Genomic DNA, 54,722 nt, shown 5'->3' on the forward strand with positions numbered 1-54,722 from the left:
GTCTTTTTCAAAGGAACCTCATCCACCGAAATGGACGGGGTATCAACTTCTGGCGTTGATTTTTGGCACGCTGTTGAGTTCTCAAGGAACGGACGCTTCCTTTGTACTCACCCTCTCGGGCTTTCCTTCGGGCTTCGTTCTTCGTTTCCGACTCTATCAGACTCTTTCGTGTCCGATTCCCGGTCGAAGCGGGATTCGCTTTCCAGGTTTCCGCTTTCGCGTTTCCCTTTCCGGCGAGTCCGACTCTATCAGAATCTTTTCCTGCCGCTTCCGGCTGGATTGGAATTCCGACGGCCTTCGGTGGGCCTTTCCCTTTCGGGCGGGTCAGACGTTATCAGGTTTCCCCGGGTCTTCATTCCCGCCCGCCCGCACGACAGGTCCGGGCACACGTGTGTGCCGGGGTCCGTGCGAGGTGGAGACGTAAACGTACTGGAGCGGGGCCCCCGGATGCAAATCCGGGGGCCCCGCACCGTGTGGTGGTCGCTGCCGACGAGGTCAGACCTCGACCACGACCGGAAGGATCATCGGGCGGCGGCGGTAGCCGTCCGAGACCCACTTGCCCATGGTGCGGCGGATGAGCTGCTGCAGCTGGTGCGGCTCCGCCACGCCGTCGGCGCCGGCCCGGGCGATGGCTTCCTCGATCTTCGGCAGGACGGCCGTGAAGGCGGAGTCCTCGATGCCGGAGCCGCGGGCCTGGATGCTCGGGCCGCTGACGACCTTGCCCGTGGTGCTGTCCACCACGACGTAGACCGAGATGATGCCCTCTTCGCCGAGGATGCGGCGGTCCTTGAGGTGGGCCTCGGTGACGTCGCCGACCGAGAGGCCGTCCACGTACACGTAGCCGGCCTGGACCTTGCCGGAGATGCGGGCCTTGCCGTCGATCAGGTCGACGACCACGCCGTCCTCGGCGATGACGATGCGGTCCTTCGGGACGCCCGTCTGTGCGCCGAGCTCCGCATTGGCCCGCAGGTGGCGCCATTCGCCGTGGACCGGCATCAGGTTCCGGGGCTTGCAGATGTTGTAGAAGTACAGCAGCTCGCCCGCGGAGGCGTGGCCGGAGACGTGCACCTTGGCGTTGCCCTTGTGCACGACGTTGGCGCCCCAGCGGGTCAGGCCGTTGATCACGCGGTAGACCGCGTTCTCGTTGCCCGGGATCAGGGACGACGCGAGGATCACGGTGTCGCCGGGGACGATCCGGATCTGGTGGTCGCGGTTGGCCATGCGGGACAGGGCGGCCATCGGCTCGCCCTGGGAACCCGTGCAGACCAGGACGACCTCGTGGGCCGGGAGGTCGTCGAGGGTCTTCACGTCCACGACGAGGCCGGCCGGGACCTTCAGGTAGCCCAGATCGCGGGCGATGCCCATGTTGCGGACCATGGAGCGGCCGACGAAGGCGACCCTGCGGCCGTACTCGTGGGCCGCGTCCAGGATCTGCTGGATGCGGTGCACGTGGCTGGCGAAGCTGGCCACGATGATCCGGCTGTGGGCGTTCGCGAAGACCGTCCGCAGCACGTTGGAGATCTCGCGCTCCGGCGGGACGAAGCCCGGGACCTCGGCGTTCGTCGAGTCCGAGAGGAGGAGGTCGATGCCCTCCTCGCTCAGCCGGGCGAAGGCGTGCAGGTCGGTGAGCCGCTTGTCCAGCGGGAGCTGGTCCATCTTGAAGTCGCCGGTGGCGACGACCAGGCCCGCCGGCGTGCGGATGGCCACGGCCAGCGCGTCCGGGATGGAGTGGTTGACCGCGATGAACTCGCAGTCGAACGGCCCGAGGCTCTCCCGCTCGCCCTCCTTCACCTCAAGGGTGTAGGGGCGGATGCGGTGCTCTTGGAGCTTCGCCTCGATGAGGGCCAGCGTCAGCTTGGACCCGATCAGCGGGATGTCCTGCTTCAGGCGCAGCAGGTACGGGACCGCGCCGATGTGGTCCTCGTGGCCGTGCGTGAGCACGATGCCGTCGATGTCGTCGAGGCGGTCCCGGATGGACGTGAAGTCCGGAAGGATCAGGTCGATGCCGGGCTGCTCCTCCTCGGGGAAGAGGACGCCGCAGTCGACGATCAGCAGGCGGCCGTCGAACTCGAAGACGGTCATGTTTCGCCCGATCTCACCGAGACCACCCAGGGGGGTGACCCGGAGGCCGCCCTTGGGGAGCTTCGGCGGGGGACCGAGTTCAGGATGCGGATGGCTCAAAAGTCTCTCCTCACCACACACGCCACGTACCTCGGAAGGCACGTGGCGCGCATGTCATTCGTGCACTTGCTGTTGTCTGTTTCGGTTGTGCTTGTTCAGTTGTGAAGTCTGTTGTCAGAGCTGTACCCCGCCGGCGGCAAGATCCAGCTTGAGCCGCGCCGTCTCTTCGGGGTCCAGTGCGACCAGCGGGAGCCTCAGCGGGCCTGCGGGCAGGCCCTGCAGGTTCAGCGCGCCCTTGGTGGTCATCACACCCTGGGTACGGAACATGCCGGTGTAGACGGGGAGCAGCTTCTGGTGGATCTCGGCAGCCTTCTGGACGTCGCCGCCCAGGTGGGCCTCGAGCAGGGCGCGCAGCTCGGGGGTGACCACGTGGCCGACCACGGAGACGAAGCCGACCGCGCCGATCGACAGGAGCGGCAGGTTCAGCATGTCGTCACCCGAATACCAGGCCAGGCCGCTCTTCGCGAGGGCCCAGCTGGCTTGGCCGAGGTCGCCCTTGGCGTCCTTGTTGGCCACGATACGGGGGTGCTCGCCCAGTCGTACCAGGGTTTCGGTGTCGATCGCGACACCACTGCGCCCGGGAATGTCGTAGAGCATGACCGGGAGCCCGGTGGCGTCGGCGATCGCCGTGAAGTGCTGGAAGAGGCCCTCCTGCGACGGCTTGCTGTAGTACGGGGTCACGGCCAGCAGGCCGTGGGCCCCGGTCCGCTCGGCCTCGCGGGCGAGTTCGAGCGTGTGCCGGGTGTCGTTGGTGCCGATGCCCGCGAGCACGTGCGCTCGGTCTCCGACGGCTTCGAGGACGGCTCGTACGAGATCGTTTTTCTCCGCGTCGGTGGTGGTCGGCGACTCACCGGTGGTGCCGTTGACGACCAGGCCGTCGTTGCCTGCGTCCACCAAGTGGACGGCGAGCCGCTGCGCGCCGTCGAGGTCGAGTGCGCCGTCCGCCGTGAACGGCGTGATCATAGCGGTGAGGACCCGCCCGAAGGGGGTCTGCGGAGTCGAGATCGGAGCCATGGGTAACACGCTACTCGCTGCCACGCTCGCAGTGTCCCCTCGGGGGACGTCAACAGAGTGTTGGACACCGGCACTGCCTGCTCGGGGGTTCAAGCAGTGCCGGGTCCGTTTGATCAGCCTAGATGAACTTTCCGAAACGTCGCAATACGGACACTTGGGACTTCCCTCAGCACATCAGTACGCCGTAGGTGCAACGGCCCTTATGGGGCAACGCGTCCGTTGCCGTTGAAGGCCGCGTAGGTCAGCGGCATGAGCTGCGCCCAGTGCCGCTCCATCTGCTCGCCCACCATCTCGATCTCCCGCTGCGGGAAGGACGGCACCGCTGCGAGCTCGTGCTGCGTCCGCAGGCCGAGGAAGTGCATGAGGGAGCGGGCGTTGCAGGTGGCGTACATCGAGGAGAAAAGACCCACCGGCAGGACCGAACGGGCCACCTCGCGGGCCACGCCCGCCGCGAGCATCTCCCGGTAGGCCTCGTAGGCCTGGCGGTAGGAGTCCTCCATGACGCGTCCGGTCAGCTCCTGCTGGACCTGCGTGCCCTCGACGAAGACGTACTTGCCGGGGCGGCCCTCCTGGACGAGCTTGCGCTCGGCGTCCGGGACGTAGAAGACCGGCTGGAGCTCCCTGTAGCGGCCCGATTCCTCGTTGTAGGACCAGCCCACGCGGTGCCGCATGAACTCGCGGAAGACGAAGATCGGCGCGCTGATGAAGAAGGTCATCGAGTTGTGCTCGAAGGGGCTGCCGTGCCGGTCCCGCATCAGGTAGTTGATGAGCCCCTTGGAGCGCTCCGGGTCCTTCTGCAACTCCTCCAGCGACTGCTCGCCGGCGGTGGACACGCGCGCCGCCCACAGCACGTCGGAGTCGGAGGCGGAGTGCTTCACCAGCTCCACCGTCACGTCGCTGCGGAAGCTGGGTTTCAGGTCTGAAGCGGCGGTCTCGCTCACCGGGGGTCCTTCCGAACGTGCTGTACGTGGGGCGCGCCCACTCTACGTCGCTCCCCGCTGCCCGGATCGCACCCGCCGGGTGCCCGCCGCCCCGGCGCGGGCGGTACGCAGCTGACGCTGCGCCATGAATTTTGGTGAATGTCCCGAATTCTGGCACCGATTGAGTGACTCGTACGTCCTACTGGGCAGACGCGGACCACCAGCATCCCGCCTCCACCGGCCCGCAGGGGCCCCGAACCCGAGGAGAGCCGCTTCCATGTTCAGCCGGCGCGAACCCGTTCCGTTTGCCTTCGTCGCCGAGGCCGACCGCTTCCGCAGCAACGTCACTCCCCCGCCGCGCGAGCGCCTGAGCCCGTCCCAGATGGCCGCCCGTAGTCTGGTCGGACTGACCGTGGTGGCGGGGCTCGTCGGATCGCTGCTCCTCGGCATGCCCGCACTGCAGCCGAGCAAGGCACCGGAGACGTCGCAGCAGTCGGAGGCGGCTCAGGGGCGGTAGCCTCACGGGCACAGCCCAACCGAACGTGCATGTGAGTGAGGTCCAGCCGTGCCCCTGCCCTTCCTGACGGCCGACGGCGTCTTCGACACGGAAGACACCGGCGACGAGGTACTGGCCCATGACGACCGCGACCGGTGGCGTCGGCCCTACCGGCCCGGTCCCTGGCGGGTGGCCATCGCCGCGCTGTTGCTCCTGCTGTCCGCCTTCATGCTGCTCGCGACGATGATCATCGCCTTCGCGGGCACCTGGCCGGGCGCCCTCGGCTGTATGGCCGCCGCGCTGGCCGTCATCGGCGCCGCCGTGCAGATGCTGCGCGCGGGCGTCTGGGTGAACCGTACGGGGCTGCGCCGGGTCGGCTTCTTCGGGACCCGGTCGATCGCGTGGAGCGAGGTCGGCGAGGTGCGCACGGTGCAGCAGCCGGTGCGCTGGCTCGGCTTGCCGCGGACCGTGCAGGGGCAGGCGCTGACCGTGGCGGGGCGGGGCGGCGCGGAGCTGCCGGTGCTGCTGACCGACCACAACGCCGACTTCCTGTCGCGCACCGAGGCATTCGACCGGGCCGCCGACGCGGTCGAGGCCTGGGCGCAGGAGTACCGGCCCCTGCCCGCCTGAGCGGCGGCAGGAGGCCGGCAGGAGCCCGTACGGGGATCAGACCCGTGCGGGCTTCGCGTCGTGCAGGGCGATGGCCCGGAGCATGGCCTTGCGGGCCCGCGGGGTGTCCCGGGCGTCGTGGTAGGCGATGGCGAGCCGGAACCAGCTGCGCCAGTCCCCCGGCGCGTCCTCGGTCTCGGCCTTGCGGCGCGCGAAGACCTCGTCCGCGGAGTCCCGCAGGATGCGGCCGTACCGGTCCCGCTCCAGTTCGTCGACGGGCAGCGCGCCCTCCGCCTCCAGCTCGCCGGCGAGCTGGTTGGCCTTGGCGACGAAGCGGGTGTTCTTCCAGAGGAACCAGATGCCGATGACCGGCAGGATCAGTACCGCCACGCCGAAGGTGACGGTCAGCCAGGTGCCCTGCCGGAGCAGCAGCACCCCCCGGCTGCCGGCCAGGACGAAGTAGACGACCAGGACTGCGGCCGTGAGGAAGTAGGTGATCTTCGCGCGCATGGCTCAGCCCAGGTCGAGGAAGTGTTCGAGGCCGAAGGTGAGGCCCGGGGTGCGCACCACGCGGCGGGTGCCGAGCAGGATCCCCGGCATGAAGCTGCTGTGGTGCAAGGAGTCGTGACGGATCGTCAGGGTCTCGCCTTCGCTGCCCAGGAGGACCTCCTGGTGGGCCAGCAGACCGCGCAGGCGCACCGCGTGCACCGGTACCCCGTCGACGTCCGCCCCGCGGGCGCCGTCGAGGGCGGTGGCGGTGGCGTCGGGCTGCGGGGCGCAGCCGGCTTCGGCGCGGGCGGCGGCGATGAGCTGCGCCGTGCGGGTGGCCGTACCGGACGGGGCGTCGACCTTGTTCGGGTGGTGGAGTTCCACGACCTCGACGGACTCGAAGTAGCGGGCGGCCTGCGCGGCGAACTTCATGGTGAGGACGGCGCCGATGGAGAAGTTCGGGGCGATGAGCACGCCGGTCTCCGGGGAGCCCTCCAGCCAGGTGTCCAGCTGCGCGAGGCGGTCCTCGGTCCAGCCGGTGGTGCCGACCACCGCGTGGATGCCGTGGCGGATGAGGAAGTCGAGGTTCCCCATCACCGAGGTGGGGGTGGTCAGCTCGACGGCGACCTGGGCCCCGGCATCGGCCAGGGTCTCCAGTTTGTCGCCGCGGCCGAGGGCGGCCACCAGCTCCATGTCCTCGGCCGCCTCGACGGCCTTCACGGCCTCGGCGCCGATGCGGCCCTGAGCACCGAGGACCGCCACGCGCAGCTTGCTCATGTTTGCTTCCTTACCTACGTACGGGACTGGGCGACCGCTTCGTCGAGACGGGCGGCCTGCTTCTCCTTGAGCGGGCCGATCACCGCGAGCGAGGGCCGCTGGGCGAGTACATCCTGCGCCACCGCACGGACCTCGTCCGGGGTCACGGCGGCGATCCGGGCCAGCATGTCGTCGACCGACATCTGGTCGCCCCAGCACAGCTCGCTCTTGCCGATGCGGTTCATGATCGCGCCGGTGTCCTCGAGGCCGAGGACCGTGGAGCCCGAGAGCTGGCCGATGGCCCGCCTGATCTCCTCGTCGCTGATCCCGTCGGAGGCGACCTTGTCGAGTTCGTCGCGGCAGATCCGCAGGACGTCGTGGACCTGGCTGGGCCGGCACCCCGCGTACACGCCGAAGAGCCCGGTGTCGGCGAAGCCCGAGGTGTACGAGTACACGCTGTAGGCCAGGCCGCGCTTCTCGCGGACCTCCTGGAAGAGCCGGGAGGACATGCCGCCGCCGAGGGCGGTGTTCAGCACGCCGAGCGCCCAGCGGCGCTCGTCGGTGCGGGCGAGGCCGGGCATGCCGAGGACCACGTGGGCCTGCTCGGTCTTGCGGCTCACCAGGTCGACGCGGCCCGAGGTGCGGATGCGCTTGGCACCGGTGCGCGGGCCGACCGGCTCGGCGTCGGTGCGGCCGAGGGCGCCGGCCTTCTCGAAGGCGGCCCGGACCTGCCGTACGACCTTGTCGTGGTCGACGTTGCCGGCCGCGGCGACGACCAGGTGCGTCGGGTCGTAGTGCTTCTTGTAGAAGCGGCGGATCCGCTCGGCTCCCAGCGCGTTGATCGTGTCGACGGTGCCGAGGACGGGGCGGCCCAGGGGGGTGTCCCCGTACATGGTCTGCGCGAACAGGTCGTGGACCACGTCGCCCGGATCGTCCTCGGTCATCGCGATCTCTTCGAGGATGACCCCGCGCTCGGCGTCGACGTCCTCCTCGCGGATCAGCGACCCGGTCAGCATGTCGCAGACCACGTCGATGGCCAGCGGCAGGTCGGTGTCGAGCACGCGTGCGTAGTAGCACGTGTACTCCTTCGCCGTGAAGGCGTTCATCTCTCCGCCGACCGCGTCGATCGCCGAGGAGATGTCGAGGGCGCTCCGGGAGCCGGTGCCCTTGAAGAGGAGGTGCTCCAGGTAGTGCGTGGCGCCGTTGAGCGCGGGCGTCTCGTCACGGGAGCCGACGTGGGCCCAGATGCCGAAGGTGGCGGAGCGGACGGAGGGCAGCGTCTCGGTGACGATGCGCAGTCCGCCGGGGAGGACCGTGCGCCGGACGGTGCCGATGCCGTTGGTCCCCTTGAGGAGGGTTTGGGTACGGGCGACGGCCCGCCCCTCCGAAGAGGGGCGGGCCGTCACACGGGAACTACGCGACATCACTTGTCGGAGTCGTCCTTGTCAGCGTCGTCGCCGGCGGCCTCGCCGTCGATCACGGGGATCAGGGAGAGCTTGCCGCGCTGGTCGATCTCGGCGATCTCCACCTGGACCTTGGTGCCGACCGCGAGCACGTCCTCGACGTTCTCCACGCGCTTGCCACCGGCGAGCTTGCGGATCTGCGAGATGTGCAGCAGGCCGTCCTTGCCGGGCATGAGGGAGACGAAGGCACCGAAGGTGGTGGTCTTGACGACCGTGCCCAGGTAGCGCTCGCCGACCTCCGGCATGGTCGGGTTGGCGATCGAGTTGATCGTGGCGCGGGCGGCCTCGGCGGCCGGACCGTCGGCGGCACCGATGTAGATGGTGCCGTCGTCCTCGATCGTGATCTCGGCGCCGGTGTCCTCCTGGATCTGGTTGATCATCTTGCCCTTGGGCCCGATGACCTCGCCGATCTTGTCCACCGGGATCTTGACCGTGATGATCCGGGGGGCGAAGGGGGACATGGCGTCCGGCGTGTCGATCGCTTCCATCATCACGTCGAGGATGTGGAGGCGGGCGTCGCGGGCCTGCTTGAGGGCGGCGGCCAGGACCGAGGCCGGGATGCCGTCGAGCTTGGTGTCCAGCTGGAGCGCGGTGACGAACTCCTTGGTGCCGGCGACCTTGAAGTCCATGTCGCCGAAGGCGTCCTCCGCACCGAGGATGTCGGTGAGGGCGACGTAGTGGGTCTTGCCGTCGATCTCCTGGGAGATCAGGCCCATGGCGATGCCGGCGACGGGCGCCTTGAGGGGCACACCGGCGTTCAGCAGCGACATGGTGGAGGCGCAGACCGAGCCCATGGACGTCGAACCGTTGGAGCCGAGGGCCTCGGACACCTGGCGGATCGCGTACGGGAACTCCTCGCGGGTCGGGAGGACCGGCACGATCGCGCGCTCGGCGAGCGCGCCGTGGCCGATCTCGCGGCGCTTCGGCGAACCGACGCGGCCGGTCTCACCGACGGAGTACGGCGGGAAGTTGTAGTTGTGCATGTAGCGCTTGCGGGTCACCGGGGAGAGGGTGTCCAGCTGCTGCTCCATGCGGAGCATGTTCAGGGTGGTGACGCCCAGGATCTGGGTCTCGCCACGCTCGAACAGCGCCGAGCCGTGCACGCGCGGGATGGCCTCGACCTCGGCGGCGAGGGTACGGATGTCCGTGATCCCGCGGCCGTCGATGCGGACCTTGTCCTTGATGACGCGCTCGCGCACCAGGGCCTTGGTCAGGCTGCGGTAGGCGGCGGAGATCTCCTTCTCGCGGCCCTCGAAGGCCGGGAGGAGCTTCTCGGCGGCGATCTCCTTGACGCGGTCCAGCTCGGCCTCGCGGTCCTGCTTGCCCGGGATGGTCAGCGCCTGGGAGAGCTCGCCCTTGACGGCGGCCGCGAGAGCCTCGTACACGTCGTCCTGGTAGTCCAGGAAGACCGGGAACTCGCCCTCGGGCTTGGCGGCCTTGGCGGCGAGGTCCGACTGGGCCTTGCAGAGGGACCGGATGAACGGCTTCGCGGCCTCCAGGCCGGCGGCGACGATCTCCTCGGTCGGCGCCTCGGCGCCGCCCTTGACGAGGGCGATGGTCTTCTCGGTGGCCTCGGCCTCGACCATCATGATCGCGACGTCGCCGTCGTCGAGGGTGCGGCCGGCGACGACCATGTCGAAGACGGCGTCCTCGAGCTCGGTGTGCGTCGGGAAGGCCACCCACTGGCCGCGGATCAGTGCGACGCGGACGCCGCCGATCGGGCCGGAGAAGGGCAGGCCGGCGAGCTGGGTGGACGCGGACGCGGCGTTGATCGCGACGACGTCGTACAGGTGGTCCGGGTTGAGCGCCATGATCGTGGCGACGACCTGGATCTCGTTGCGCAGGCCCTTCTTGAAGGACGGGCGCAGCGGGCGGTCGATCAGGCGGCAGGTGAGGATCGCGTCCTCGGAGGGGCGGCCCTCGCGGCGGAAGAAGGAGCCGGGGATCTTGCCCGCGGCGTACTGCCGCTCCTCGACGTCCACCGTCAGCGGGAAGAAGTCGAGCTGGTCCTTGGGCTTCTTCGACGCGGTGGTGGCGGAAAGCACCATCGTGTCGTCGTCCAGGTAGGCAACGGCGGAGCCGGCGGCCTGGCGGGCCAGACGGCCCGTCTCGAAGCGGATGGTGCGGGTGCCGAAGGAACCGTTGTCAATGACGGCCTCGGCGTAGTGGGTCTCGTTCTCCACTAGCGTTTTCTCCATTTTCGTCGTCTCCGTCCGCAGCCCGTGTGGCGGCGGACGGTTGCGGAGAAGCGCTCCTTGCCTGGGGGCCGGTCTTCGATCGAAGCATCCGGTTCGGTGCCCGCTGGGGCATTCCGGGTGCCACTACCGAGGACCGGCGGCGTAGGGAGGGCGCTCCTCCTCTTCAGTTGTGCACGTCGTGTGGGACGCGCGCGTGCGTCCTTCCCAGACTACAAAGGGTCCGGGCGGTCCCGCACGTACAGCAAAGGGAGCGGCCCCCGGGTGTGGGAACCGCTCCCTTCACGCGTGTTACTTGGCGCCGGCCGCACCGCGGCGGATGCCGAGGCGCTCCACCAGCGCACGGAAGCGCTGGATGTCCTTCTTGGCCAGGTACTGCAGCAGGCGGCGGCGCTGGCCGACCAGGATCAGCAGACCACGACGGGAGTGGTGGTCGTGCTTGTGCGTCTTGAGGTGCTCGGTCAGGTCCGAGATGCGGCGGGACAGCATCGCGACCTGGACCTCGGGGGAGCCGGTGTCGCCCTCCTTGGCACCAAACTCTGCGATGAGCTGCTTCTTCGTTGCGGCGTCGAGCGGCACGCGTACTCCTCGTAATAGGTCTTCGTTGCCATCGAGTGCCCCAGGTCGAATTCTCTGGGGATCTTCCGTGACTCGGGAGGCGGGGTCCGCTGAGCGCAGCCCCCAGAGCGTTCCGGAGGCGCGTACACAAACGGCCGTCACACAGCGTACCAGGCTGCCGCTGTGCCGCGTCTCAGCTGGTGAGAGAGCGGGCCCGGGAGTAGACGTCGAGCACGGCCAGGGCCAGCGGCACCAGGCTGAGCAGTACGGCCGCCTCGGTGAGGTCGAGCAGTCGCCCCCAGAAGGGTGACAGACCCTTGCGGGGGATGACCAGCGCAATTCCGGCGAGGAGGGCCGCGCCGGCGGTCACGGCGGCGGACAGCCAGATGGTGCGCAGGTCCAGGCCGCTGCGGTCGTGCTCCGCCAGGAGGGCCCGGACCAGCTCGTCCGGCGGGTTCAGGGACAGGCCGAGGATCAGCAGGGCGAGCGCGGCGAGGCCGGCGGCGAGGGCGCACACGACCTGGGAGGTGTAGCGGAAGAGCCGGGCGCGCAGCAGCATGGCGAGGCCGGTGGCCAGGGCGAGGAGCCGGCCCCAGGTGTGGTCGGAGAAGCCGAGGACGGCGGCGGAGCCGACGGCGACCGCGGCGCAGCCGCCGACGAGGCCGAGCAGCATCTCGTGGCCGCGGCGCGCCTGGGCGGCGATGGCCTCGGCGTCGAGGTGGGCGCCGGGGTCGTGGGCGTCGGCGCCGGCGGGCTCGCCGTACGGCTCGGGCTCGTGGCGGTCCGGGGTCCCCGCGTGGTCGACGTACTCGTCCGTGGCGCTCTGCGGGGCGTCGTAGCCGATGGGCAGGCGGGCGAAGCGGGCGGAGAGGCCGGGGAGGAAGGCCACCAGTCCGATGGCGACGGGCGCGCAGACGGCGGCGGTGGCCGTGGCCGACTCGTCGGCGGTGATGGCGAGGAAGGTGGCCAGGGTGCCGGTGGCGGCCAGGAAGGTGGCGGCGACGAAGGGGGCGTCGCCACTGGGGGTGAGCGCGACCAGGGCGACGGAGGCGATCAGCACGCAGACGCACCCGAGCAGGAACTGGAGGCGGCCGGGGCCGTGGCCGGCGGCGGGCGCGACGATGCCGGAGCCGGCGATCAGCAGGAGCGGCAGCGCGCCGAGCCCGAGGGCCACGGCGGAGCCGCGGTCGCGGTAGACCCGGGCGCGCACGGCGGCCACGGCCGTGAGCAGGACGCCTGCGGCCGCGGCGATGACGCCGGGCAGGCCGTGCATGTCGTGCCGGACCGGGTCGGCGTACCAGAGGACGAAGCCCAGCAGGACCAGGAGCACCGCGGCGCCGGCCAGGCCCGCGCCGCGCAGCATGTCGTCGCTCCAGCGGTGCCGGTCGCGCACGACGGCGGAGGCGACGGCGTCGGAGACGTCGTCGAAGACGGCGGGCGGCAGGGACTCGGCGAAGGGGCGGAGGCTGAGGACCTCGCCGTCCAGGACCTGCTGCGCGGCGAGGGTGCGGGCGCCGTCGAGGACGGTGCCGGAGCGGCGGACCAGGTGGAAGCCGGCGGGTGCGCCCACGGGCTGGGTCTGGCCGGTGAGGCGCAGCAGCTCGGGGTAGACGTCGGCGACGGCGATGTCCTCGGGGAGGGCGACGTCGATCCGGCTGTCGGGAGCCACGACGGTGACCCTGCAGAAGCCCGTCGTTGCGGCCGTACTCACCTGTGTGACCCCCTGGTTGGCGACGGTGCGGCGCTCCGGGAGCGGTGCGTCCTGACACCGGTCGTTCGCGGATGCGCATGCTGCGCGCGACACCCTACCGGGCATATGGCCGACTGTCGGCAAGTAGGATCACCGTCGCATGGAGGAGACCCCCTCCGTGTCCGGGACTTGGGGGCGCCGGTTGCGACGTCCCGTCCGCTTTCGAGGGATTGATGCTCCCGTGAGCCAGATCGTCGTCAAACGCCCGCCGCGGGCCCTGCCGCCCGAAGTTCCCTCCGAGGAGCTGCGACTGGAGGCTCCACCCGAACTCCCGCGGGGGCAGCAGGAGGGCATGCTGATGCAGCTCCTGCCGATGCTCGGCATGGGCTCGTCGGTCGTCTTCTTCTTCATGCCGGGTGCGGCGCCGTTCATGCGCATCATGGGTGTGCTGATGCTGGTGTCGACGGTCGGCATGGTCATCGCCCAGCTGGTGCGCTTCCGTCGCGGTACGCAGGGGCAAATGGCGGACGTTCGCCGGGACTACCTCAAGTACCTGGCGCAGACCCGGCGTCAGGTGCGCCGCACGGCGCGGGCGCAGCGCGACGCTCAGCTGTACCTGAACCCGGCGCCCGAGCAGTTGTGGTCGGTGGTCGCCGAGGGCTCCCGGCTGTGGGAGCGGCGGGTCGGCGACGGTGACTTCGGCCAGGTCCGGCTGGGGCTGGGCCCGCAGCGGCTGGCCACCCCGCTGGTGGCGCCGGAGACCGCCCCCGTCGACGAGCTGGAGCCGCTGACGGCCGGGGCGATGCAGCGTTTCCTGAAGGTGCACTCCTCGCTGGACGGGCTGCCGGTCGCGCTGTCGCTGCGGGCGTTCTACCACGTGACGGTGTCCGGGGAGCCGGAGTCCGCGCGGGGGGCGGCGCGGGCGCTGCTCGCCCAGCTGGTGACCCTGCACTCCCCCGAGGACCTGGTGGTGGCCGTGGTGGCCGCGCCGGGGGCCGTGCCGTCGTGGGACTGGACGAAGTGGCTTCCGCACACCCAGGTGCCGGGGCAGGTGGACGGGGCCGGCACGAAGCGGCTGTTCGGTGACGACCTGGGCGAGCTGGAGGCGCTGCTGGGACCCCGCCTGGAGGGGCGGCCGCGGTTCAGCCGCGAGGTGTCCCCGGTGCTGGACCAGCCGCACCTGGTCGTCGTGCTGGACGGTGGCATGGTGCCGCCGGACTCGGCCTTCGCCGCGGCCGAGGGGCTGCAGGGCGTCACCATCGTCGAGGTGGTCGCGGGCGAGCTGGACGAGCCGCGGGGCGCCCTGTCGGTCGTGGTGCGGCCGGGCCGGCTGCGTCTGGAGTCGGGGGCGGGCTTCGCGTACGAGGGCACCCCGGACACGCTGTCGCTGCCCGCGGCGGAGGCGCTGGCCCGTCAGCTGGCGCCGCTGCGCACCGGCGGCGGGGACGACGACGAGCCGCTGCTGGCCAATCTGGACTTCACGGACCTGCTGAACCTGGGCGACGCGGCGGCGGTCGACGTGGCGCGGACCTGGCGTCCGCGGTCGGCCGGCGAGCGGCTGCGGGTGCCGATCGGTGTCGGCGAGGACGGCAGTCCGGTGATGCTGGACCTGAAGGAGGCCGCGCAGGAGGGCATGGGCCCGCACGGCCTGTGCGTGGGCGCGACCGGCTCCGGCAAGTCGGAGCTGCTGCGCACGCTGGTGCTGGGTCTGGCGGTCACGCACACCTCGGAGACGCTGAACTTCGTCCTCGCGGACTTCAAGGGCGGTGCGACCTTCACCGGCATGGGGCAGATGCCGCACGTCGCGGCGGTCATCACGAACCTGGCGGACGACCTGACGCTGGTGGACCGGATGGGCGACTCCATCCGCGGTGAGCTGCAGCGGCGGCAGGAGCTGCTGCGGTCGGCGGGCAACTACGCGAACATCCACGACTACGAGAAGGCCCGCGCGGCGGGTGCGCCGCTGGAGCCGCTGGCCTCCCTGGTGCTGGTGATCGACGAGTTCAGCGAGCTCCTGACGGCGAAGCCCGACTTCATCGACATGTTCATCCAGATCGGCCGCATCGGCCGTTCGCTGGGCGTGCACCTGCTGCTGGCCTCGCAGCGCCTGGAGGAGGGCAAGCTGCGCGGCCTGGACACGTACCTGTCGTACCGGATCGGTCTGCGGACGTTCTCGGCGGCGGAGTCGCGGACCGCGATCGGCGTACCGGACGCCTACCACCTGCCGTCGGTGCCCGGTTCGGGCTACCTGAAGTTCGGCACGGACGAGATGACCCGCTTCAAGGCGGCGTACGTGTCGGGGACCTACCGCTCGGGCGGCCCGGACCTGTCGGTGGGGCTGTTCCCGCTGGAGCGGCGGCCGGTGCTGTTCACGGCGTCCCCGGTGCCGGTGGTGTACGCGGCCCCGGACCCGGCGTACCTGGCGGCGCAGCCGGCGCGGGCGGACGACGCCCTCGCGGACACGGTGCTGGACGTGATCGTGGGCCGGCTGGAGGGGCAGGGGGTGCCGGCGCACCAGGTGTGGCTGCCGCCGCTGGACGTGGCGCCTCCGCTGGACCAGCTGCTGCCCGCGCCGGCTCCCTCGGCGGAGCGCGGACTGCAGGCCGAGGGGTACACGCGCCTGGGCGGGCTGGTCGTCCCGCTCGGCCTCATCGACAAGCCGTTCGAGCAGCGGCGCGAGGTGCTCTACCGGGACTTCTCCGGTGCGGCGGGCCACATGATGGTGGTCGGCGGACCGCAGTCGGGCAAGTCGACGCTGGTCCGGACGCTGATCGCGTCCTTCGCGCTGACGCACACCCCGCGGGAGGTGCAGTTCTACGGGCTGGACTTCGGCGGCGGCAGCCTGTCCGCGGTCGCGGAGCTGCCGCACGTGGGCGGGATCGCCTCGCGGCTGGACCCGGAGCGGGTGCGGCGCACGGTCGCGGAGGTCGGGGGGATCCTCAACCGCCGCGAGGAGTTCTTCCGGTCGCACGGCATCGACTCCATCACCACCTACCGGCGGCGGCGGGCGGCGGGCGAGCTGCCCGGCGAGCCCTGGGGCGACGTCTTCCTCGTCATCGACGGCTGGGGCGGCTTCCGCAACGAGTACGAGGGCCTGGACCAGGTCGTCACGGACATCGCGGCCCGCGGTCTGGGCTACGGCATCCACGTGGTGATCACCGCGGCCCGGTACATGGAGGTGCGGCCCGCTCTGAAGGACCAGATGCTGGGCCGGCTGGAGCTGCGCCTGGGCGACGTCATGGACTCGGAGTTCGACCGCAAGGTCGCGGCCAACGTGCCCCCGGGGATGCCCGGCCGCGGGCAGGTGCCGGAGAAGCTGCACTTCCTGAGCGCCCTGCCGCGGATCGACGGTTCGCACGAGGCCGGGGACGTGTCCGAGGGCACGGCCGCGTTCGTGTCCGCGGTCAAGCAGCACTGGCCGGGTCCCTCGGCGCCCGGGGTGCGGCTGCTGCCGCGGCTGCTGCACGCCGACCAGCTGCCCCGGGGCGGGCAGCACCCGGAGCGGGGGATCGCGATCGGCATCGACGAGACGGCCCTGGAGCCGGTGTTCATCGACTTCGACACCGATCCCTTCCTGCTCGTCTTCGGCGAGAGCGAGTCGGGCAAGACGAACCTGCTGCGGCTCATCGCCCGGCAGATCGCGGAGCGCTACTCCCCCGACCAGGCCCGCCTGGTGGTGGGCGACTACCGGCGCGGCCTCCTCGGGGCCCTGCCGGAGGAGCACCTGCTGGAGTACGCGCCGATGGCGAGCTCCCTGCAGATGCACATGGAGGCCCTGGCCGGGGTGTTCTCGCGGCGGCAGCCGCCGGCCGACGTCACCCCGCAGCAGCTGCGGGACCGCAGCTGGTGGACCGGGCCGGACGTGTTCATCGTCATCGACGACTTCGACCTGGTCTCCACCAGCCAGGGCAATCCGCTGGCGCCGCTGGTGGAGTTCCTGCCCTTCGCCCGGGACACGGGCGTGCGCTTCATCATCGCGCGGAACTCGGCGGGCGCCTCGCGTTCGATGTACGAGCCGTTCATGCAGCGGATCAAGGAGTTGGGCGCGCAGGGCGTGGTGCTGTCCGGCGACCCGTCCGAGGGCGACCTCGTCGGCAATGTGCGGCCGCGGGCGATGCCTCCGGGCCGGGCCCATTTCGCCACGCGCAGGCGGGGCACGTCGCTGGTGCAGCTCGGGCGCATGCCGGGGGTGTAGGGCGCACCGGGGGGCCACACCGGGCCGGGCCGTCGGTCGGGCGCACGCACCGGGGGGAATCGCCCCCGGTGCGCGGCGACAGCACCGATACTCGGGGGGAGACCGCGCCACCGAGGGAAGGGCCGCACATGGGCACCCAGCAGGAGAAGGACGAGCTGTACGCGCTGGACATCAGCGGCGTCGAGTGGGAGGGCCCGCCCGGGACCAGTCCGGACGAGGAGCGCGTCGAGATCGCGCGGCTCCCCGAGGGGGCGGTGGCGATGCGGTCCTCGCTGGACCGCGAGACGGTGCTGCGCTACACCGCCGCCGAGTGGGAGGCCTTCGTCCTCGGCGCGAGGGACGGCGAGTTCGACCTCGACCGCCAGGAGTCCTGAGGCCGCTGCGGTACGGGCGGCCGCCCGTACCGCAGGGCAACGGCGAAGGGGCGCGCCCGGTGCGGGCGCGCCCCTTCGCACGTGGCCGGGCGGACGGGCCGCCGGCCGCCGGACTCAGTAGGCCTCGGTGAACAGCTGCGAGGCCTTCTTGTCGGTGGCGCGGTAGTCGTCCTTGCCCCGCTCGATGAGGCCGGCGGTCTTCTCCAGCCGGTCCTTCATGTGGTCGGCCTTGCCCTTGTACTTGCGCTGGAGGTCCTCGTACGCGGCGTGGGCCTCACCGTCCCAGGTGTCCGTGACCACCTTCAGCGCCTGGTCCATCGCGACCAGGTCGTCGACGATGTTCTTGGAGACCTGGCGGATGCGGTTCGCCATCGCCTGGACGCTTTCGTACTGGACCTTGGTGTGGCCGTCGTTGGCAGCCATGCTCTTCTCCTTCGTGCGGGGTGGACGTGACGCGGAAACGGCCTGGATCAGAGGGCGTTGAGACCGGAGGTGTTGCCCGGGCTGTCGTTGCGGACGGCGTTGAACGCCGCACGCACGTCGTCGTCCTGAGCGTTGCTGAGGTTCTTGGTCTTCGACACGGCGTTGTGCAGGATCCCGAGGAGCCGGCGGATGTCGTCGTGGTCCTCGTTGATGACCCGCTGCGCGTCCTGGAAGCCCGAGGCACCCACACCGGTCCAGCCCGCACTCACCGTGGCGAGGATGTCGGCCAGTTCGCGAGCCTGCTTGCTCACGGCGGTGGCCGTCTCGGAGATCTTGTTCTTGGCCTGGACGACCGGATCGTCCGCAAGTCCGAAGGTGTTCGTGCTCATCGAAGCTCCTCACTTCTCAATTCGCCGGCAGAACCGGCGGATTGCGCAGCGGATCGGCCGGCCCCGGCGCGGTGTGGTCCACGCGCCCCGGGCATCCCCTCCGCTTCACGCGATCCCCCGATCACACTCGTGAAGTCTGCCGTCACTCTAGTCAGTTCATCGCCCTGGCCCAACACCGGCCGGTCGCTTCCGTTGGTGAACCGTGACCGTTCACAGCAAACGGCGCCCGCGCTTTCGGGCATCCCGGACGACGGTGGCCGTCCCGGTGATGACGGCGATCAGGAGGGCTGCGACGCCCAGAGCGTAGGTGCCGAACCGCTCCTCGCGCTCCTGGGCCGTCTCGGTCAGCTGCAGGGCGGCGGCCTGCGGAGCCGCCGCGTGCGGCGGGCCCGGGTCCGGTACGGGGGCCTTGGGGGCCTCGTGGTCCTGGGTGACGGCGCGGACCGGGTCGACCACCCCCCAGCCCACGTAGTCGTCCCGGCCGTTGACGGAGCGCTCGGCGGTGTTCTGGATCTGCCAGACGACCTGCTGCGGGGTCCACTCCGGGTGCTCGGCGCGCAGCAGGGCCGCCACCCCGGCGACGTACGGCGCGGAGAAGCTGGTGCCGTTGTCGATGCACTGGCCGAAGCCGGGGACGGTGGAGACCATGTCCACGCCGGGCGCCGCGACCCCGACGAAGTCACCGGGCTGGGAGAAGGCGGCCCGTTCGTTGTTGCGGTCGGAGGCGGCCACGGCCAGGACCCCGGGGAACGCCGCCGGGTAGGTCTTGCGCTTCTCCCCGCTGAGGCCGTCGTTGCCCGCCGAGGCCACCACCACGACCTTCGCGTCGAGGGCCTTGCGGACGGATGTGGCGAGCGCGGAGTCGGCGGCCAGCCGGGTGTCGGTGTCCTGGGAGATGTTGATGACCTGGGCCCCCTTGGCCACCGCGTGGTCGATGGCCTGGCTCAGGGACAGGGCGGTGCCCTTGCCCTGCCCGTCGTTCTGCCGGATGGGGATGATCGTGGCCTCAGGCGCCAGGCCGACGAAGCCCGTGCCCTTCTGCGGCCTGGCCGCGATCAGACCCGCGACCTTGGTGCCGTGGCCCACGGTGTCGTTCGTGCCGTCGCCGCCCCCGGGGTCGAGGAGGTCCTTGCCCGCTCCGGTGTCGAGGGCGCCGCTGAGCTGCGGGTTGGTCCGGTCGACCCCGGTGTCGATGACCGCGACCCGGACGCTCCTGCCGTCCTTGTCCTTGCCCTTCGTCTGCACCCAGAGCGCGTCCAGGAGCAGCCGCTGCAGTGCCCAGGGGCGGTCCTCGATCTGCTGCTTCATGGGGAAGGTGCACTCGCCCGCCCCGGCGAGCCGCAGCACGTCCGGGGGCCGCGGCGGGGCGTCCGCGGCGGCGGCGCCCGCCGTGGGCGCCGCGAGGAGGGCGAGGGCCGCGGTGAGGAGCGCGGTGCGGCGCAGGGCCGGGCGCAGCCCTGCCGGGCGCGGCAGCGGGGGCAGCTGGGCCATGGTCACGAACCCTGCGGCTGGCGCGCCGCGTTGGTGTCCAGGCGCGGGCCCTTGGAGAGGAACTCCGACCAGGCGATGGGCACCATGGCCGGGACGGTGCCTGCGTACCCGAGCCGGATCTGCGCCTGGCTGGCCTCGGGGCGGGCGTCCCCGCCCTCCCCCTTCGCCTGCTGGTCGGGGGCGCCGATCCTGGACTGCTCGGCGTCGCTGTCGCCGTTGGCCTGGACGGCGTACCGCAGGCCGGTGTCGGTGACGAGGAAGAGGGAGCCGCCGGCGGTGGTCTGCCTGCCCTGGACCTGGGTGTAGAGGAGGCCCGAGCCCGGGGTGACGTAGGCGCCGGTACCGCTGGCGGTGATGTCGACGGGGAAGCCGGTGCCCGCCCAGGTGCTGAGGGTCTGGTTGCCCTGGCCGTCGACCGCGCGCAGGACGTTGCAGACGGTGTCCCGGCTGCCTGATCCGGTGGCGGCCGTCGCGGCGGCCGGCCCGCTCTGGTTGATCCGCTCCGTCTTGCGCTGCGGCCACCGCACGTCCCCCAGGAAGGGGGCGGGATCCGGGTTGAGGGACTGGAGGTCGACCTCGCGGGCCTTGCCGTGCATGTTGAGGCCGTCGGTGGCGGGCGCCGAGATCAGCAGCCAGGCCGCGAACTCCGAGACCGGCGCGACCTTCCCCGGCAGCACCACGTAGTGCTGTGTGCCGGAGCCGGTCTGCGCCACGAGCACCATGCCCACCTTGTTGTCGGGGGTGGCCAGGCCCTGGACGCCCGCGTCGGCGCCCGCCTTGCCCGGCAGCTGCGGGAAGGACAGGTCCTCGCCGGAGTCCAGGGTCGCCAGCCACTGCTCGGTGACCTGCTGCGGGGCGGCGCCCGTTCCGACCAGGGCGGTGGTCATCGTCCCCGCGGCGGGGGTGCCCTCCGGGAACTTGTACTTGGTGCCGGAGGCGTCGACGAGGTAGCGCTCCTTGCCCGCGCCGGTGCTCTGGACGTACAGCGACTGGGTCTCGGTGACCCGGCGGCCGTCGTCGGTCAGGTGCGCCTCGCGGTCGGCGAGGACGAAGGTGGCGGTCTGCACCCCCTGGCCGTTGCCGCCGGGCTGCTGGCAGACGGCCCACCGCTTGGCCTTGCCGGCGTCCTCCTTGGCGGGGAGCCGGTCGGGGGCGTACGGGATGCCGATGATGGGGCCGCGCGGGGGCCTGCCCGCGTCCAGGACCTTGTCGTCGACCTGCACCACCTTGAACTTCTGCGGGTCCAGCAGCAGTCGGGCGGAGGACAGGTTGAGCACCGGGTGCAGCCGGGTCTGCTCCTTGCCGTCGACCTTGGTCGTCAGCACCACGTAGCGGGTCGTCGACTGCTTGCCCACGATGACCTGCACACCGGGGTCCGCCCAGCCCTTGGGGGCCGTGGGCTTGAACATGCCCCAGGCACCGAACCCGGCGACCACCAGCGCCCCGACGACCACTCCGGGCAGGATCGTGCGCAGCGGCCTGGGCGCACCCTCCTCGGTCCCTGCGGCGGAGGGCTGGAGGAACGCGGCGACCGTGCGCCGCTTCGCAAAGGTGTACGCGTTGAGCTCATCGCGTCGTGATGCCATGACCGCCTGCTTCTCCCCCGCACGGCCCGGTAGGTGGGTACGGTCCCCGGGCCTCGATTGTCGGACCGGGCACCTACTATGCCTCTTGACGGACGGTATGCACGGCCCGGGTAGGGTGAGGGTGCCGCTCGGCGGCTTCCGGACCAGGGTAGTCAGGTCTTGTTGGGGTGGACGGGGAAGGCTCCGGAGCCGTGCGGCGGGTGTCCCGCCGCGCCGGAGCCCACGGGGCCCGGCCCCGGAAAGGGGAAGAGCGCGAGTGAGGGCCACGGCGACCGAGCCGGCCGCGGGCGCGGCCGCACCCGCACGGGGCGGGGTGACACCGCATCCGAGGTCGAGTCCGGGGCGGTTCGGACCGTTCCGATTGCAACAGCTCGTACTCCTCCAGGTGGCCGCCGCGGCCCTGTTGGCGGCCTGGGTGGTCGAACCCCTGCTGCTGGTGCCCGCCGGCGTGCTGGCCGTCGTCCTCGTCCTGCTCGCGGTCGTACGCCGCCACCAGCGCTCCCTGCCCGAGTGGATCGGCGGTGCGCTCGCCCTGCGCGCGCGGCGCCGCCGGGCCGACGCCCTGACCGTGCCGGCGGGCACCGAGCCGGGGCTGGCCCCCCTCGTCGAAGCCGATCCGGCCCTGCGCACGCTCACGTTCAGCGACCGGGAGCGCCGGCCGGTGGGGATGGTCGGCGACGGCACCTTCCTGTCCGCGGTCGTCCAGGTGGACACCGAGGCCACCGCGCTGCGGCCCGACCGCGGCGCGAAGCCGCTGCCGCTGGCGCTGGTCCGGGACGTCCTGGAGGTGGACGGCATCCGGCTGGAGTCCGCACAGCTGGTGCAGCACACCCAGCCCGCGCCGGCTCCGCACCTGCCCGCGCAGTCGACGGCCGCCCGCAACTACGCGCCGCTGCAGGCCCGGACCGGCACCCCGGCGGTACGGCTGACCTGGATCGCGCTCAAGCTCGACCCGGAGCTGTGCCCCGAGGCGGTCGCCGCGCGCGGCGGCGGGGCGGCGGGAGCGCAGCGCTGCCTGGTGCGGGCCGCCGACCAGTTGGCGAGCCGCCTGGCCGGGGCCGGGTACACGGCCACCGTGCTGACGGAGCAGGAGCTGACGGGAGCGCTGGCCACCTCCTCGTGCGCGAACCCGATGGCGATCACCCAGGCGGGCCGCTCGGCCGGCACGGGCCGGCGGACCGAGGAGACCCCGCGGACCTGGCGCTGCGACGACCGCCGGCACACCACCTACTGGATAGGCCGCTGGCCCCGGCTCGGCGGCGCGGGAGCGGGGCTGCCGCAGTTCGTGGCGCTGCTGACCTCGCTGCCCGCCCTGGCGACCACCTTCAGCCTGACGCTCGCCCCGGCGGAGCGGCACGGGGTGACGCTGACCGGGCACATCCGGGTGACCGGACGCAGTGACGAGGAACTGGTCGCGGCGCGGCGCGAGTTGGAACGCACCGCACGGGGCGTGAAGGCCGGGCTGGTACGGCTCGACCGCGAGCAGGTACCGGGGCTGCTGGCCTCGCTGCCGCTGGGAGGGGCGCGATGAGGGGCGGTTTCGGACTGGTCGGACCACGGCGGGAGCGCCATGTGGTGCCCGCGGCGGACCTGGACTTGCTGGCGGTGCCCGTCGGGGACGACGGGGTCGTCATCGGGGTGGACGCCGAGGGCCGCCCGGCGGTGCTCGGTGTCAACCGGCCCACGGCGTACGAGGTGACGCTCATCGGCGGCCTGTGGACGGCGCAGGTGCTGGCGCTGCGCACGGCGGCCACCGGCGCGCGCGTGGCGGTGGAGACCGGCCGCGGGCCGGCCTGGTCGGGCCTGGCCAGGGCGGCCGGCGGCGGACAGCAGTGCGTCACCCTGCACGAGGTGGGCCGGGTGCCTCCGCAGGGCGCGTCCGCGGGCAGCCCGGTGCTGGTGGTCCGCGACTGCGGGATGCGGCCGCCGCGCGGCCGCATGGTGGCCGGCCCCTGGCAGTCCGTGCTGACTCTGCTGCCGTACCTGAGCCCGACGGCGCCCCGGCTGCTCCAGCAGTCCTCGCTGGTGGGCGTACAGCGGGTGTCCCCCGACGAGGCCGAGCGGATCGGCGGCCTGATGAACCTGCCGCGGCCCGCGGTGGATTCGCTGCCGACCCTGGGTGACGGGGTGACGCTCTGGTGCACCCGGCGGGACCGGCAGTTCGTGATGACCCAGGGGACCGAGGCGGAGACGGGACTGCTGGGCCCGGCGCGCCGCATCGACTGACCCGGGCCCGGGGTGCGGGCGGACGCGGCGCGGTCGCGATTAGGCTGGGTGCGGGCGTGGCGTCGAGGTGGACGCCGGACCGGTGTTCGACAGACCAGGAGGACCAGTGAACGGCGATCGGAACGAGAGGCGCGGCGGGACGTGGGACGTCCCGACGGACGATCAGTCCGACGCGGAGCCCGAGGTCACGGGCGAGTTCACCATCGACTACACCCCGCCGGCCTGGTACACCCAGGGCGCGGCGGCCCCGGCCGCCGCGGTGCCGGGGCTGCCCGAGGGCAGCGGGTTCGAGCCGCACCGCCCCTCGGACGTGGCCTCGCCGCCGACGATGCGGATCGCGCCGCCCGCCCAGCGGACCCCGTCGGACGGGACGCCCGGAGCGGCGCCGGGCAGCCCGGCCGCGCTGTCGCCCGAGCCTGCCGGGGCGGCGGAGGCCGCGACCCCGCCGCCGCCTCCCGCGGCTCCGGCTCCCCGTGACCCGTACGCGGACCCGGCCCCCGCCCCTGCCCCTACCCCGGCGGACGCGCCGGCTGCGCCGTTCGGCGGCCCGGCTGCGGCTCAGGCCCCGGCCCCGGAGCCCCACCGAGCCCCGGCCCACCCGGCCCCGCCGGCAGCGGCCCCGGCGCCGTCCGACGCGCCGCCCGCGCCCCCGGCGCCCTACGCGGTCAAGGCCGAGGGGTCCGGGGCCGCGGCGGCCCCGTCCGCCGCCCCCGCCCCGGTCCCGCCCGCGCCCTCCGCGGCCCCGGCTCCGGCCGACGCACCGCCGCACCCGGCGCCGCCCGCGCCCTACGGCGCCCCGGCCCCGGCCGACGCACCGCCCGCGGCACCGGCCGAGGCCGCGTCCGGCGCGCGCGCTGCGGCCGACGGGGAGGCCGTCGCGGCTTCCGCCGGGGAGACTCCTTTCGGGGGACCCGGCGCGGTGCCGCCCGGCCCCGACGGAGTGAAGGAGGCCGCCGGCCCGCACGAGCCCCCCGCCGAGGGCGTCTCCCCGTTCACCGGCGCCGGGGGCGAACTCCCACCTCCGCCCCCCGCGTTCGCGGTCTCCGGCGCACCCGAGGGCTACGGCTTCCCGCCCCAGGGCCCCGCGCAGCCCGAGCCCCAGACCCCGCAGGGGTACGGGTCCCCGCCGCAGGCCCCGCAGGGCTACGGCTTCCCGCCCCAGGGCCCCGCGCAGCCCGAGCCCCAGGCCCCGCAGGGGTACGGGTCCCCGCCCCAGGCCCCGCAGGGCTACGGCTTCCCGCCCCAGGGCCCCGCGCCGGCACAGCCGCAGGCCCCAGCCCCGCAGGGCTACGGCTTCCCGCCCCAAGGCCCCGCGCAGCCCGAGCCCCAGACCCCGCAGGGGTACGGGCTCCCGCCGCAGGCACAGCAGCCGCTGCCGCAGCCGCAGTTCGATCCCCGCGGCGGTGCCTCCTGGTCCGGTGCGCCGCAGCAGCAGGCCCCGCACCAGCCGCACGACTCCTACCCGGCCGGCCAGGCCACCGGTGGGGCGCCGCTCGGCTACACGGCGGCCGTCGAGCTGTCCTCCGACCGCCTGCTGCGCACCAAGCAGAAGCCCAAGAACAACGGCGGCGGTGCCGGCGCGGGCGGCGGGCTGTTCCGCTTCGGCGGCAAGGCCGCCGAGGCCGAGCGCCAGCGCAAGCTCGAATTGATCCGCACCCCGGTGATGTCCTGCTACCGCATCGCCGTCATCAGCCTCAAGGGCGGCGTCGGCAAGACCACGACCACCACGGCCCTGGGCGCCACCCTCGCCACCGAGCGCCAGGACAAGATCCTGGCCATCGATGCGAACCCGGACGCCGGCACCCTCGGCCGCCGGGTGCGCCGCGAGACCGGCGCCACCATCCGGGACCTGGTCCAGGCGATCCCGTACCTCCACTCGTACATGGACATCCGGCGGTTCACCTCGCAGGCCCCGTCCGGGCTGGAGATCATCGCCAACGACGTCGACCCGGCCGTCTCCACCACCTTCAACGACGAGGACTACCGCCGCGTCATCGAGACCGTGGGACGCCAGTACCCGATCGTCCTCACCGACTCGGGCACCGGGCTCCTGTACTCCGCCATGCGCGGCGTCCTGGACCTCGCCGACCAGCTGATCATCATCTCGACCCCGTCGGTGGACGGCGCCAGCAGCGCCAGCACCACGCTGGACTGGCTCTCGGCGCACGGGTACGCCGATCTGGTCTCGCGCTCCCTCACCGTCATCTCGGGGGTCCGCGAGACCAGCAAGATGATCAAGATCGAGGACATCGTGCAGCACTTCGAGACCCGCTGCCGCGGCGTCGTCGTGGTGCCCTTCGACGAGCACCTCGCGGCCGGCGCCGAAGTCGACCTGGACATGATGCGCCCCAAGACCCGCGAGGCGTACTTCAACCTGTCCGCCCTCGTGGCCGAGGACTTCGTGCGGGCCCAGCAGCAGAGCGCGCAGCACCACTGGGGTGCTCCGCAGCAGCCCCCGCACGGCGGGCACCCGGCGCCGCAGCAGCCGTACGGCAGCCCGCAGGGCCACCCCGGCCAGCCGGGGCCGTACCAGCAGCCCCCGCAGCAGCCGCAGCCCCCGCAGCCGTACGGCGGGCCCTACCCGCAGCCCGGCCAGCCCTGGCAGCAGCCCCCGGCCCCCCAGCCCGGGCAGCACCCGCAGCAGCCTCCGCCGCCGGCGCGCGACCCGCGCCTCGGCTGAGCGGACCGGCGACCGCAGACGGGCGAGGGCCCGTACCGACCCCGATCGGGGCTGGTACGGGCCCTCACCCGTCACCTCTGCTTCTGCTGGTGCTTCTGCGGTGGAGCGTCAGCGCTGCGCGTCGTAGGCGTCCGTCAGCACCCGGGCCCGCTTCACGTCGTCCGCGATGGCCTCCAACAGCCCGTCCAGGGACTCGAACTTCGCCATCCCGCGCACGTAGGACAGGAAGTCCACCGCCACGTGCATGCCGTAGAGGTCCAGCCCGATGCGGTCGATCGCGTACGCCTCGACGGTCCGCTCGGTGGCGTCGAACTGGACGTTCGTCCCGACCGAGATCGCCGCGGGCATCCGCTCGCCGTCCGCCGTCAGCCAGCCCGCGTACACCCCGTCCGCCGGGATGGCGGTGTGCGGCTGCGTCTCGACGTTGGCCGTGGGGTAGCCCAGTTCCCGGCCCCGCTGCGCGCCGCGCACCACGACGCCCTCGACCCGGTGCGGCCGGCCCAGGATCTCCGCGGCCCCCTCGATGTCGCCCTCGGCGACCAGCCTGCGGGCCAGCGTCGAGGAGAACGGCACGCCGCCGCCCGCCTCGCCCCGCTCGACCAGGTCCACGACCTCGACCTCGTAGTCGTAGGTGGCACCCAGCTCGCGCAGGAAGTCGACGTTCCCGGCGGCCCGGTGGCCGAAGCGGAAGTTGGGGCCTTCGATGACGGCGCGTGCGTGCAGCTTGTCGACGAGGACCTTCACGATGAAGTCGGCCGGGGACAGCTGCGAGAACTCCGCCGTGAACGGCAGGATCAGCAGGGCGTCCACCCCGAGGCCCGACATCAGCTCGGCGCGCCGGTCGTAGCGGGCCAGGATCGGCGGGTGGCTGCCGGGGCGGACGACCTCGCTGGGGTGCGGGTCGAAGGTGACGACGACCGACGGGACGCCCAGCGCGCGGGCCGCGGCCACGGCCCGCCCGATGATCAGCTGGTGGCCCCGGTGCACGCCGTCGTACGAGCCGATGGTGACGACGCTGCGTCCCCAGTCCTGGGGGATGTCCTCCAAGCCACGCCAGCGCTGCACTGTGACCGCTCCTCGCCCGAACCGTGTCGTCTTTGAACTGATTGCCGATTGCAGGTCTAAGACTGCCATGCCGGTGGCCGGTGGCCCGCATCGGCGTCCGCCGGGCCCGGGGCCGCGGCCGGGCCCGCCCGCCCCGTCCGCCGGGCCCGGGGCCGCGGCCGGGCCCGCCCGCCGCCTCAGGTCACGTCCGCGGCGGCCGTACGGAGCGTCTCCACCGTCCGGCGCGCGCTGGGACCCAGCAGCGCGGCCGCCTCCGCGGCGGCTTCAGCCATCCAGCGGGCCACGAGTGCGCCGAAAGCCGGGTCGCTGCGGGCCAGCTCCACCGTCCGCCGCTCGAAGACCGCGGGCCCGCCGGGCACCCGCATCAGCTGGCGGCCGGTGCGCTGCAGCAGGTCCCGCGTCCGGCCGGGCGCCCGTACGCCGGCGCCGGCCGACACCGCCCCGAGGAAGGCGTCCAGGACCTGCGGGTCGCCCTCCTCCCGCAGCAGGACGTCGGCCAGCTCGCCCCGCAGCGGGTGCGAGGGTTCGCCGCCGGGAGCGCCCAGCACCACGGCCAGCTCGGCGCGCACCCCCGCCGGGGCGGACCGGAGCAGGTCGAGCACCAGCGGCCGCAGCACCGGTTCCGCGGCCGGGCCCTGCTCCAGGCGCCGGTCCACGAAGGCGGCGCCGTGCGGGGCGTCCTCGGGGCGGCGGCCGAGGTGCTCCCGTACGAGGTCACCGGCTCGGCGGGCCAGCGCGGGCGTCGTCAGCGCGGCCAGGGCGCGCAGCACCTCGCCGTCGGCGCGCTCGCGCAGCGCGGCGAACACCGCGTCCTGGTCGGGCAGTACGGGCAGGACCGCCACCAGGGTCGCCGCCGGGAGCCGGCACCCCTGCCCGGCCGCGGGGCCGGGGCCGGGACCGGTTCCGCGGAAGGAGTCCAGGGCCTGGGGCAGGTACCGGCCGCGCACCTGCGGGTCGCGCAGCAGCACCGCGAGGGCGCTGCCGTGCAGGGCGGCGTCGGCGGGACGGGCCAGCAGCGCCTGGGCGGCGCGGCGCAGCAGGTCGCGGTCGGCGGGGGTGCGCACGTGCGGGGCGGCGGCCTGCCCGTAGACGGCGGCCGCGACCCGGCGCGCGGGCCGTTCGTCGTGCGCCCAGCGGTCGACGGCCCGGCACAGTGCGGAGGGCTCCTCCTCGGCGAGGACGGCGAGGAGTTCGTCGGCGTCCGGGTGCGCGGCGGCGACGAGCGCCTCGGTCAGGTCGTCGACGGCGAGGCGGCGGTGGGTGTGCAGCAGGGCCTGGGCCGCGGCGGCGACGGTGGCGCCGGGACGGCCGCGCAGCCGGCGCCCGTCGGTGAACCAGGCGCACAGCAGCGGCTGGACGCGCTGCGGGTCCCGGGCGAGGCGGCGGGCGGCGGCGTCGAGGTAGCGGTCTCCGGGGACGGCTTCGGCGGGGTCGGCGGGCAGCAGCCGGCGCAGCAGGTCGAGCCGGTCGGGCTCGGGCAGCCGGAGCCGGTTCCAGAACCAGCCTCCGAACTCGCCCGGCCCGGCCCGGTTCACGTGTTCGGCGAGGGCGTGCAGGACCGGCAGGTACGGCCGGGCGTCGGACGCCCTCAGCAGGGTGTCCCGCACCAGCCGGGCCGTCCACCACGCCCGGCCGGCGAGTCCGGCGTCGTCCTCCTCGGCCTCCTTCCCGGGGGCCGGGCCGGCGTCCGGCGGGGCTTCGGCCAGGGCGTTGAGGTGGTGGACGAGGTTCATGAGGGTCCGGTGCCGCTCGTCCGCCGGGAGCCGCTGCACGGCTTCCAGGACGGGTCCGGTCCGGTGCCGGGGCACCGGTACCGGGTCGGCGGGGTGGCGGACGAGCGAGGCCAGGGCCGTCGGGACGTCCAGCCGGCCGCCCTGGAGCCAGTCGGACAGCTCCTCGTGGGCGAAGCGGTAGCCGGGCCCGGCGGGCACGAGCAGTCCTTCGGCGAGCACGGCCGCGGCCCAGCCGGTGCGCCAGGGGAACAGTTCCTCGAAGGAGTCCCGGTCCAACTGCCCCTGCCCCGGCCCCAGGCACCGCCGGGCGGCCTCGTGCACCCGGCCCGCCACCCGCGCGGCGAGCCGCCGCACCCCCGGGCCGTGCACCCCGGCGGGGCCGGCCCCGGCTGCGGCGATGCGGACGGCCGCGCGCAGGCACAGCAGGTCCACATGGGCGGCGAAGACCTCCTCGCGTCCGGGACGGCCGGCGGTTACCCCGGCGGCGCGGATCCCGGCGAGCAGGCCCAGCGTGAGCGGGTGGCGGGCATCGGCCTGAACCACGGCCTCGGCGGGCACGCCCAGACGCTTGCGGGCCTCCTCGGCCTCGGCAGGGGTGAGGTCGCCGACCGGAAGGGCGGGCGGCATCCGCCGGGGTGCCCGGGCCGGGGTGCAGAGGGCGCCGGGCGGGTAGAGGGCCCCGGCCCGCTCCCAGTGCTCGGGGCGGGTGGCGACGACCATGCGTGCTCCGGTCGCGCGGAGCCAGGCGGTGGTGGCCTCGGTCCAGGGCCGCAGGCGGCGGGCCTGCTCCGGCGGCATCTCCTCCGGGGCGTCCAGGACGATCAGCAGCGCCCGCCCGGCTCCCGCGCCCAGCCGGGCGACCCGTCCGGCGAGCCCCTCGGCGTCCCCCTCCGCGCGCGCGGCCCCGTCCCCGCCCGGGACGGCCCTCGGGGATCCGGCGGCCGCGGGGTGCGCACGCTCCGACCAGGGTCCCCCGGCCGGGTCCAGGGCGGCCCACGCGCCGGGGCTGCCGACCCCGTCCGGGACCGGCCCGGAGGCGGCGACCGTGCGGCTCGCCGCAGCCAGGGCGCGGGCCGCGGCGGCGGCCACCGAACCGTCCCCGGCGAGCAGGTCGGCCCCGCGCAGCCACAGGGTCGGGGCGGGGCGGGCCCCCTGCGCCCGGCGGGCGGCGAGGGCGGCCAGCGCCGTGGTCCGGCCGCTGCCGGGTGCGCCGACCAGGCCGAGGACGGGCCGGTCCCCGGCCGTGAAGGCGTCCAGGGCGGCGGCGAGGTCCGGCCGCTCCACGGGGTCGGCCGCGGGCCCGGCGGGCGGATGCACCGGCGGGAGACCGGGGCGGACCTCGGGTCCGGCGGCGGTGCGCAAGGCCGCCGGGAGGGCGTGGCCCGGCCGGGTCGACGGCGGGAAGGCCGCACCCAGGGTGGTCGCGGTGAGCTCCAGGGCGCCGGCGAGGTTGAGGTCCGCGCCGTGGCCCGGCACGGTCGCCGCATTGCGTTCCAGCAGGGCGGCGAGGGGGCCCGCCGGGTCGGCCGCGGCGGCTGCCCGCAGCGTTACGGCGAGGTCCGCGCTGCGGTGCTCCGTCTGCAGGGCGGTGTTCAGCACCGCGAGCACGGCTCCGGTGGCGGCGTCCAGGACCGGGCCTCCGCAGGCCTCCCCGCCGGTCCGCAGGGCGTCGCGCCCGTCGGTGCCCATCACCAGTTCCACGGCCGGCACCGCGGCCGGTTCCCCACCGGCGTCCTGCGCCGGACGGGCGGCCCGGACGGCGCCCAGCACCCGCGCCTGCCGCCAGCCCCGGGCGGCGATCCGCACGTACGTCCCCGGGGCGACGGGCTCGCGCACGGCCACGGGCAGCGGTCGTACCCCGAGTCCGTCGGTCCGTACGAGCGCGAGCGCCAGCTCGGGCAGCAGGACCACGTCCTCGGCGCCGGCCAGCCAGGTCCGCCCGTGCGGCCCGGGGGCCTGCACCCGTACCCGGGGCAGCCCGGCGACGGCCGCGTGGCTGGTGACCACCGTCCCCTGGTGGTCGGCGAGGAATCCGCTGCCTCGGGGCAGCCCGTCGGCGTCGGCGATGCCGAGGAGTTCCACGACGCCGCCGGTCTTGCCGGTGTCCTCATCAGGCTCGCAGGTCCCGCAGGCCCCGCCGGCCCCGTCTGTCGCCACAGCCGCATCACTCCCCCGCCACGCTCCGTCCTCACGACGGTAGGCAGGTGAAGATCAGCGGGAAAAGAACGCAGGACGAACGCGCCCCCCTACGCTCCCTCCATTCACTCCGAGCGCCTGCTCGGACGGGTGAATACCGGGGTCCGGGTGGATAGAGACCTACCCGAGGGGGGTCGTGGAGCGGTGAGCAGCAGTCGGTGTGCGCTCACCGCTCCACGTCGAAGCAGCCGAAGGGGCCGGCCGCCGGGCCGCCGCGGGCCCGGCCCGCAGGCGCGCCGGGCTCAGGCGCGCCGGGCTCATGCGCGCCCGGCTCAGGCGCGCCGGGCTCAGGCGAAGACCGCGAGGGACTTCGCCTTGCCGCCCTTGCTCTCCACGAGCCCGAGCAGCTGCCCGTCCGGCCCGTACACCGCCACCGCCTTGCCGGCCTCGTACACCTCCGGCATGTCGATGCGGACCCCGTTGGCGAGCAGCGCGGCCCGCCGCGCGTCCAGGTCCCAGCGCGGGAAGGCCGCCGCGGCCGCCTCGCCGATCGGCATGACGGTCAGCTCCTCCTGGAGCTGGTCCAGGGTCCGCGCCCGGTCGATCTTGTACGGGCCGACCCGGGTGCGCCGCAGCGCGGTCAGGTGCCCGCCGACGCCGAGGTCGGCGCCGAGGTCCCGGGCCAGGGCCCGGATGTACGTACCGCTGGAGCAGACCACCGACACGACGAGGTCGACGACCTCGGTGCCGTCCTCGGCCCGGGCCTCGCGCATGTCGTAGACCTGGAACGAAGAGATGGTCACCGGCCGGGCCGGGATCTCGAAGTCCTCGCCGTCGCGGGCGCGCTTGTAGGAGCGCACGCCCTTGATCTTGATGGCGCTGACCTTGGAGGGGACCTGCATGATCTCGCCCGACAGTTTGGCGATGCCCGCGTCCACGGCTTCCCGGGTGACCCCGGAGGCGTCCGTGGAGGAGGTGGTCTCACCCTCGGCGTCGTCCGTCAGGGTGTTCTGGCCCAGGCGGATCGTGCCGAGGTACTCCTTCTCCGTGAGCGCGAGGTGGCCGAGGAGCTTGGTGGCCTTCTCCACGCCCAGGACCAGCACGCCCGTCGCCATCGGGTCGAGGGTGCCGGCATGGCCGACGCGGCGGGTCCTGGCGATGCCGCGCATCTTCGCGACCACGTCGTGCGAGGTGAAACCGGACGGCTTGTCGACGATGACGAGGCCTCCCCCGGCCTCCGGCCGGGAGGGGCCCCCGGGAGTCTTCCCTGCGTCGTTGCTCATTCCGCGGCTGCGTCCTCGTCGTCCTCGTCCTCGCCCGGCTTCTTGTACGGGTCGGCCTCGCCGGCGTACTTGGCGCCCGAGGAGACCTCGCGCACCTGGGCGTCGGAGGAGCGCGCCTTGTCGAGGAGGTCCTCGATGGTCTTCGCGTTCTCCGGGAGGGCGTCCGCGACGAAGGTCAGGGTGGGGGTGAACTTCGTCCCCGCCGCCCGGCCGACCGCGGACCGCAGCACGCCCTTGGCGCTCTCCAGGCCCGCTGCCGCGCTGGCCCGGTCCTCGTCGTCACCGTAGACCGTGTAGAAGACCGTGGCCTCCCGCAGGTCGCCGGTGACGCGGGTGTCCGTGATCGTCACGTGCGTGCCGAGGCGGGGGTCCTTGACTCCGCGCAGCAGCTTCTCGGCCACCACCTCCCGGATGAGGTCCGCCAGCTTCTTCGCCCGCGCATTGTCGGCCACTGGTCCGTCTCCTTCTTCTGTCGTGCAGACAAGCCATAAGTCAGTCTTCATCACCGTGGAGGCGCCGTCGTACGGACAGCAGCTCCACTTCCGGACGCGCCGCGACCAGCCGCTCGCAGCGGTCCAGTACGTCCGAGAGGAACCCCGTGTCCCCACTCACCAGAGCGACCCCGATACGGGCCCTGCGGTGGAGGTCCTGATCGCCCACTTCTGCCGCGCTCACGGAGAACTTGCGCTGGAGCTCGGCGACGATGGGCCGGACGACGGAGCGTTTCTCCTTCAGCGAGTGGACGTCGCCGAGGAGCAGGTCGAAGGACAGAGTCCCCACGTACATGCAGATCCGGATATCCCGCCGGTGCGGGTTCGGTGGCCTGCCGGCCGTCGCTCGGCAGGGTCACCAGAACCGTACACGCAACGGCCGGGGCCGATCGACGGATATTCCGCCGACCGGCCCCGGTACCACGAGTTACGACACGGTGCAAACCGCCTCGCGCTTACGCGCGGGGCTTCTCGCGCATCTCGTACGTCGCGATGACGTCGTCGATCTTGATGTCGTTGTAGCTGCCGAGGTTGATACCGCCCTCGAAGCCTTCGCGGATCTCGGTGACGTCGTCCTTGAAGCGGCGCAGACCCGAGATGTTGAGGTTCTCCGCGATGACCTTGCCATCGCGCAGGAGCCGCGCCTTGGTGTTGCGCTTGACCTCGCCGGACCGGATGAGGACACCGGCGATGTTGCCCAGCTTGGACGAGCGGAAGATCTCGCGGACCTCCGCCGTACCGAGCTCGACCTCTTCGTACTCCGGCTTGAGGAGACCCTTCAGGGCCGCCTCGATCTCCTCGATGGCCTGGTAGATCACCGAGTAGTAGCGGACGTCGACGCCCTCGCGGTCCGCCATCTGCGCGGCACGGCCGGCCGCACGGACGTTGTAACCGATGACGATGGCGTCGGAGCCCATCGCCAGCGAGATGTCGGACTCGGTGACCGCACCCACACCGCGGTGCAGGACCCGGATGTCGACCTCTTCACCGACGTCGAGCTGGAGCAGCGAGGACTCGAGAGCCTCGACCGCACCGGACGCGTCGCCCTTGATGATGAGGTTGAGTTCCTGGACCAGACCGGCCTTGAGCACGGAGTCGAGGTCTTCGAGGGACACACGACGGACGCGCTTGGCGAAGTTGGCGTTGCGCTCACGCGCAGCACGCTTCTCGGCGATCTGACGGGCCGTCCGGTCCTCGTCGACGACGAGGAAGTTGTCGCCGGCACCGGGGACGTTGGTGAGACCCAGGACCAGGACGGGGGTCGACGGACCCGCTTCCTCGACGTTGTTGCCCTTGTCGTCGAGCATGGCGCGCACTCGGCCGTAGGCGTCGCCCACGACCATCGTGTCGCCGACGCGGAGGGTACCGCGCTGGACGAGGACGGTGGCGACGGCACCGCGGCCGCGGTCGAGGTGGGACTCGATCGCAATACCCTGAGCGTCCTGCTCCGGGTTGGCGCGCAGGTCGAGCGAGGCGTCGGCGGTGAGGACGACGGCCTCCAGCAGGGAGTCGATGTGCAGACCCTGCTTGGCGGAGATGTCGACGAACATCGTGTCGCCGCCGTACTCCTCGGCGACCAGACCGAACTCGGTGAGCTGACCGCGCACCTTGACCGGGTCCGCACCCTCGACGTCGATCTTGTTGACCGCGACGACGATCGGGACGCCGGCGGCCTTGGCGTGGTTGAGCGCCTCGATCGTCTGCGGCATGACGCCGTCGTTGGCCGCGACCACGAGGATCGCGATGTCGGTCGACTTGGCACCACGGGCACGCATGGCGGTGAACGCCTCGTGACCCGGGGTGTCGATGAAGGTGATCTTGCGCTCTTCACCGTTGACCTCGGTGCCGACCTGGTACGCACCGATGTGCTGCGTGATGCCGCCGGCCTCGCCCGCAACGACGTTCGTCTTGCGGATGGCGTCGAGCAGTCGGGTCTTACCGTGGTCGACGTGACCCATGACGGTCACGACCGGCGGACGCGGCATGAGGTATTCCTCGCCGCCCTCGTCCTCGCCGAACTCGATGTCGAAGCCCTCGAGGAGCTCGCGGTCCTCTTCCTCCGGGCTGACGATCTGGACGACGTAGTTCATCTCGCCGGCCAGCATTTCGAGCGTCTCGTCGGAGACGGACTGCGTGGCAGTGACCATCTCGCCGAGGTTCATCATCACGGCGACGAGCGACGCCGGGTTGGCGTTGATCTTCTCCGCGAAGTCGGTGAGGGAGGCACCGCGCGACAGGCGAACGGTCTCGCCCTGGCCGCGCGGCAGCATCACGCCGCCGACGGACGGGGCCTGCATGGCCTCGTACTCCTGGCGCCTCTGGCGCTTGGACTTGCGGCCACGACGGGCCGGACCGCCGGGACGGCCGAAGGCACCCTGCGTGCCACCGCGGGCACCGGGACCGCCGGGACGCCCGCCGAAGCCGGGACGACCGCCGCCACCGGCACCGGCCGGACCGCCGCCGAAGCCGCCGCCGCCGGGACGCGGGCCGCCGAAGCCGCCACCGCCGCCGGGACGCGAGCCGGGACCGGCCGGACGGCCGGCGAAGCCGCCGCCCGCGGGACGACCGGCGCCGCCGGGACGCGCGCCACCCGCACCGGGACCACGGCCACCGGGGCCGCCGCCGGGACGGGGACCGGGACCACCGGCAGCGGGACGCTGCGGCATCATGCCCGGGTTCGGACGGTTACCGCCGGGGGCACCACCCGGACGCGGAGCGCCGCCCTGCGGGCGGGGCATGCCGCCCGGGGTCGGACGGCCCGCACCCTGGCCCTGCGGACGCGGGGCGCCGCCGGGGCCGCCCTGCGGACGCGGAGCACCCTGGCCGCCGCCGGCGCCGGGGGCACCGGGACGGGGGGCGCCGGCCGGACGGGGCGCCTGCGGGCGCGCCATGCCGGTCGAGCCGCCGGAGGTGAAGGGGTTGTTGCCCGGACGGGGACCCGCCGGACGGGCGCCCTGGGGGCGCGGGGACTGTGCACCCGCGGGGCGCGGGGCCTGGCCGCCGGGGGTGGCGCCGGCCGGGCGCGGGGCGCCGGGACGGGCGCCGGCCTGGCCGCCCTGGGCCGCCGGACGCTGCTGCGCCGGACGGGGACCCGGAGCCGCGGCGGGACGCTCGGTGCGCGCCGGGGCGGCCGGAGCCGCCGGAGGCGCGGAGAACTCGGTCGCCACGGGGGCCGCCGGAGCGGGCTTCGGGGCGGCCGGAGCCTTCGGGCCGGGACGCGGGCCGCTTGCGGCCGGAGTCACCGGGTTGCCGGCGGCCGGGGCCTCGGCAGCAGCGGCAGGCTTGGGAGCCGCCGGTACGCCGGGCTTCGGTGCGGCAGGACGTGCCGCGGCGGCCGGGGAGGGCGCCGCGGGCTTTGCGGGCGCGGCCTTGCGGGGCGCGCCGGGCTTCGCAGCGGACTTGCCGGCGTTGCCGCCGGGCCCCTGCAGTGCGTCAGTCAACTTGCGTACAACCGGCGCCTCGATCGTCGAGGACGCCGAACGGACGAATTCACCGAGTTCTTGGAGCTTGGCCATGACGACCTTGCTCTCCACCCCGAACTCCTTGGCGAGTTCGTATACCCGGACCTTAGCCACTTCGCTCCTTTTAGGTCCGGGTTACGCCGGACCGTCGCTACTTCATGGGCGTACTCATCGCGTACTCATCGAGTGCTCATCGCAATCTCGACCTACTTCCAACTCGCGAGGTACCTGACCGCACGGACTTCCCGTGCCGTTCTCTTGCTTCTTACGGTGTCGCCTCGGCCGCGGGGGCCAGAGCCTTGCGCAGTTCCTCCGTGTCGAGCGGTCCGGTGGACCGGAGGGCCCGGGGGAACGCGCGGCGGCGGACCGCCTGGTCGAGGCAGACCACGGCGGGGTGCACGTAGGCACCCCGGCCGGGCAGCGTACCGCGTGCATCGGGGACGCATGCGTCCCCGATCGCCACGATGCGCAGCAGATCGTTCTTGGCCGCTCGCTCCCGACACCCCACACAGGTGCGTTCGGGGCATGCGCGGGCTTGCGTCCGGCCAGACACGCCTAAGTCTACCTCCCCGCACCGACCTCATCCCCGACAAGTGGCGGGAGAAAGATCGAACGGCTGTCGTGTTGTCTTGTTCTGCCGGGTCACGGCCCGCCGCCGGGCCCGGTTCGGGCCCTGCGGCGCACCGGCCGTGACTCCTGTCTACCGCCCGGACAGCTCCGGGAGATAGGGGTTTATTCCCCGTCGCGGGCTCGGTCCCCGTCGCGGGCACGGTCCCCGTCGGGGGCCGTCTCGGTGTCGGGACGGATGTCGATGCGCCAGCCGGTCAGCCGGGCGGCGAGGCGGGCGTTCTGGCCCTCCTTGCCGATGGCCAGCGACAGCTGGTAGTCGGGGACGGTCACCCGGGCGGAACGGGAGTCCCAGTCGACGACCTCGACCTCGCTCACCCGGGCGGGTGACAGCGCGTTCGCGACCATCTCCGCCGGGTCGTCCGACCAGTCGACGATGTCGATCTTCTCACCGTGCAGTTCGGCCATCACATTGCGCACGCGGCTGCCCATCGGGCCGATGCAGGCGCCCTTCGGGTTGAGGCCGGAGCGGGTGGACCGGACGGCGATCTTGGTGCGGTGGCCGGCCTCGCGGGCGATCGCCGAGATCTCGACGCTGCCGTCGGCGATCTCGGGGACCTCCAGCGCGAAGAGCTTCTTCACCAGGTTCGGGTGGGTGCGCGAGAGGGTCACGGACGGACCGCGGACGCCCTTCGCGACCCGCACGACGTACGCCTTCAGGCGCAGGCCGTGCGTGTAGTCCTCGCCGGGGACCTGCTCCTGCACCGGCAGGATGGCCTCCAGCTTGCCGATGTCGACCAGGACGTTCTTGGGGTCCTTGCCCTGCTGGACGACGCCGGTGATGACGTCCCCCTCGCGGCCTGCGAACTCGCCGAAGGTCAGGTCGTCCTCCGCGTCGCGCAGACGCTGGAGGATCACCTGCTTGGCGGTCGTCGCGGCGATCCGGCCGAAGTCCGACGGGGTGTCGTCGAACTCCTTGGGCTCCTGGCCCTCCTCGAGGTCCCTCGGGTCCTCCGTCGCCCACACGACCACGTGACCGTTGGTGCGGTCCAGCTCGACGCGGGCGCGGCGGAAGCTCCCGTCGGTCCGGTGGTACGCGATGAGGAGGGCCGACTCGATCGCTTCGACGAGCAGGTCGAAGGAGATCTCCTTCTCCCGGACCAGACCCCGCAGGGCACTCATGTCGATGTCCACGACTACGCCTCCTCTTCCTTCTTGTCCTTGCGGTTGAACTCGATCTCGACACGCGCCTTGGCGATGTCGGTGAACGCGATGCGCCGGGCGGTCGCCTTGCGGCCCTTCACACCCGGGACCTCGAGGTCCAGGCCTTCGTCGCCCACGTCGAGGATGCGGGCGACGAGTTCGTCCGCACCCTTGCCGCCGTCGGCGGACAGCTGGAACTTCACGAGGCGGCCGATGGCCCGTACGTAGTGGCGGTGCTCGGTCAGCGGGCGGTCGGCGCCCGGCGAGCTCACCTCGAGGACGTATTCGTCCTCACCCATCACGTCGGTCTCGTCGAGCAGGTCGGAGACTTCGCGGCTCAGCTCGGCACACGCGTCCAGCTCCACGCCTTCGTCGGAGTCCACGATGATGCGCAGCATCCGGCGCTTGCCCGCCCGGGACGTCTCGATCTCTTCGAGGTCCAGGCCCTTGGCGGCGACGAGCGGCTCCAGCAGTCCGCGCAGCCTGTCGCTCTGGGTGGTGCTCATCCGGGTGACTCCTCGGCCGCGTGTGCTGTTGTGGTTTTCCGTCGTGTGTCAGGTCAAAGGGTATCCGGTCGCGGAGGGTGTTGCCGTCCGTCCTGCGGGCGGGGCCCCGGGTACGGTGATCACACCCTGCCCCGCCTTCACCCCCGAGGACGTCGCCGTGCCCTGGACTCTGACAAGCAGACCCTCGCGCCGGAGCCTGCTCGCCGGTGCGGCCGGCGCCGTGCTGCTCACCGGGTGTTCCGAGGGGGAGCCGCCCGGGACCGACTCCGGCGCGGCACCCGAACGGCGGATGCGGGAAGCGGCCGTCCGTGACAGCGAGCGGCTGCTGGAACGTTACGACGCCACCCTGGCGGCCCATCCGGACCTGGCCGGCCGCCTCGCACCGCTGCGCGCCTCCGTCGCCGCCCACGTCGCGGCCCTGGCCTCCCCCGGCCCGGTCCCGGGCGGTGCCACACCCTCCGGATCCCCGCCGGGGTCGCCCGCGCCCGCCGGCGCCACCCCGGCGGGGCCGCCCGCGGGGAGCGCGGCGGCGGTGCCCCCGCAGCCGGCCGACGCCCTGACGGCCCTCGCGGACGCCGAGCGGAGCCTGGCGGAGGCGCGGACCATCGACCTGGCCGGCGCCCCCGGGGAGCTGGCCCGCATGCTGGCCTCGGTGGCCGCCTGCGGCGCCGTCCACACCCACCTGCTGACCTCGACCCCCGGAGCCACGCCGTGAAGCCCGACCCCCCCTCCGCGGGCGGGGCCCTGGAGGCCGCCCAGGCCGCCTTGGCCGCCGAGCACGCGGCCGCGTACGGCTACGGGGTGGTCGGCGCCCGGGCCGACGCCGCCCGGACCACCCAGGCCCGCGAGGCGTACGGCGGCCACCTGGCCCGGCGGGACGCGCTCGCCCGGACGGTGCGGGAGCTGGGCGGCGCGCCCCGGCCCGCGGAAGCCGCGTACGCCTTGCCGTTCGAGGTGCGCACCCCCGCCGACGCCGAGCGGCTGGCCGCCGACATCGAGGACCGGGTCGCCGGGGCGTACTCCGATCTGGTGCGGGCCGCGGAGGGTCCGCTGCGCCGCATGGCGGCCGACGCACTGAGCGCCTCGGCGCTGTACGCGGCGCGCTGGCGCGGTGTCGGCGTAGCCTTCCCTGGGCTCACGGAAAAGCGCTGAGGACGGCGCGGGGGGTGGGGGGCACGGCTGAAAGGGATCACGCACGCATGGCTTTCGAACCGCCGCAGCGGCTCGTACGGGCGCTCGGCGAGACGCCGGGACCGGCGCAGGACGCGGACTGGCTGGGGCAGTTGCCCGAGCTCACGGGGGCCGCGCTGGCCCGGCGCGAGGTGCAGGCCGAGCGGGTGCAGGCCCCGGGCGGGCGCAGCAGCCTGGTCGTCCTGGTCCGGTACGCCGACGGCACCCCGGCTGCGCTGAAGCTCGCGCCGCCGCACGCCCGGCCCGACCGGGAGCTGGCCGCGCTGGCCCACTGGGGCGGGTTCGGCGCCGTACGGGTCCTGGACACCCGCCACCACGGCGAGGACGGGGCGCTGCTGCTGGAGCGGCTGCACCCGGAGGTCTCGCTGCGTTCGCTGCCCGAGGCGAAGGCGCTGCTGGAGGCCTGCGGCACGCTGCGCAGGCTCTGGGTCGCGCCGGCCGACGGCGGGCGGTGGGAGACGGTCGCGGAGCGCACGCACGCCCAGTCGGCCGCGCTGCGCGCGGCTCCGCCCGAGGTGAGCGCGCTGGCCGGGGCGGCCCTGGACTTCCGGGAGGAGCTGGTCGCGGCCCCGCCCGAGGAGCTCCTGCTGCACGGGAACTTCCGGCAGGGCAAGGTGCTGGCGGGCGAACGGGCGCCGTGGCTGACGGTGGGCCCGGACCCGCTGGTCGGCGAGCGGGCCTACGACCTGGCCCGGCTGGTCCGCGACCGGCTGGAGGACCAGGTCGCCGCCTCGACGGGGGCTGCGGGCGCACGCCGGCGGGTCAACAAGCTGGCCGACGCCCTGGAGGTGGACCGGGAGCGGCTGCGGGGCTGGACGGTGTTCCGGGCCGTGGAGTCGGGGAACCGGGCGCTGGCGGCCGGGCGGCGGCGGGACGCGGAGATGCTGCTGGAGTTCGCAGCCTGGTTGTAGGGCATACCGTACATAGACAGGTATGTCGGGCAGGGGGCTGCCATGGTCGAGGAAGTGCTGACAGCAGTGGTCGCCGCCGGCGCGGGCCTCGCGGTCTACGCGGGCTTCGCCGCACGGGTGGTCAAGCAGTACGAGCGGGGCCTGGTGTTCCGCCTCGGTCGGCTGCGCACGGAGATCCGCGGCCCGGGCTTCACCACGATCGTCCCGGTGGTGGACCGGCTGCGGAAGGTCAACATGCAGATCGTGACGCTGCCGGTGCCGGCCCAGGAGGGCATCACCCGGGACAACGTCACGGTGCGGGTGGACGCGGTCGTGTACTTCAAGGTCGTCGACCCGGCGAGCGCCGTCGTGGCGGTGGAGGACTACCGCTTCGCGGTCTCGCAGATGGCGCAGACCTCGCTGCGCTCGATCATCGGCAAGTCGGACCTGGACGACCTGCTCTCCAACCGGGAGATGCTCAACCAGGGGCTGGAGCTGATGATCGACAGCCCGGCGGTGGGCTGGGGCGTGCAGATCGACCGGGTCGAGATCAAGGACGTGTCCCTGCCGGAGACGATGAAGCGCTCGATGGCACGGCAGGCGGAGGCCGACCGCGAGCGCCGGGCCCGGGTGATCAACGCGGACGCGGAACTGCAGGCTTCGCACAAGCTGGCCGAGGCGGCCGGGGTCATGGCGGAGCAGCCCGCGGCGCTCCAGCTGCGCCTGCTGCAGACGGTGGTGGCGGTCGCGGCGGAGAAGAACTCCACCCTGGTCCTGCCGTTCCCGGTGGAACTGCTCCGCTTCCTCGAACGTGCGGCGCCCGCCCCCGCGGGGACGGCGGCGCACGGCCCGGCTCCGGCCGGCCCGGCCACCGAGGGCCCCGGGCCGGACGGGGCCGGACCCCCACCGGGCGGCGACCCGGCCCTGGCCGCCCCGCCACCGGACCCGGCGGCCCTGCCGGCTCCGGACGGGCCGAACGCGCACGGCCGGCCGTCACCGGGCCCGGACAGCCCCGACCCGAACCCGGACCCGGGCCCTGACGCCCCGCACAGGGACGCCCCGGCCCGGGACGTTCCCGGCGCGGCCTGAGCGGCGCGGCCCGGGCGGCGCGGCGCCGGCGGCTACGCCAGGCGGGCGAGGGCCTCCGCCAGCGGGAGTTCCTCGCGGGTGCCGGCCGCGCGGTCCTGGAGCTCCACCACCGACTCGGCCGAGCGGCGGCCCGCCACCAGGATCCACGGGACGCCGATCAGCTCCGCGTCCGTGAGCTTCACGCCCGGGGAGAGGCCCGGCCGGTCGTCCAGCAGCACGCGCTTGCCCGCGGCGGCCAGGGCGTCCGCCGCCTGCTCCGCCAGCGCCAGCGGGACGGCTTTGCCGGCGGCCACCACATGGACGTCGGCCGGGGCCACCGCCGCCGGCCAGCACAGTCCGCGCTCGTCGGCCGTCTGCTCGGCCAGCGCGGCCACCGCGCGCGAGACGCCGATGCCGTACGAGCCCATCGTGACCCGGACCGGCTTGCCCTCGCGGCCGAGGACGTCCAGTCCGAAGGCGTCGGCGTACTTGCGGCCCAGCTGGAAGATGTGGCCGATCTCGATGGCCCGGTCGAGCCGCAGGCCCGCGCCGCAGGAGGGGCAGGGGTCGCCCGGCTCCACGACCACCACGTCCAGGTACCGGTCCACCTCGAAGTCCCGGCCGCAGACCACGTTGCGGGCGTGGGTGTCCGCCCGGTTGGCCCCGGTGACCCAGGCGGTGCCCGGGGCGACGCGGGGGTCGGCGAGGTAGCGGACCTTCTCCAGGCCCTGCGGGCCCACGTAGCCGCGGACCAGGTCGGAGCGGCCCTCGAAGTCCTCCGCCGTCACCAGCTCCACGACGGCCGGGGCCAGGTGCTCGCCCAGCTTGCCGAGGTCGACCTCGCGGTCGCCGGGCACACCCACGGCGACGATCTCGCCGTCCACCTTCACCAGCAGGTTCTTCAGGGTGGCCGAGGCCGGTACGCCCAGGTGCGCCGCCAGGGTCTCGATGGTGGGGGTGTCCGGGGTGTCCACCTCCTCCAGCGGCGGGTGCTCCCCCGCCACCGGGGCCAGCGGGAAGGTCACGGCCTCGGTGTTCGCGGCGTACGAGCAGGACGGGCAGTCCGCGAAGGTGTCCTCGCCCGCCGGGGCCGGCGCCAGGAACTCCTCGGAGGCCGAACCGCCCATCGCTCCGGACACCGCCGAGACGATCCGGTGGTCCATCCCGAGCCGCTCGAAGATCCGGACGTACGCCTCGCGGTGCAGCCGGTACGACTCCTCCAGTCCCTCGTCGGACACGTCGAAGGAGTAGGAGTCCTTCATCTGGAACTCGCGGCCGCGCAGCACGCCCGACCGGGGGCGCGCCTCGTCGCGGTACTTGGTCTGGATCTGGTACAGCATGACCGGCAGGTCCTTGTACGAGGTGCACTGGTCCTTCACCAGCAGCGTGAAGATCTCCTCGTGCGTCGGGCCGAGCAGGTACTCCGCGCCCTTGCGGTCCCGGAGCCGGAACAGCAGGTCGCCGTACTCCGACCAGCGGCCGCTGACCTCGTAGGGCTCCTTCGGCAGCAGCGCCGGGAGCAGCACCTCCTGGGCGCCGATCCCGTCCATCTCCTCGCGGACGATGCGGGAGACGTTCTCCAGGACCCGCTTGCCCAGGGGCAGCCAGGTCCACACCCCGGCCGAGCTGCGGCGGACGTATCCGGCGCGGACGAGGAGCCGGTGGCTGAGGGTCTCCGCGTCGGCCGGGTCCTCCCGGAGGGTCTTGGCCATGAGGCGGGACATGCGCTGCACGTGTTGCGTAGACATACCGGGAGGTTACCGGGGCCGCTCGGGGGGCCGTTACCGGACTCAGGGCCTGCGCAGCGGCAGCGGGGCTCCCATCACGGCGTACGGGAGGCTCGCGCTCGGGAAGTGGACCCGGCGGGCGAGGTCGGTGTAGCCGAGGGAGCGGTACAGGGCGCGGGCCGGACTGTCGGTGTCGATGGCCGAGAGGATCGAGCGGGGTTCGGCGGCGCCGTCGGTGATGCGGGTGATCAGCGCGCGGCCGACCCCGTGCCCCTGGAAGCCGGGGTGGACGTGGAGTTCGGTGATCACGAAGGAGTGGTCGAGCCAGCCGTCGCGGCCGTCGGCCCGCAGGTAGGGCTCGACGACGGTGGACCACCAGTGGCTGCGGTCGTTCGGCATCCCGTACACGAAGCCGGTGAGCGCCCCGTCCTCCGTGTACGCGCCGAGGGCGCGGGCGCCGCTGCAGTCCATGTGCCGCTGGACGATGTACCGGCGGATGCCGACCTCTTCCTCGCTGAGGCCGAAGGCCACCGCCTGCACGCGCAGGGCCTCGTCCACGCGGGCGGCGAGGTCGAGCGGGCCGATCTGGAGGCCGGCGGGGCGGGCGGGGCCTTCGCCCCCGGGGATAGGCAGCATGCGGCGACCTTACTGCGGGGTACGGGCGCTCCGATATGGCGTCGGACGTACGCGCCGGTGTCCGTGCGCCGTGACCCGCGCGGGCGCATGCGCCGGCTCGGGCGCGGGCTCGGGCGCAGGGTCGGCTCGGGTCCCGGCGGCGGTCAGAAGAGGACGCTCATGAACGCGCCGACCTCGCGGAAGCCGACCCGCCGGTAGGAGGCGCGGGCAGCGGTGTTGAAGTCGTTGACGTACAGGCTGACCACCGGGGCCACGTCCCGCAGGGCGTAGGCGACCACGGCGGCCATCCCGCGCTCGGAGTGGCCGAGGCCGCGGAATGCGGGGTCGACCCAGACGCCCTGGATCTGGCAGGCCCGCGCGGTGGCGGCGCCGATCTCGGCCTTGAAGACCACCCTGCCGTCCTCGACCCGGGCGAAGGACCGGCCGGTGCCGACGAGTTCGGCGACCCGGGCCTGGTAGAGCAGTCCGCCGTCCCCGGCCATCGGGGAGATGCCGACCTCCTCGGTGAACATGGCCACGCAGGCGGGCATGATCACGTCCATCTCGTCCTTGCGGACCCGGCGCACCAACGGATCGGGCTCGACGGTCGTGGACGGCTGCTCGATGGTCATCAGGGGCTGGCGGGAGCGGACGTCGCGGGCCGGCCCCCAGCTGGGTTCCAGGAGCTGCCACAGCAGCCGGGTGGCCTCGGCCGGGCCGACGATGGAGGAGCAGCGGCGTCCGGTCCGCCGGGCCCGGTCGGCGAAGGCGCGCACGGCCTCGGGTCCGGCGCAGACGGGGACCAGGTTGGCGCCGGCGTAGCACAGGGAGCGCAGTTCGCCGCCCGTGTACCAGCCCCACATCTCGCCGCCCAGCCGCCAGGGGTCCAGTCCGGCGACCTGGACCCGGGAGGTGACGAAAGCGTTCGCGACCGGCTCGCGTCCGAGGACGTCAAGCGCGGCCTCGAGGTCACCGGGCTCAAGGACCCGGGTGGTGGTCTGCGTCAACACTGGGGCCTCACCGTACACGTCTGCTGATCTCCGCACTGTACCCGGCGCGGCTCGGGGATGCCCGGGTGCCGGGTACGGGAAAGCCCCGGCCCCCGCCCCCGCGGCGGGGGGTGGCGGCCGGGGCCCGGGAGCCGCGGAGCGGGCCGGGGTCAGACCCCGATGGCCACGGTGGGCTCGCCGGAGGTCACGCCGTCCTTCTCCATCTGCTCGGCGATCTTCATCGCCTCTTCGATCAGGGTCTCCACGATCTTCGACTCGGGGACGGTCTTGATGACCTCGCCCTTGACGAAGATCTGGCCCTTGCCGTTGCCGGAGGCCACACCCAGGTCGGCCTCGCGGGCCTCGCCGGGGCCGTTGACGACGCAGCCCATGACCGCGACGCGCAGCGGGACCTCCATGCCCTCCAGGCCCGCGGTGACCTCTTCGGCCAGCTTGTAGACGTCGACCTGGGCGCGCCCGCAGGACGGGCAGGAGACGATCTCCAGGCGGCGCGGCTTGAGGTTCAGCGACTCCAGGATCTGGTTGCCGACCTTGACCTCCTCCACCGGCGGGGCGGAGAGGGAGACGCGGATGGTGTCGCCGATGCCCTCGGAGAGCAGGGCGCCGAAGGCGACGGCGGACTTGATGGTGCCCTGGAAGGCGGGGCCGGCCTCGGTGACGCCGAGGTGCAGCGGGTAGTCGCAGGCGGCGGCGAGCTGGCGGTAGGCGTTGACCATGACGACGGGGTCGTTGTGCTTGACCGAGATCTTGATGTCGCCGAAGCCGTGCTCCTCGAAGAGGGAGGCCTCCCACAGCGCGGACTCGACCAGCGCCTCGGGGGTGGCCTTGCCGTACTTCTTGAGCAGCCGCGCGTCGAGGGAGCCCGCGTTCACGCCGATCCGGATCGGGGTGCCGGTGTCCTTGGCGGCCCGCGCGATCTCCTTGACCTTGTCGTCGAACTGCTTGATGTTGCCCGGGTTCACGCGGACCGCGGCGCAGCCCGCCTCGATGGCGGCGAACACGTACTTCGGCTGGAAGTGGATGTCCGCGATGACCGGGATCTGCGACTTCTTCGCGATGACGGCGAGGGCGTCGGCGTCGTCCTGGGTGGGGCAGGCCACGCGGACGATGTTGCAGCCGGAGGCGGTGAGCTCCGCGATCTGCTGGAGCGTGGCGCCGATGTCGGAGGTGCGGGTCGTGGTCATCGACTGGACCGAGATGGGCGCGTCGCCTCCGACGGCCACGGAACCGACGTGGATCTTGCGGCTGACCCGGCGGTCGGCAAGCTTCGTCGGCACGGACGGCATTCCGAGAGAGATGGCAGTCATCTGCTGTGCAACCCCAAGGTGTGGATCAAGGTCCCGAGATCGGCGGGCTCCAGGCTCCGAGATTACGCCAATCACCGCGCCCGCCACGCATCCGCGGGGGCACGCCACCCGAACGTAGGGGGCCGGGCACGATACGTGCCCGGCCCCCGGTCCCCGCGCTGTGCCGGAGCGCCCCTAAGTGATCTTGATGGGGTTGACCACGTCCGCGACCAGCACCAGCAGCGTGAAGCAGACGAAGACCCCGGCCACCACGTACGCGGCCGGCATCAGCTTCGCCACGTCGAACGGGCCGGGGTCGGCCCGCCGGAACAGCCGCGCCACACTGCGGCGCAGCGACTCCCACAGGGCTCCGGCGATGTGCCCGCCGTCCAGCGGAAGCAGCGGCAGCATGTTGAACAGGAAGAGCGAGAGGTTGAACATGCCCAGCACGTTCAGCATGAGCGACACGCGCTGCTCGGCGGGGATCTCCAGGGTGGCGATCTCCCCGTTGATCCGGGCGGCGCCGACGATGCCCATCGGGGAGTCCGGCTCCCGCTCGGCGCCGTTGAAGGCCGCGTTCCACAGGGCGGGGACCTTCTGCGGCAGCCTGACCAGGCCCTGGACGCTGCTCTCGACGATCTGCCCCATGTGGTCCACGGACTGGCCGAAGGTCAGCGCCGCGATCTCGCTCCTGGGGGTGAAGCCGAGCCAGCCGGCCGTCACGTACTCGCCCTTGACGTATCCGCCGTGGCCGTCCGTCCGGGCGACCTGGTTGGGGATCAGGTCCACCGGGAGGGTCCGCTCGGCGCCGTCGCGGACCACGGTGACGGTGGTAGGGCCGACGGTGTCGCGGATCCGCTCCTGCAGGGCGGTCCAGTCGGCGACCTTGCGGCCGTTGAAGGCCACGATCCGGTCGCCCGCCTGAAGTCCGGCCGCCTTGGCGGGGGCCACCGGGTCCCCGTCCTTGCAGACCTCGCGGTTCTGGCTCTGCTTGATGACGCAGGGCGAGACGGAGGCGACCTGGGTGGTGGTCTGGTTGACCCCGAAGGTCATCCAGAGCCCGAAGAAGATCGCCAGCGCCAGCACCAGGTTCATGAACGGGCCCGCGAACATCACGATCACGCGCTTCCACGGCTTGCGCGTGTAGAAGAGCCGCGTCTCGTCGCCGGGCTGGAGCTCCTCGTACGCCGCCGAGCGGGCGTCCTCGATCATCGAGCGGAACGGCGAGGTGGACCGGGCGCTGACCCGGCCGTCCTCGCCGGGAGGGAACATCCCGATCATGCGGATGTAGCCGCCCATCGGGATGGCCTTGATCCCGTACTCGGTGTCGCCCCTCTTGCGCGACCAGACCGTCCGGCCGAAGCCGACCATGTACTGGGGCACGCGGATGCCGAAGAGCTTGGCGGTGCTGAGGTGCCCGAGCTCGTGCCAGGCGATGGAGAACAGCAGCCCGACCACGAACACGACGATCCCGATCGCCGTCAGCAGTATGGTCATGCGCCCGCCTCCACGGCGGCGCGAGCCGCCCTCTCCTGTGCCCGGGCCCTGGCCCAGGCCTCTGCTTCGAGGACGTCCTGGACCGTCAGGGAAGTTCCCGCGTCCGGCGTCCCGTGCTCGTCGACCACGGCAGAGACCGTATCCATGATTGCCGTGAACGGCAGCCGACCGGCCAGGAACGCCTCCACGCACTCCTCGTTCGCCGCATTGAACACCGCCGGGGCCGTGCCGCCCAGGGCGCCCACGTGCCGGGCCAGCTCCACGGCCGGGAAGGCCTCGTTGTCCAGGGGGAAGAACTCCCAGGTGGACGCCTTGGTCCAGTCGAAGGCGGGGGCCGCGTCCGGAATGCGCTCGGGCCAGCCGATGCCGATCGCGATGGGCCCGCGCATGTCCGGCGGGGTGGCCTGCGCGAGGGTGGAGCCGTCGGTGAACTCCACCATCGAGTGCACGTACGACTGCGGGTGGACCACGACCTCGATCTGCTCGAAGGGGATGTCGTAGAGCAGGTGCGCCTCGATGACCTCCAGCCCCTTGTTGACCAGGGTCGCCGAGTTGACGGTGATCACCGGGCCCATGGCCCAGGTCGGGTGGGCCAGCGCGTCCTGCACGGTGACCTTGGCCAGGTCGGCGCGGGTACGGCCGCGGAAGGGCCCGCCCGAGGCGGTGACCACGAGCCGGCGCACGTCCGCCCGGGTCCCGGCGGCCAGTGCCTGGAAGAGCGCCGCGTGCTCGGAGTCCACCGGGATGATCTGGCCGGGCTGCGCGAGCTCCTTGACCAGCGGACCGCCGACGATCAGCGACTCCTTGTTCGCGAGGGCCAGGGTCCGACCCGCCCGCAGCGCGGCGAGGGTGGGCGCGAGGCCGATGGAACCGGTGATGCCGTTGAGGACGGTGTGGCACTCGGAGGCCGCGAGGTCGGTCGCCGCGTCGGGGCCGGCCAGGATCTCCGGCAGCGGCTCGGAGGTCCCGTACGCGGCGCCGAGCGCCTCCTTCAGGGCGGGCACCGCATCCTCACGGGCCACGGCCACGGTGGCGACCCGCAGCCGCCGGGCCTGCTCGGCCAGCAGCCCGACGCGACCGCCCGCCGCGGACAGGGCGGTCACCCGGAACCGGTCCGGGTTGCGCAGGGCGAGGTCGATGGCCTGGGTGCCGATGGATCCGGTGGACCCGAGGACGACAATGTCCCGGGGGCCGGCCGCGGCGTCGAAGAGGAGGCGCGGGTCGGCGAGGGGGGTAGGGCGGTCGCTCATGCCCCCATTCTTGCCCCAACTCAGGTGCGGTTGGACACGGAGTCCCCGTGAACCGCCCCCGCGAGCAGTTCGGGGAGCGTGCCCGCGAACTCCGGCAGGGCGCGGGCCGCCCGCCACCAGGCCTCGGCGTCCGTGCCGAGGACCGCGTCGAACAGCCGGTCCGCCTCGGCCCGGGCGGCCAGCACCGCCTGCGGCCGGTCGAACCGGTCGGGGTAGTCGACCTCGCCCAGCCAGTGTGCCTCGTCCAGCGCCCAGGCTGCGGGGGCCTTGTGCCCGGCCACGTCGGTGCCGGTGAGCAGCCCGGAGTCCAGGCAGGCCCGGACCCAGCGGACGTCCTCGCGCAGGTCGCCCATGGCGTTGGGCACCGCCAGGCTGGCCAGGGCCAGTTCCCGCTGCACCCCCGCCTCGGCCTCCGGGGAGCCGGGGGCGAGCGCGTCGACGGCCCGGGCGAGGTCCGGGCCGTCGGCATCCCGGGGCGCCGGCGCCGGAGCGGCCCCCGCCGCCACCGCGGCAGCCAGTTCGGGCAGCGTGCCGGTGAAGCCGGGTGCATGCCGCCGCAGCTCCGCCCACAGCCGCGGATCGTCGCCGAGGGCGGGCCGCAGCACCCGGCGCAGCGCCGCGCGCATCCCGGCCCACTCGTCGAGGTTCCAGGCGAACCGGCCGACGGCGTGCGCTTCGCCGAGCAGCAGGCCCCGGTGGGCCGGTGCCACGGCCGCCGCGAGCTCGTCGAAGGTCAGGGTGCCGGTGCGGACCGCACGGACGGCGGGCCGGTGCCAGGACGGCCCGTACGAGGTCTGCGCCCGCGTGTCCAGCAGGGCCAGGCAGGTGCGCCGGTCCGCGCCGCCCGCGAGCAGCAGGGCCTCGACCGCGCCGGGCGGCAGCGGGCGGCGGGCGTGCTCGGCGAGCAGCACCCCGGGGTCGGATTCGTGCGGCAGCGCGAGCACGTCGAGCGCGGCGCGCGGCCGGCGGCTGCCGTGCCGGCGCAGCAGGGTGACCAGCTCCGCGCCGGTCAGCGGCGCGGTCCCCGCCCCGGCCGCACGGCCCAGTTCGGCGGCGTAGACGGCGAGCAGCTCCGGCGCCGGGGCGGGCCGGGCGGCGTACCGGGCAGGCCCGGGCAGGCCCGGCAGCGGGCGGCCCAGCACCCGGGGGTTGCGGGCGATGGTGCGGCGGTCCTCCTCGGCGCCGTCGCGCAGCAGCAGCGTGACGACCGGGGCCGGGAGGTACTCGTCGCGGCAGAGGTAGCGGCGGGTCCGCGCGTCCAGTCGGGCCGGCAGGCCGGCCGCGACGGCGTCCGGTGCGTGGCGCAGCAGCAGTGCCACGCACCAGGCCAGCCGCCTGCTCTCCCGGTCAGCGTCCACATGCATCCGATTCCCCGTCGCCGCTCCCGTACGCCTCTCCGGCGTGCGGCGATGATCGCAGGTCAGCGGCGGTTCAGCGAAGGGGGCGGTGGACGTTTTCGTGCACGGAGGGCCCGGGGGACGCATCGGCGATCCAGGGGCCGTCGCCGGAGGGGTCGAGGACGCCCTCCTCCAGCCAGGCGTACGTCCCGGACAGGACCCCCTGGACGACGGTTCCGTCCAGGTCGTCGGTGTTCGTCCAGAGCCGCCCGAAGAGCTCCTCCACCCGGATCCGGGACTGCCGGCAGAAGGCGTCGGCCAGCTGGTAGGCCTCTCGGCCGTGCTCGCCGCGGGCCCTCAGGTGCTCGGCGCGGACGCAGGCCGCGCTCATCGCGAAGAGCTCGGCGCCGATGTCGACGATCCGGCCGAGGAAGCCCTGCTTGGTCTCCATCCGGCCCTGCCAGCGCGCCATGGCGAGGAACGTCGCACGGGCGAGCCGGCGGGCGCTGCGCTCCACGTGGCGCAGGTGGGTGGCGAGGTCGGGGTGGCCGCCGGGGTGGAACTCCCGGTAGGCGCCCGGGACCTGCCCGGCGCCGGTGGCCAGCCTGGGCAGCCAGCGGGCGTAGAACCCGGCCGCGCGGGCCCCCGCCTTCGCCTTGTCGCCGAGGGCCTTCTCGGGGTCGATGAGGTCGCCGGCCACGGACAGGTGGGCGTCGACGGCCTCGCGGGCGATCAGCAGGTGCATGATCTCCGTGGAGCCCTCGAAGATCCGGTTGATCCGCAGGTCGCGCAGCATCTGCTCGGCGGGGACGGCGCGCTCGCCGCGGGCCGCGAGGGACTCGGCGGTCTCGAAGCCGCGGCCGCCGCGGATCTGCACCAGTTCGTCGGCCATCAGGCAGGCCATCTCGGAGCCATACAGCTTGGCGAGGGCGGCCTCGATGCGGATGTCGTTGCGGTCCTCGTCGGCCATCTGCGAGGCGAGGTCGACGACGGCCTCCAGGGCGAAGGTGGTCGCGGCGATGAAGGAGATCTTGGCCCCGACCGCCTCGTGGCGGGCGACCGGGCGGCCCCACTGCTCCCGTACCCCCGACCACTCACGGGCGATCTTCAGGCACCACTTGCCGGCGCCGACGCACATCGCCGGCAGCGACAGCCGGCCGGTGTTCAGGGTGGTCAGGGCGATCTTGAGGCCGGCGCCCTCGGCGCCGATCCGCTGGGCCGCGGGGACCCTGACCCGGTGGAAGCGGGTGACCCCGTTCTCCAGGCCGCGCAGGCCCATGAAGGCATTGCGGTGCTCCACGGTGATGCCCGGGGAGTCGGCCTCCACGACGAAGGCGGTGATCCCGCCGCGGTGGTTCTCACTCCGGGGCACCCGGGCCATGACCACCAGGAGGTCGGCGACGACCCCGTTGGTCGTCCACAGCTTCACGCCGTCCAGGACGTACGCGTCGTCGGCGTCGTCGGGCACGGCCGTGGTCGCCAGCCGCGCCGGGTCGGAGCCGACGTCCGGCTCGGTCAGCAGGAAGGCGCTGACGGCGGTGGTGGCGCAGCGGGGCAGGTAGGCGTCCTTCTGCTCCTGCGTGCCGAACATCTTCAGCGGCTGCGGCACACCGATCGACTGGTGCGCGGAGAGCAGCGCGCCGATGGCGGGACTGACGGACCCGACGAGGGCCAGCGCCTTGTTGTAGTAGACCTGGGTGAGGCCGAGGCCCCCGTACCGGGGGTCGATCTTCATCCCGAGCGCGCCGAGCTCCTTGAGCCCGCGCACGGTCTCGTCGGGGATCTTCGCCTCGCGTTCGATGCGGGCGCCGTCCACGGAGGTCTCGCAGAACTCCCGCAGCCGGGCCAGGAAGGCCTCACCGCGCCGGACGTCCTCGTCGGCGGGCAGCGGGTGGGGGTGGATCAGGTCGAGGCGGAACCGCCCGAGAAAGAGTTCCTTGGCGAAGCTGGGCTTGCGCCAGTCCTGTTCCCGGGCCGCTTCCGCGACCTGCCGTGCCTCGCGCTCGGTCACCTTGGGCCGGGCGCCGTCGGGCCGGTCGCTGTCGGGCCGGGTGCCGTCTGGCCGGGTGCCGTTGGGCTGAGCGGGCTGTGTTGCGGACATGAGGGGGCTCACCTCGCCGCCGGAGTCGGTGGTACCGGCCTGGCGGCCGGTGCTGCCAGTGACACGTACCCGTTCCGGGCGGCGCGGAAAAGGGAGACGGCCGGAGCCCCCGCACAGTGGGCTCCGGCCGTCGGCTCTTTGGCCGTACGAGATCAGATGTCGAGGCCGGTCAGGACCAGGACTCGCTCGTACGTGTAGTCGTCCATCGCGTAGCGCACGCCCTCGCGGCCCACACCGGACTGCTTGACGCCGCCGTACGGCATCTGGTCGGCGCGGTACGACGGCGCGTCACCGATGATCACACCGCCGACCTCGAGCTCGCGGTGGGCGCGGAAGGCGACCTGGATGTCCCGGGTGAAGACGCCGGTCTGCAGGCCGAACTTCGAGTCGTTGACGGCCGCGAAGGCCTCGTCGGTGCTCTCGACCTTCGTGAGGGTCAGCACCGGTCCGAAGACCTCCTCGGTGGCCAGCTTGACGCCGCCGGGGACCTCCGCGAGCACGGTGGGCTCGTACGAGGCACCCGTGCGCGTGCCGCCCGTGAGCAGCTTGGCCCCCGCGGAAACCGCCTCGTCAACCCAGGACTCGACGCGCTCGGCGGCGGCCTGGGAGACCAGCGGGCCCACGTCGGTGGCGCCGTCCGACGGGTCACCGGTGACCTGCGCCTGCACCTTCGCCACGACCTTCTCCACGAGGCGGTCGTAGACGGCGGCGTCGGCGACCACGCGCTGCACGGAGATGCAGGACTGGCCGGCCTGGTAGTTCGAGAAGGTCGCGATGCGGGTCGCGGCCCAGTCGAGGTCGGCCTCGGAGGCCCAGTCGGCCAGGACCACGGCCGCGGCGTTGCCGCCGAGCTCCAGGGTGCAGTGCTTGTGCGGCACGGACTGCTGGATGGCGTAGCCGACGGTGTCGGAGCCGGTGAAGGAGATCACGGGGAGGCGCTCGTCCTTGACCAGGGCGGGCATCTTGTCGTTCGCCACCGGCAGGACCGACCAGGAACCGGCCGGCAGGTCGGTCTCGGCGAGCAGCTCGCCGAGGATCAGCCCGGACAGGGGCGTCGCCGGTGCGGGCTTGAGGATGATCGGCGCGCCGACGGCGATGGCCGGGGCCACCTTGTGGGCGCACAGGTTCAGCGGGAAGTTGAACGGCGCGATGCCGAGGACCGGGCCCTTGACGAAGCGGCGGGTCAGGGCGAGGCGGCCGACGCCGCCGGCGTCGGTGTCCAGGCGCTGGGCCTCTCCGCCGTTGAAGCGGCGGGCCTCTTCGGCGGCGAAGCGGAACACGGACACCGCACGGCCGACCTCGCCGCGCGCCCACTTGATCGGCTTGCCGTTCTCGGCGGAGATCAGCTGGGCGATCTCCTCGGTGCGCTCGGCGAGCCGCTTGGACACGTGGTCCAGGGCGGCGGCCCGTACGTGGGCGGGGGTCGCGGAGAACTCCGCCGTCACGGCGTGCGCCGCGGCCACGGCCTCTTCGACCTGCGCGTCCGTGGGCACGCTGACGGTGCCGACGAGGCGGCCGTCCCACGGGGAGTGGACGTCGAAGCTGTCCTCGCCGGTGGCCTGGCGGCCGGCGAGCCAGAAGGCGTGGGTGGAAGTCATGCGAATCCCGGCCCTTCGGATGGGTGCGGTGGTCCTTGTCCCCTCCACCGTAGGACTCCGTCGGGGATTCGGCGTTTAGCCGGGGTGTAGTACGGGTCGGCGCTGGCGCGCCGGTTTGGCAGTGTCGCGCCCACCCTTTCGCCTCGGGCGCCGGGGGGGATGGCTGGGCCGTGGCCTTGGCGGCCGGGCCGGGGCCGTGGCGGGGCTGTGCCGGCTGGGCCTGGGCCTTGGCAGCCGGGGCGGGGCTCCGCCCGGGCTATCGCCTCAATCGCCGGCTGGGCTGGTGCGTCGGGCGCGGCCCTGGCGGCTGGACCGGGGCTGCGCCCCAGCCGTCGCCTCAATCGCCGGCTGGGCCTGGGCCGGGGCCTTGGCGGCCTGGCCGGGGCCGGGCGGCCGGGCCGGGGCCGGGCGGCCGGGGCCGGGGCTGCGCCGGCTGGGCCTGGGCCTTGGCAGCCGGGGTGGGGCTGCGCCCGGGCTGTCGCCTCAAACGCCGGCTGGGCTGGGTGCGTCGGGCGCGGCCCTGGCGGGCGGGCCTGGGCTGCGCCCCAGCCGTCGCCTCAATCGCCGGCTGGGCTGGGACGGCGGAGCCGGGCCCTGGCGGCTGGGCCTGGGCTGCGCCGCTGGGCCTTGGCCTCGGCGGCCGGGCCTGGGCTGCGCCGGCTGGGCCTGGGCCTTGGCAGCCGGGGCGGGGCTGCGCCCCAGCTGTCGCCTCAAGCGCCGGCTGGGCTGATGGGGGCTGGGCGGGGGCTTCGGATTTTGGGGTTGGGGTGGTGGGGGTTGGTCGGTGGGGGGTCGGGGTGCGGCGCCCCTCCGGGGTGTCCTCCTCGGCTCGCGCACTGAGCCTGACCCCACGCCATCAGGGCGGTTGCGCGCTCGTCCTGCGGGAACACCCCTGCACGGCTCCACACCCCTGGCCCGTCAACGCCCGAGCGGTGGGGTGGGGACGTGCAGGAGGGTTCCCGCAGGACGAGC

Annotated in this window: 42 protein-coding genes; 11 read left to right on the forward strand and 31 right to left on the reverse strand. The window is 73.3% G+C overall.

The genetic code is table 11. The features are described from left to right. Window positions 1–495: 495 nt before the first annotated feature. The 3 genes from ACLJTM_RS33685 to thyX all read right to left on the reverse strand — a co-directional run bounded on the left by ACLJTM_RS33685 (window position 496) and on the right by thyX (window position 4,136). Entirely contained in the window at window positions 496–2,181 is a 1,686-nt protein-coding gene (locus ACLJTM_RS33685) for a ribonuclease J (RefSeq protein WP_411107628.1), read from the reverse strand. A gap of 114 nt (window positions 2,182–2,295) precedes the next feature. Continuing rightward, window positions 2,296–3,195, reverse strand: a complete 900-nt coding sequence (dapA, locus tag ACLJTM_RS33690; RefSeq protein ID WP_411107629.1) for a 4-hydroxy-tetrahydrodipicolinate synthase — start codon at window positions 3,193–3,195, stop codon at window positions 2,296–2,298. Between the two features lie 200 nt (window positions 3,196–3,395). Beyond that, entirely contained in the window at window positions 3,396–4,136 is a 741-nt protein-coding gene (thyX, locus tag ACLJTM_RS33695; protein ID WP_411107630.1) for an FAD-dependent thymidylate synthase, read from the reverse strand. Between the two features lie 256 nt (window positions 4,137–4,392). Here thyX and ACLJTM_RS33700 point away from each other — a divergent pair, with 256 nt between their 5' ends. Beyond that, window positions 4,393–4,632 carry a hypothetical protein gene (locus ACLJTM_RS33700; protein WP_411107631.1) on the forward strand — a complete coding sequence of 80 codons (240 nt, stop codon included), beginning with the start codon at window positions 4,393–4,395 and terminating at the stop codon, window positions 4,630–4,632. 48 nt (window positions 4,633–4,680) lie between these two features. Beyond that, on the forward strand, window positions 4,681–5,241 hold the full coding sequence (locus tag ACLJTM_RS33705; protein ID WP_411107632.1) for a PH domain-containing protein: 561 nt from the start codon (window positions 4,681–4,683) through the stop codon (window positions 5,239–5,241). 36 nt (window positions 5,242–5,277) lie between these two features. On the opposite strand, the gene ACLJTM_RS33710 is transcribed toward ACLJTM_RS33705, so the two are convergent. The 6 genes from ACLJTM_RS33710 to eccD all read right to left on the reverse strand — a co-directional run bounded on the left by ACLJTM_RS33710 (window position 5,278) and on the right by eccD (window position 12,392). Continuing rightward, window positions 5,278–5,730, reverse strand: a complete 453-nt coding sequence (locus ACLJTM_RS33710; RefSeq protein WP_411107633.1) for a hypothetical protein — start codon at window positions 5,728–5,730, stop codon at window positions 5,278–5,280. Window positions 5,731–5,733: 3 nt separating this feature from the next. Then, on the reverse strand, window positions 5,734–6,486 hold the full coding sequence (gene dapB, locus ACLJTM_RS33715) for a 4-hydroxy-tetrahydrodipicolinate reductase (RefSeq protein ID WP_411107634.1): 753 nt from the start codon (window positions 6,484–6,486) through the stop codon (window positions 5,734–5,736). Window positions 6,487–6,500: 14 nt separating this feature from the next. After that, a complete protein-coding gene (locus ACLJTM_RS33720; RefSeq protein WP_411107635.1) occupies window positions 6,501–7,892 on the reverse strand; it encodes a M16 family metallopeptidase in 1,392 nt (463 codons plus the stop codon). Next, window positions 7,889–10,111: a polyribonucleotide nucleotidyltransferase gene (locus ACLJTM_RS33725; protein ID WP_411107667.1), complete on the reverse strand. Its 2,223-nt coding sequence runs from the start codon at window positions 10,109–10,111 to the stop codon at window positions 7,889–7,891. Before ACLJTM_RS33725 ends, ACLJTM_RS33720 begins: the two co-directional genes overlap by 4 nt. 303 nt (window positions 10,112–10,414) lie before the next feature. After that, window positions 10,415–10,702: a 30S ribosomal protein S15 gene (rpsO, locus tag ACLJTM_RS33730; RefSeq protein WP_329378621.1), complete on the reverse strand. Its 288-nt coding sequence runs from the start codon at window positions 10,700–10,702 to the stop codon at window positions 10,415–10,417. A 172-nt stretch (window positions 10,703–10,874) separates the two neighbouring features. Continuing rightward, window positions 10,875–12,392 (reverse strand): type VII secretion integral membrane protein EccD, encoded by a 1,518-nt coding sequence (eccD, locus tag ACLJTM_RS33735; RefSeq protein WP_411107636.1) that lies wholly within the window; start codon window positions 12,390–12,392, stop codon window positions 10,875–10,877. Between the two features lie 220 nt (window positions 12,393–12,612). Here eccD and eccCa point away from each other — a divergent pair, with 220 nt between their 5' ends. Further along, the gene (gene eccCa / locus ACLJTM_RS33740; protein WP_411107637.1) at window positions 12,613–16,566 is read left to right on the forward strand and encodes a type VII secretion protein EccCa; all 3,954 of its coding nucleotides are present in this window, start codon (window positions 12,613–12,615) and stop codon (window positions 16,564–16,566) included. Window positions 16,567–16,694: 128 nt separating this feature from the next. Next, the gene (locus ACLJTM_RS33745; protein ID WP_411107638.1) at window positions 16,695–16,940 is read left to right on the forward strand and encodes a DUF397 domain-containing protein; all 246 of its coding nucleotides are present in this window, start codon (window positions 16,695–16,697) and stop codon (window positions 16,938–16,940) included. A gap of 114 nt (window positions 16,941–17,054) precedes the next feature. Here ACLJTM_RS33745 and ACLJTM_RS33750 read toward each other — a convergent pair whose 3' ends face one another. The 4 genes from ACLJTM_RS33750 to eccB form a co-directional block, all read right to left on the reverse strand. Then, complete coding sequence (locus tag ACLJTM_RS33750; protein WP_411107639.1) at window positions 17,055–17,363, reverse strand: WXG100 family type VII secretion target; 309 nt, start codon at window positions 17,361–17,363, stop codon at window positions 17,055–17,057. 47 nt (window positions 17,364–17,410) lie between these two features. Then, entirely contained in the window at window positions 17,411–17,752 is a 342-nt protein-coding gene (locus ACLJTM_RS33755; RefSeq protein ID WP_411107640.1) for a WXG100 family type VII secretion target, read from the reverse strand. A 210-nt stretch (window positions 17,753–17,962) separates the two neighbouring features. Then, a complete protein-coding gene (mycP, locus tag ACLJTM_RS33760; RefSeq protein WP_411107641.1) occupies window positions 17,963–19,243 on the reverse strand; it encodes a type VII secretion-associated serine protease mycosin in 1,281 nt (426 codons plus the stop codon). A gap of 2 nt (window positions 19,244–19,245) precedes the next feature. Further along, window positions 19,246–20,829 (reverse strand): type VII secretion protein EccB, encoded by a 1,584-nt coding sequence (eccB, locus tag ACLJTM_RS33765; protein WP_411107642.1) that lies wholly within the window; start codon window positions 20,827–20,829, stop codon window positions 19,246–19,248. Window positions 20,830–21,085: 256 nt separating this feature from the next. Between eccB and eccE the strand changes: the two genes are divergently transcribed. The 3 genes from eccE (at window position 21,086) to ACLJTM_RS33780 (ending at window position 25,735) form a co-directional block, all read left to right on the forward strand. Beyond that, window positions 21,086–22,360, forward strand: coding sequence for a type VII secretion protein EccE (gene eccE / locus ACLJTM_RS33770; RefSeq protein WP_411107643.1), 1,275 nt, complete (start codon window positions 21,086–21,088; stop codon window positions 22,358–22,360). Continuing rightward, window positions 22,357–23,055, forward strand: coding sequence for a hypothetical protein (locus ACLJTM_RS33775; protein WP_411107644.1), 699 nt, complete (start codon window positions 22,357–22,359; stop codon window positions 23,053–23,055). Before eccE ends, ACLJTM_RS33775 begins: the two co-directional genes overlap by 4 nt. Before the next feature lie 106 nt (window positions 23,056–23,161). Further along, on the forward strand, window positions 23,162–25,735 hold the full coding sequence (locus ACLJTM_RS33780; RefSeq protein ID WP_411107646.1) for an SCO5717 family growth-regulating ATPase: 2,574 nt from the start codon (window positions 23,162–23,164) through the stop codon (window positions 25,733–25,735). Window positions 25,736–25,843: 108 nt separating this feature from the next. Here ACLJTM_RS33780 and ACLJTM_RS33785 read toward each other — a convergent pair whose 3' ends face one another. The 9 genes from ACLJTM_RS33785 to rimP form a co-directional block, all read right to left on the reverse strand. After that, on the reverse strand, window positions 25,844–26,800 hold the full coding sequence (locus ACLJTM_RS33785; protein WP_411107647.1) for a bifunctional riboflavin kinase/FAD synthetase: 957 nt from the start codon (window positions 26,798–26,800) through the stop codon (window positions 25,844–25,846). 176 nt (window positions 26,801–26,976) lie between these two features. Continuing rightward, window positions 26,977–30,690 (reverse strand): serine protease, encoded by a 3,714-nt coding sequence (locus tag ACLJTM_RS33790; protein WP_411107648.1) that lies wholly within the window; start codon window positions 30,688–30,690, stop codon window positions 26,977–26,979. A gap of 326 nt (window positions 30,691–31,016) precedes the next feature. Then, the gene (gene truB / locus ACLJTM_RS33795; protein WP_411107649.1) at window positions 31,017–31,952 is read right to left on the reverse strand and encodes a tRNA pseudouridine(55) synthase TruB; all 936 of its coding nucleotides are present in this window, start codon (window positions 31,950–31,952) and stop codon (window positions 31,017–31,019) included. Continuing rightward, complete coding sequence (gene rbfA / locus ACLJTM_RS33800) at window positions 31,949–32,404, reverse strand: 30S ribosome-binding factor RbfA (protein ID WP_411107650.1); 456 nt, start codon at window positions 32,402–32,404, stop codon at window positions 31,949–31,951. Before rbfA ends, truB begins: the two co-directional genes overlap by 4 nt. 40 nt (window positions 32,405–32,444) lie before the next feature. Further along, window positions 32,445–32,738 carry a DUF503 domain-containing protein gene (locus ACLJTM_RS33805; protein WP_030161467.1) on the reverse strand — a complete coding sequence of 98 codons (294 nt, stop codon included), beginning with the start codon at window positions 32,736–32,738 and terminating at the stop codon, window positions 32,445–32,447. Between the two features lie 160 nt (window positions 32,739–32,898). Beyond that, window positions 32,899–36,018: a translation initiation factor IF-2 gene (gene infB, locus ACLJTM_RS33810; RefSeq protein ID WP_411107651.1), complete on the reverse strand. Its 3,120-nt coding sequence runs from the start codon at window positions 36,016–36,018 to the stop codon at window positions 32,899–32,901. A gap of 151 nt (window positions 36,019–36,169) precedes the next feature. Continuing rightward, on the reverse strand, window positions 36,170–36,457 hold the full coding sequence (locus ACLJTM_RS33815) for a YlxR family protein (RefSeq protein ID WP_411107652.1): 288 nt from the start codon (window positions 36,455–36,457) through the stop codon (window positions 36,170–36,172). 179 nt (window positions 36,458–36,636) lie between these two features. Continuing rightward, window positions 36,637–37,665 (reverse strand): transcription termination factor NusA, encoded by a 1,029-nt coding sequence (gene nusA, locus ACLJTM_RS33820; RefSeq protein WP_411107653.1) that lies wholly within the window; start codon window positions 37,663–37,665, stop codon window positions 36,637–36,639. Between the two features lie 2 nt (window positions 37,666–37,667). Next, window positions 37,668–38,180, reverse strand: a complete 513-nt coding sequence (gene rimP / locus ACLJTM_RS33825; protein ID WP_411107654.1) for a ribosome maturation factor RimP — start codon at window positions 38,178–38,180, stop codon at window positions 37,668–37,670. A 157-nt stretch (window positions 38,181–38,337) separates the two neighbouring features. Between rimP and ACLJTM_RS33830 the strand changes: the two genes are divergently transcribed. Genes ACLJTM_RS33830 through ACLJTM_RS33845 form a run of 4 tightly spaced genes read left to right on the forward strand, consistent with a single transcriptional unit; the run spans window position 38,338 to window position 41,350 of the window. Next, complete coding sequence (locus ACLJTM_RS33830; protein ID WP_411107655.1) at window positions 38,338–38,895, forward strand: hypothetical protein; 558 nt, start codon at window positions 38,338–38,340, stop codon at window positions 38,893–38,895. Beyond that, window positions 38,892–39,332: a ferritin-like domain-containing protein gene (locus ACLJTM_RS33835; protein WP_411107656.1), complete on the forward strand. Its 441-nt coding sequence runs from the start codon at window positions 38,892–38,894 to the stop codon at window positions 39,330–39,332. Before ACLJTM_RS33830 ends, ACLJTM_RS33835 begins: the two co-directional genes overlap by 4 nt. A 47-nt stretch (window positions 39,333–39,379) precedes the next feature. Then, window positions 39,380–40,282, forward strand: coding sequence for an aminoglycoside phosphotransferase family protein (locus ACLJTM_RS33840; protein ID WP_411107657.1), 903 nt, complete (start codon window positions 39,380–39,382; stop codon window positions 40,280–40,282). A gap of 42 nt (window positions 40,283–40,324) precedes the next feature. Next, entirely contained in the window at window positions 40,325–41,350 is a 1,026-nt protein-coding gene (locus tag ACLJTM_RS33845; RefSeq protein ID WP_411107658.1) for a slipin family protein, read from the forward strand. 32 nt (window positions 41,351–41,382) lie between these two features. Here ACLJTM_RS33845 and ACLJTM_RS33850 read toward each other — a convergent pair whose 3' ends face one another. From ACLJTM_RS33850 to ACLJTM_RS33890, 9 genes are all read right to left on the reverse strand, one after another. Next, entirely contained in the window at window positions 41,383–43,077 is a 1,695-nt protein-coding gene (locus tag ACLJTM_RS33850) for a proline--tRNA ligase (RefSeq protein WP_411107659.1), read from the reverse strand. A 42-nt stretch (window positions 43,078–43,119) separates the two neighbouring features. After that, window positions 43,120–43,692: a GNAT family N-acetyltransferase gene (locus ACLJTM_RS33855; protein WP_411107660.1), complete on the reverse strand. Its 573-nt coding sequence runs from the start codon at window positions 43,690–43,692 to the stop codon at window positions 43,120–43,122. 143 nt (window positions 43,693–43,835) lie between these two features. Beyond that, window positions 43,836–44,678 (reverse strand): GNAT family N-acetyltransferase, encoded by an 843-nt coding sequence (locus tag ACLJTM_RS33860; RefSeq protein WP_411107668.1) that lies wholly within the window; start codon window positions 44,676–44,678, stop codon window positions 43,836–43,838. A gap of 152 nt (window positions 44,679–44,830) precedes the next feature. Next, complete coding sequence (gene ispG / locus ACLJTM_RS33865) at window positions 44,831–45,988, reverse strand: flavodoxin-dependent (E)-4-hydroxy-3-methylbut-2-enyl-diphosphate synthase (RefSeq protein WP_411107661.1); 1,158 nt, start codon at window positions 45,986–45,988, stop codon at window positions 44,831–44,833. A 174-nt stretch (window positions 45,989–46,162) separates the two neighbouring features. Then, window positions 46,163–47,464: a M50 family metallopeptidase gene (locus ACLJTM_RS33870; RefSeq protein WP_411107662.1), complete on the reverse strand. Its 1,302-nt coding sequence runs from the start codon at window positions 47,462–47,464 to the stop codon at window positions 46,163–46,165. Then, the gene (dxr, locus tag ACLJTM_RS33875) at window positions 47,461–48,714 is read right to left on the reverse strand and encodes a 1-deoxy-D-xylulose-5-phosphate reductoisomerase (protein WP_411107663.1); all 1,254 of its coding nucleotides are present in this window, start codon (window positions 48,712–48,714) and stop codon (window positions 47,461–47,463) included. The genes ACLJTM_RS33870 and dxr overlap by 4 nt, the downstream gene beginning before the upstream one ends. 20 nt (window positions 48,715–48,734) lie before the next feature. Next, window positions 48,735–50,078 carry a hypothetical protein gene (locus tag ACLJTM_RS33880; protein WP_411107664.1) on the reverse strand — a complete coding sequence of 448 codons (1,344 nt, stop codon included), beginning with the start codon at window positions 50,076–50,078 and terminating at the stop codon, window positions 48,735–48,737. A gap of 67 nt (window positions 50,079–50,145) precedes the next feature. Continuing rightward, window positions 50,146–52,152 (reverse strand): acyl-CoA dehydrogenase family protein, encoded by a 2,007-nt coding sequence (locus tag ACLJTM_RS33885; RefSeq protein WP_411107665.1) that lies wholly within the window; start codon window positions 52,150–52,152, stop codon window positions 50,146–50,148. Window positions 52,153–52,304: 152 nt separating this feature from the next. Further along, on the reverse strand, window positions 52,305–53,750 hold the full coding sequence (locus tag ACLJTM_RS33890; RefSeq protein ID WP_411107666.1) for an aldehyde dehydrogenase family protein: 1,446 nt from the start codon (window positions 53,748–53,750) through the stop codon (window positions 52,305–52,307). Between the last annotated feature and the right edge of the window lie 972 nt (window positions 53,751–54,722).

The organism is Streptomyces sp. cmx-4-9 (assembly GCF_046548835.1).
In the GTDB taxonomy this organism is placed as follows: Bacteria; Actinomycetota; Actinomycetes; order Streptomycetales; family Streptomycetaceae; genus Streptomyces.

Excerpts from the sequence above, each read along its gene's own strand:
- dapA (WP_411107629.1), bottom strand. The coding sequence starts at position 3,195 with ATGGCTCCGATCTCGACTCCGCAGACCCCCTTCGGGCGGGTCCTCACC.
- ACLJTM_RS33700 (WP_411107631.1), top strand. The coding sequence starts at position 4,393 with ATGTTCAGCCGGCGCGAACCCGTTCCGTTTGCCTTCGTCGCCGAGGCC.
- ACLJTM_RS33710 (WP_411107633.1), bottom strand. The coding sequence starts at position 5,730 with ATGCGCGCGAAGATCACCTACTTCCTCACGGCCGCAGTCCTGGTCGTC.
- dapB (WP_411107634.1), bottom strand. The coding sequence starts at position 6,486 with ATGAGCAAGCTGCGCGTGGCGGTCCTCGGTGCTCAGGGCCGCATCGGC.
- ACLJTM_RS33745 (WP_411107638.1), top strand. The coding sequence starts at position 16,695 with ATGGGCACCCAGCAGGAGAAGGACGAGCTGTACGCGCTGGACATCAGC.
- ACLJTM_RS33750 (WP_411107639.1), bottom strand. The coding sequence starts at position 17,363 with ATGGCTGCCAACGACGGCCACACCAAGGTCCAGTACGAAAGCGTCCAG.
- ACLJTM_RS33755 (WP_411107640.1), bottom strand. The coding sequence starts at position 17,752 with ATGAGCACGAACACCTTCGGACTTGCGGACGATCCGGTCGTCCAGGCC.
- mycP (WP_411107641.1), bottom strand. The coding sequence starts at position 19,243 with ATGGCCCAGCTGCCCCCGCTGCCGCGCCCGGCAGGGCTGCGCCCGGCC.
- eccB (WP_411107642.1), bottom strand. The coding sequence starts at position 20,829 with ATGGCATCACGACGCGATGAGCTCAACGCGTACACCTTTGCGAAGCGG.
- ACLJTM_RS33775 (WP_411107644.1), top strand. The coding sequence starts at position 22,357 with ATGAGGGGCGGTTTCGGACTGGTCGGACCACGGCGGGAGCGCCATGTG.
- truB (WP_411107649.1), bottom strand. The coding sequence starts at position 31,952 with ATGAGCAACGACGCAGGGAAGACTCCCGGGGGCCCCTCCCGGCCGGAG.
- ACLJTM_RS33805 (WP_030161467.1), bottom strand. The coding sequence starts at position 32,738 with ATGTACGTGGGGACTCTGTCCTTCGACCTGCTCCTCGGCGACGTCCAC.
- rimP (WP_411107654.1), bottom strand. The coding sequence starts at position 38,180 with ATGAGCACCACCCAGAGCGACAGGCTGCGCGGACTGCTGGAGCCGCTC.
- ACLJTM_RS33840 (WP_411107657.1), top strand. The coding sequence starts at position 39,380 with ATGGCTTTCGAACCGCCGCAGCGGCTCGTACGGGCGCTCGGCGAGACG.
- ACLJTM_RS33845 (WP_411107658.1), top strand. The coding sequence starts at position 40,325 with ATGGTCGAGGAAGTGCTGACAGCAGTGGTCGCCGCCGGCGCGGGCCTC.
- ACLJTM_RS33850 (WP_411107659.1), bottom strand. The coding sequence starts at position 43,077 with ATGTCTACGCAACACGTGCAGCGCATGTCCCGCCTCATGGCCAAGACC.
- ACLJTM_RS33855 (WP_411107660.1), bottom strand. The coding sequence starts at position 43,692 with ATGCTGCCTATCCCCGGGGGCGAAGGCCCCGCCCGCCCCGCCGGCCTC.
- ispG (WP_411107661.1), bottom strand. The coding sequence starts at position 45,988 with ATGACTGCCATCTCTCTCGGAATGCCGTCCGTGCCGACGAAGCTTGCC.
- ACLJTM_RS33870 (WP_411107662.1), bottom strand. The coding sequence starts at position 47,464 with ATGACCATACTGCTGACGGCGATCGGGATCGTCGTGTTCGTGGTCGGG.
- dxr (WP_411107663.1), bottom strand. The coding sequence starts at position 48,714 with ATGAGCGACCGCCCTACCCCCCTCGCCGACCCGCGCCTCCTCTTCGAC.
- ACLJTM_RS33880 (WP_411107664.1), bottom strand. The coding sequence starts at position 50,078 with ATGCATGTGGACGCTGACCGGGAGAGCAGGCGGCTGGCCTGGTGCGTG.
- ACLJTM_RS33885 (WP_411107665.1), bottom strand. The coding sequence starts at position 52,152 with ATGTCCGCAACACAGCCCGCTCAGCCCAACGGCACCCGGCCAGACGGC.
- ACLJTM_RS33890 (WP_411107666.1), bottom strand. The coding sequence starts at position 53,750 with ATGACTTCCACCCACGCCTTCTGGCTCGCCGGCCGCCAGGCCACCGGC.